The sequence below is a fragment of the Texcoconibacillus texcoconensis genome (assembly GCF_014202575.1).
GTDB lineage: Bacteria > Bacillota > Bacilli > Bacillales > Salisediminibacteriaceae > Texcoconibacillus > Texcoconibacillus texcoconensis.
Genome location: NZ_JACHHB010000002.1, coordinates 248890 through 306560, shown reverse-complemented (window position 1 = coordinate 306560; position 57671 = coordinate 248890). Strand labels below are relative to the sequence as shown.

The following is a 57671-nucleotide window of genomic DNA, read 5'->3' as shown; positions in this document are numbered from 1 at the left end:
CAGCACGGAAAAATCTCGGCAAACAGTTAGCGATGGAAGCGCCTGTTGAAGCAGATGTCGTAACAGGTGTTCCAGATTCGAGCATTTCAGCAGCGATCGGCTATGCCGAACAAATGAATATTCCTTATGAACTCGGGTTGATCAAAAATCGTTACGTCGGCCGCACGTTCATTCAACCATCGCAATCCCTTCGTGAACAAGGGGTGAAAATGAAACTGTCAGCTGTTCATGGCGTTGTTGAAGGAAAGCGAGTCGTCATGGTTGATGATTCCATCGTTCGAGGGACGACGAGTCGAAGAATTGTGCATATGCTTCGCGAAGCAGGTGCCAAGGAGGTTCACGTTCGCATAAGCGCACCACCTATTAAACATCCATGTTTCTATGGCATTGATACATCTACAAGTGGTGAGCTCATTGCAGCGAATAAATCAGTTGCGGAAATTGAAGAAGAAATGGGTGCGGATAGTTTAGCTTATATGAGTATTGATGGTTTGAAAACAGGAATCGGCCGTGACCCAAGTATGACCGACTGTGGTCAATGTCTCGCTTGTTTTACTGGTTCTTATCCGACAGACATTTATCCGCACACAATGCGACCGCACGAAAAAGTGTAACGGCACATTTTTCAAACAAATAGATGACGAAAGTCAAGAGAGGGGTTCGTGATGTCACAAGCATATGAACGCGCAGGTGTCAGTTTAGAAGCGGGTTATGAATCTGTTCGGAGAATGGAACAACATGTCGCGCGTACAAAACGAGATGAGGTACTAGGGACGCTAGGTCGTTTTGGCGCCTGTTTTGATCTGTCTCAACATACGTATCAAGAGCCTGTTCTCGTTTCAGGCACAGACGGGGTCGGTACGAAATTACTCGTTGCGATGGCGATGAATCGTCACGACACGATTGGTGTGGACGCTGTAGCCATGTGTGTCAACGACATCGTCGTACAAGGGGCAGAACCGTTGTTTTTCCTTGACTATCTCGCATTAGGAAAGACGGACCCTGAGCGGGTTGAACAGATTGTATCAGGGTTGGCAGACGGTTGTGAACAGGCAGGTTGCTCACTGATTGGTGGGGAAACGGCTGAGATGCCAGATATGTATGACCCTGAAGAGTACGATGTGGCTGGATTTGTCGTTGGGATCGCTGAAAAGCGTCAGTTGTTGTCAGAAAATCATGTTCAAGCTGGAGATGTATTAATCGGGATTGCGTCTTCAGGTGTTCATAGCAATGGTTTTTCCCTTGTTCGAAAAGTCATCGAAGACGCAGGACTAGACCTTAATAAAACATACGCACCGTTCCAACGTTCATTAGGTGAGGAATTACTAGAGCCAACAAAGATTTACACGCGCGTAGTTCTTTCGCTCATCCAAAACGGACTCGTTAGAGGAGCGGCTCATATTACAGGTGGAGGGTTACCGGAAAACGTTCCGCGTATGCTCCCTGATCATCTCGGTGCAACGATTGATCGCACTTCCTGGCAAGTTCCTGACATTTTCCGTCTCTTACAATCTGAAGGTGAACTGTCGGATGATGACTTATTTTCAACGTTTAACATGGGGGTTGGCCTTGTCGTTGCGGTTCGTCCTGAAGATGTAGAAACTACAAAACAGCTGATTGAAAATGCAGGAGAGACGGCTTCAATAATAGGAAAAGTAACTGAAGGTGCAGACGTCCGCTTTGAGGGGGATTGGCGATGACGAATATAGCTGTCTTTGCTTCTGGAACAGGGTCGAATTTTGAAGTGATCGTTGAAGCGGTAGAGAACGGATCACTTGACGCCAATATTGCCCTCCTCGTTTCAGATCGCTCTGATGCGGATGTGTTAAGGAAAGCAGAAAAAGTAGGGGTACCGACGCTCGAGCTTGTTCCGAAAAATTTCGATACAAAAGCAGGTTTTGAAGTCGAAATATTACAGCACTTACGTTCACATCAGATAGAATGGGTCATACTTGCAGGTTATATGCGCCTCGTTGGACCCACACTTCTAGAAGCTTATTCTGGAAAAATTGTTAATATCCATCCTTCTTTATTACCTTCATTTCCTGGTTTGCATGCACCAGAACAAGCACTAAAAGCAGGGGTTAAAGTAACAGGGGTGACGATCCATTACGTTGATGAAGGAATGGATACAGGACCCATCATCGCACAAGAACCTGTTAAAATAAGTGAAAATGAGACGTTGGCATCGTTAAAGAAGAAAATTCAGTATGTAGAGCACGATTTGTATCCGAAAACGATCCAATCCCTCATTCAAAGAGAACGTAAAGGAGGAGCAAGTAATGAAAAAACGAGCATTAGTTAGTGTATCAAACAAAGAAGGAATTCTTCCCCTTATGAAAACACTCGCCGACCAAGAGGTTGAAATCATCTCTACAGGTGGGACAAAAGCGATCATTGAAGAAGCAGGTATCCCTGTGACAAGTGTGTCGGATGTAACGGGCTTTCCAGAAATTCTTGATGGCCGTGTTAAGACACTACACCCATTCATCCATGGAGGGTTACTTGCGATGCGCGGTAATGATCAACATGTCGCGCAATTAGAGGAACAACAAATTACAACGATTGATTACGTGATCGTCAACTTATACCCATTTGAGGAGACGGTTTCTAAGCCAGGTGCGACATTTGAAGATGCGATTGAAAACATTGATATCGGTGGACCTGCAATGGTGCGAGCGGCAGCTAAAAATCATCAAGATATCGCAGTGATCGTGGATCCAAATGATTATGAAGCAGTTATTGAGGAGATTAAGGCCAATGATGAAGTGTCTAAGCAACAAAAACGAAAACTAGCAGCGAAAGCTTATCGCCATACGGCAAGTTATGATGCGCTCATTGCAGAATATATGACTGCGCAAACCGAAGATGAAGAGCCAGAATCACTGACTGTTACATACAGAAGAAAACAATCACTTCGGTACGGCGAAAACCCTCACCAGCAAGCGAGCTTTTATCAACGTCCTCTAAGTAACTTGACGTCGATTGCGAACGCGACGCAATTGCACGGGAAAGAACTATCCTACAACAATATTAATGATGCAGATGCTGCACTGGCAGTTGTCAGAGATTTTCAAGAACCTGCCGTTTCCGCGATAAAACATATGAATCCGTGTGGTGTAGGCGTAGCAGATACAGTTTCAGCGGCGTTTAAGAAAGCTTATGATTCTGATCCTGTCTCGATTTTCGGTGGGATCGTTGCAGCGAACCGTGAAATCGATGTTGAGACAGCTCAACAATTAAAGGAAATCTTTTTGGAGATTGTGGTCGCTCCTTCATTTACAGATGAGGCGATGGCAATTTTAACAGAAAAGAAAAACATCCGTTTATTAACGGTGGAATTTCAATCAGAAACACCGTTAGAACAACGAATTACGACAGTTTCAGGTGGAGCACTCGTTCAAGATACGGATACATTGACGTTTGCTGATGTCGATGTAAAAACAGCGACAGAACGAGAGCCGAGTGATTCGGAGTGGCAAGAATTGAAATTAGCTTGGAACGTTGTTAAACATGTGAAATCGAATGCGATTGTTTTGGCTAAAGATGGCCAAACGATCGGTGTTGGAGCTGGACAAATGAATCGCGTCGGCTCTGCAAAGATTGCCGCAGAACAAGCTGGGGAAAGAGCGAAGGGGTCAGTGATGGGATCGGATGCCTTTTTCCCAATGAACGATACAGTTGAAGCCGCAGCAGAAGCTGGTGTAACTGCGATCATCCAACCAGGTGGTTCGAAACGAGATCAAGATTCCATTGACAAAGCGAATGAATTAGGGATTGCGATGGTCTTCACAGGTGTTCGTCACTTTAAGCATTAAGTCGAATTTAGGGGGTAAAGGATGAATATTCTTGTTGTAGGTTCTGGAGGAAGAGAACATGCACTTGTTGAATCTGTCTTGAAAAGTAAACGCACGCAACAAGTCTTTGTCGTACCAGGAAATCCTGGGATGTCAGACAAGGCTACATGTGTGCAAATTGACCTCGATGATCATGAGCATCTTGTTGACTGGGCAAAACGTGAGGAGATTTCGTTAGCGATCGTTGGTCCAGAGAAACCATTAATGGCTGGGCTTGTTGACCGTTTTCAGGAAGCGGGCATTCCAGCTTTCGGTCCAACACAAGAGGCAGCTTTATTAGAAGGTAGCAAGACATTCGCTAAAAAGTTGATGAAAAAATACGGGATTTCTACAGCAGATTATCAAGTATTTACGAATGTTGATGAAGCAAAGCAGTATGTTTGTGAGAACGGTACGCCTACGGTTATTAAAGCTGACGGTTTAGCTGATGGAAAAGGCGTGATCGTCGCGATGTCTGAGGAGGAAGCGCTCACTGCTTTAGACCGTTTAATGGCTGATGAGCAATTCGGTGAATCAGGCAAAACCGTTGTTATCGAAGAGTTTTTAACAGGTGAAGAAGTCTCGGTCATGGCATTGGTCAATGGGGAAAACGTTGTTCCACTTGAACCAGCACAAGATCATAAAAGAGCCTATGATCATGACAAAGGACCGAATACTGGGGGAATGGGCGCGTACTCTCCTGTACCACACTTGCCTAATGATCTCGTTAGCCGTGTCGAACAAGAAGTGCTTCGTCCAATGGCAAAGGCTATGGGACAAGAAGGTTACTCGTTTACAGGTGTACTTTATGCAGGTTTGATGGTTTCAAGTGCTGGTGATATATCAGTTATTGAGTTTAACGTTCGCTTTGGTGACCCAGAAGCACAAGTTGTTCTTCCGAGACTTCAGTCAGACTTTGTCGACGTGATAGAAGAAGTCCTTGCGGGACGTGAGCCAGTTTTAGAATGGTCCGAGGACGCCTGCTTAGGGGTTGTCGTTGCTTCGGAGGGTTATCCTGGTTCATATAAGAAAGGTGTTCCACTTCCCCGTATCTTCAATACCCCTGAACGACAATGGTATTTTGCAGGTGTGAAAAATCTAGAAGGTCAGCTTTTGAGTAGTGGAGGGCGAATTTTGCTACTTAGTCAAAGGGCTGCTTCTTTACTTGAAGCACAAGAAGAAGTGTATAAAACTCTTGCACAATATGAATGGTCTGGAATGTTTTACAGGAATGATATTGGTAAACGAGCGATAAACAACACTTCTTTTATAGGAAAATGAACAAGAGGCTGACTAGAAACAGGCAATGTCCATCCCATGACGTTGCCTGGAATAAAGTCAGCCTCCGTTATGCCTTATTGGTGAATCATCTCATCAAATTCAACACCGTCAAATGGTTCTTCGTAGTCGAAGGGTTCTTCATAATATCCCATGCGTTCTTCCATCAAATAAACCATCGGACAGAAACGGGTTAACCCTTCAGCAACTTTCATCGCACCCATGATGGTTGTGAACAAAGGCATAAGACCCATTGGTGAACGTACAAGCCTAGCCGTTCCCAAAGCTAATAAGGTGAACCCGCAAATTAGGCGAATAAACACGTTTAAAGGTCCAATATTTTCTCTCATCATGTCCTCCTCAACATTTGTCATACAAAATCAAGTTTTGACGAACTTTCTTATAAATCTTTACTGAGATAAAGGGTTGGGATGTGTTACGATAAGAGAAACACGAAAAGGTGAGTCCAAGAATTTTGTTAAAAAACTGATTTTTGAACACACAGATTTCTAAGATAAATGGGTGATCTCAATGGTGAAATCATTGGCCAAGTGGTCAAAAACGGAATTAAGAAGGCAATTAGAGGTTGTGCGTGGCCACCGTGCACCAACCAAGTTGTTAAAAAACGCATTGTATTTCATTAAAAGTCGACGAAAATGGGTGGAAGGCAATATTTGGATTTACCATGATCGGATTGTTTATACGGGTGAAAACCTTCCAACAAATATCGATGGTACAGAGGTCGTCGACTGTGAACAACAAATGGTCGTGCCTGGTTATATTGAACCTCATGCCCACCCGTTTCAGTTGTATTCTCCCCACCGGTTAGCGGAATATGCAGCTCGTTATGGAACGACGACATTAATTAACGATAACTTAGGCTTCCTTTTAGAATGCGATAAAAAGAAAGCGTTTACAGTTCTAGAAGAATATGCAAAAATACCTTCAACCATGCTTTGGTGGGCCCGCTATGATACACAAACTGCACACAAAGATGAGCACCTCCTTAGTCATTCACTAATCCATGACTGGATCAACCATCCTGATGTTATCCAAGGGGGAGAGTTGACAGATTGGTTGTCAGTTTTGCAAGGTGACGATGATACTTTGCATTTGATGCAGGAAACGAAAAATCGTGGGAAGCGGATCGAAGGTCATCTGCCAGGTGCTGGAGAAAATACTTTGGTGCAAATGGCTTTGTTAGGTGTTAGTGCTGATCATGAGTCCATTACTGGCGATGATGTGATTCGACGTTTAGACCTTGGGTATTTTGTATCTTTGCGTCATTCGTCGATTCGACCAGATTTACCTCATTTGCTCAGTGATTTACAACGTAAAGGCATTCAGCACTTTGATGATATCATGATGACAACAGATGGGTCCCCACCGAGTTTTTATGAACAAGGACTACAAAATCAACTGTTAAAAATCGCGATCGATACAGGCATCCCTTTTGAGGAAGCAATAAGTATGGTGACCGAGAATGTTGCACGTTACTACGGGATAGATGAATACGTAGGTAAAGTGGCTCCAGGTCGAATTGCGCACCTTAATATGTTACAGTCTACTAAAGACCCAACGCCTCATTCTGTTTTGGCAAAAGGGGAATGGGTAAAAAAGAATGGTCAGTTACAAGGCTTATCATATGATGTGAATAGTGTAGGCGATTTCAACGAGTCGTTTGCGTTAGATTGGTCACTAAGTGAGGAAGATTTGCACTTTTCTATGCCTGTAGGTGTGGAAATGGTTAATGATGTGATTTTAAAACCATATTCAACAATGGCGGATGTCACGAAACCTTGCTTGCCAGCTGAAAGCGATGAATGCTATTTCATGTTTATCGATCGAAATGGAAACTGGACTGTGAACACGATTTTAAAAGGGTTTGCTAAATCTTTATATGGGTTCGCGAGTTCATTTTCTGTGACGGGAGATATCATCTTGATCGGAAAAGATAAGCGAGGGTTACTTGATGCGTTTGAAGCATTGAAAAACCTAGGCGGTGGCATGGTCTTGTTAGATGAAGATGGCCCTGTTGCAGAGTTGCCACTTCACATAGGCGGAATGACCTCTGATGAAACATTAGAAACATTAATCGAGCAAGAAAAGTCCATCGTTTCTGCACTGAAAGAACGGGGGTACCCGCATGATGACCCGATTTACAGTTTGCTGTTTTTTGCAGCGACCCACTTACCTTATATAAGGATAACGCCACAGGGAATTTACGATGTGAAGAAAAAAATGGTACTCTTTCCTTCGATCATGAGGTAAACTAATAACGTAACAATACTGGAATAGGGAAGGGTTTGTGTTTTTATGAACAAACGATCAGTTCTGATATTCACCCTCATTGCATCATTTATTTTTTTAGTTGCTTGTGGTGAGGAAGAAGAAGAAGTGATTGCTCCATTTGAGCCAGATGAAGAGAGCGAACAAGAAGATAAAGAGATAGATGATGAGATAGATGATGAAAAAAATAAGGCCCCTTCATATGATCACCATTATCCATTAACGGGAAAAGGAACAGATGATGATGTTGACTATCGAGCGATGGGGGTTATGATTGAAAACTCCCTTAATGCTCGACCACAATCAGGCTTAACTGAGGCGGATGTCGTGTATGAAGTATTAGCAGAGGGAACTGTGACACGATTCTTGGCTTTTTATCATAGTCAGGATGTAGATCGTATCGGTCCTGTTCGTAGTGCGCGAGATTACTTTATCCACCTCAATAACGGTTATGATGCAGTATATGCCTCTGCTGGAGGGAGTCCTGATGCTTTTGATATGATTGCACGTGGGCAAGTGGCTCATTTAAGTGGTTTGAATTATGATGGGGTTTACTTTGAACGAGATCATAACCGGTCAGCTCCGCACAATCTGTATACAGATACTGACAGGTTGTATGAAGGAGCAGAACAACGAGGCTTTGACTTGTCGCGTACACCACCTGAGCTCCCTTTTATAGATAAATCGGACAATGATGAAGACAGATCCATAGATGGGGAAGAAGCTTCAGCTGTGACGATTCAATATGGAAGTAATGTGAATAATGTTCGTTATGAGTATGAAGAAGAGGATGAATCTTATCATCGTATCAATGGAGGCGTAGCGATTGAAGATGCAGAGACAGGTGATGCAGTTGCGCCAGAAAATGTGATGATTGTGGAAGCGCCACATCGAACCATAGATGACCAAGGTCGGCGATCGATTGACATTCACTCAGGCGGTCGGGCATTATTGGTACAGAAGGGTAAAGTACAAGAGATTGAGTGGAGAAATGAAGATGGAGTAATCCTTCCATACGATGGTGGTACACTAGCAGCCTTAAACCCAGGCCAAACGTGGCTAAATATCGTACCAAGTGCAAATGGTGGAATTGATCATTATGTCGATATCGATGGAGAGGAAAGCGCAGAAGGCTTCTAACATAGAAAACAACAAGATGCAATGGAAGGGATGAGGAAACTTGCAAATTGATAAAATACGCGGAAGAGAATTAGATCAACTTTTCGAAGCGATGTTGAGTTTGGAAAATGTTGAAGAGTGCTATCAATTCTTTGATGACCTTTGCACGATGAATGAAATTCAATCATTGGCCCAACGTTTAGATGTTGCTCGTATGCTTCAAGGAGGATTCACATATCAAAAGATTGAAGAAGATACTGGTGCGAGCACAGCGACCATTTCTCGCGTCAAACGTTGCATCAACTACGGAAATAATGGGTATCAAATGACACTTGAACGTATTCAAGAAAAATCACCAGAAAAATAGGATAATACACTAAGAAACGTCTTCAACTCGTAAGGGAGCGGTGGATTAACCGATTCTATGACGATGTTGAAGACGTTTTTCGTGTTCGGAGGTTGGAGGGGCGGTCGTCGATTCCGGAATGTGTCTTAGCAGACCTGTGTTCCGTTATTTCATAAAAAGTGGTTGTTTTGCCCCTTCTAACGCTAAATAGCTGCAGAATGTCCGGAGCGACCTTGAAAATTTCGCATTCTGTTACAGATAAAGGTTCTCATGTCCATCCCGTAAACCACTGTCGCTCGTGTTCAAGGCGTTTCAGCTTTTGGTTATAAACGACTGCTGAGTCGTGTGGCGATTTCTGATATACTATTGAGCAGAATGAAAAGTCCGTTAACAGAAATCTTGGAATGAAAGTTTGGAGGAAATCGTTGTGCTTGAATACCATCAGTGGCGACACGTTTTTAAATTAGATCCTAATAAATCGATAAGTGATGAAGCGCTAGAAAAAGTTTGTGAATCAGGTACTGACGCGATTATTATTGGTGGAAGTGACGGTGTGACGGAGGACAACACGTTGGACTTGCTCCTGCGCGTTCGAAGATACTCGGTGGCCTGTGCGTTAGAAATATCCAGCCTCGAAGCTCTTACACCAGGTTATGATTACTACCTCGTTCCTTCAGTATTAAACGCTGGCGATTTAGAATGGGTTGTAGGAAAGCAACATGAAGCTTTGAAAGCTTACGGTGAATTAATTGAACATGAGACATTGCTTGCAGAAGGATACTGTGTATTGAATAAAGAAGCGAAAGTTGCTGAACGTACGAAAGCAAATACTGAATTAGACCGAGAAGATGTTGAAGCTTATGCACGCTTAGCGGATCAAATCTTTCGTATGCCGATTGTGTATATAGAATATAGCGGTGGTTTCGGAGAACCAGATATTGTGAAACAAGTCAGCCGAGTCGTTGAATCTGCCAAAGTGTTTTATGGTGGTGGTATTACATCGGTAGAAGAAGCAAAAACAATGGCGCATTTTGCTGATACAATCGTTGTTGGAAACGTAATATATGATGATTTAAAAGCTGCATTAAAGACAGTTCAAGCTGTCAAAGAGACGGCGTCGTAAATAAAAATGGAAATGAGACGGAAGGTGATCATATGACGCGAATCAAACATGATTTGTTAGAAGGTTTAAACCCTGAACAACAAAAGGCTGTGCAACATGATAAAGGACCGCTATTGCTTATGGCAGGGGCAGGAAGTGGAAAAACGCGTGTGTTAACGCATCGCATTGCTTATTTGATCGGAGAAAAAGATGTTGCACCGTGGTCGATCTTGGCGATTACGTTTACGAATAAAGCTGCGCGAGAAATGAAGGACCGTGTTGCATCGATTGCAGGGGCAGATGCTGAGGATTGCTGGATTTCAACCTTTCACTCGATGTGTGTCCGTATGCTCAGACGTGATATCGACCGTATCGGGTTCAGTCGGAACTTTACAATTCTCGATTCCACCGATCAACTAACAGTGATCAAACGAAAAATCAAAGAATTAAATATCGACTCGAAAAAGTTTGAACCCCGGAGTCTTCTCGGGTCGATTAGTTCAGCAAAAAATGAATTGAAAACACCTGAGGACTACGGAAAAGTAGCTGACGGACCCTATGAAAAGACCGTACATCAAGTATATGAAGCATATCAGAAAGAATTGAAAAAGAACCAAGCGCTCGATTTTGATGATTTGATCATGTTGACGATCAGGTTGTTTAAGCAAGTACCAGATGTTTTAACGTATTATCAACGTCGTTTTCAATATATTTTAGTTGATGAGTATCAAGACACGAACCGTGCGCAATATATGCTCGTGAATATGCTAGCTGAGCGTCACGAAAATATTTGTGTTGTCGGTGACTCTGACCAATCTATTTACCGTTGGCGTGGTGCAGATATCGCAAACATTTTGTCATTTGAAAAAGACTACGACAATGCGGAAGTCATTTTCCTTGAACAAAATTACCGTTCATCTCAGCGCATTCTTGAAGCGGCAAATGAAGTCATTGAAAATAATGCAAACCGTAAACCAAAGCAACTATGGACGGACAACCCTGCTGGCGAGAAGATCACCCATTTCAAAGGTGATAATGAACATGCTGAAGCGCGCTTTGTTGTTGAAACAATGCGCGACTTGATTGAAAACCAGAATTATCGACCGCAGGATATCGCAATCCTCTATCGAACGAATGCGCAGTCGCGTGTGATGGAGGAAATGCTCATGAAAGCGAACTTTAATTATGCGATCGTCGGTGGGACGAAGTTCTATGACCGTAAGGAAATTAAAGACTTACTTGCCTATCTTCGTCTTGTCAGTAACCCAGATGATGACATTAGCTTGCGTCGGATCATCAACGTGCCGAAACGTGGCATTGGGGCGACGACAGTAGAAAAAATAGAGGCTTACGCATCGTCCCACGATTTAACGCTGTTTCAAGCATTACAAGAAATCGAACAAGTAGGTTTAAGTGCCCGTTTTACGAAAACGTTGCGTGAATTTGCTGAGCAAATCAATAACTGGGTACAAATGCAAGAATATATTACGGTAACAGAACTTGTTGAAGAATTACTCGATAAAACAGGTTATCGTGCGATGCTTAAAAACGACACGAGTATTGAGGCGGCAAGTCGCCTAGAGAACATTGAGGAATTTTTATCGGTTACACAAGAGTTTGAAAAAGGCAGTGAAGATAAATCATTGATCGCGTTTTTAACTGACTTGGCGCTTGTTGCTGATATTGATAAAGTTGATGAGGAAGATGAAGAGGAGCAAGATAAGACGTTACTTATGACCCTTCACTCAGCAAAAGGTCTTGAATTTCCGATTGTCTTTTTAATCGGCATGGAAGAGGGCGTGTTTCCTCATAGCCGTTCGCTTATGGAAGAAGTGGAAATGGAAGAAGAACGACGTCTTGCATATGTTGGAATCACGCGTGCAGAACAGCGGTTGTATGTTACAAGTGCCCGCATGCGCACAATATTTGGGAAGACGAATATGAACCCAGAATCGCGATTCATTTCGGAGATTCCAGAAGAGCTCCTTGAGTCACACGAGGCTGGAAAGCCAACACCACCTTGGATGGATTCTTCTCGCGGACAATCATCGTCTGCTCATTCAACTACAAAGACAGAGCAAGCGGCAACACAGAAGAAACGTCCAGTGCGAAGCCAAACGACGAAAACGGGTGGAGATTCGTTTGCATGGTCTGTTGGTGATAAGGCTGAACATAAAAAGTGGGGTGTCGGAACGGTCGTCAGCGTAAAAGGTGAAGGGGATACGGTCGAGTTAGACATTGCTTTCCCACAACCTGTTGGCGTCAAGCGACTTTTAGCACAGTTCGCACCGATTACGAAAAAGTAAGGTGATAGAGAAAATGGAACGTTCTGAAGCAAAACAACGAATCGATCAATTAACAAAAAGCTTAAATGACTATGCACACCAATACTATGTGTTAGACCAACCTACGATATCTGATGCCGAGTACGATCAGCTATTAAAAGAATTACAACAACTTGAAGATAAACACCCAGATTTAAAACGGGCAGATTCTCCAACGGAGCGTGTTGGGGGTGCGCCGCTTGAACAGTTTGAAAAAGTTGAACATGATGTCCCAATGCTTAGCCTTGGTAATGCATTTAATGACCAAGAACTTCGTGACTTTGACAGACGCGTACGTGATGGGATTGGTCGAAACAGTTCATACAGTTGTGAATTAAAATTCGACGGCTTAGCTGTAACGTTAAAATACGAAAATGGACAATTTGTTCGAGGAGCTACACGCGGTGATGGGACGGTAGGAGAAAATATCACGAACAATTTAAAGACGGTACGCTCGATTCCGTTATCTTTGAAAGAAGATGTAACCATCGAAGTGCGTGGAGAAGTTTTCATGCCTAAAGATTCGTTTGAGAAGTTGAACGAGGCTAAAGAAGAGCGTGGAGAAGCTCCGTTTGCTAATCCACGAAATGCTGCGGCTGGGTCCCTTCGACAATTAGACCCAAAAATTGCGGCGAGCCGTAACTTAGATATTTATGTATATGCGATAGGGCAAATTGAAGATCGTTCGTTATCTTCTCACTCTGAAGCGCTAGATTATTTGCACCAATTAGGTTTTAAAACCAACGAATATCACCGTCATTGTCAAGGTATTGAGGAAGTCATTGAGTACGTGAATAGTTGGATTGACCGCCGTGCAGATCTTCCTTATGAAATTGACGGGATCGTTGTAAAAGTTGATCGTCTCAGTGACCAAGAAAAGCTCGGCTTTACAGCAAAAAGCCCGCGCTGGGCAACGGCGTATAAATTCCCAGCTGAAGAAGTGATCACGACTTTACGAAGTATTGAATTAACAGTTGGACGAACTGGTGCTGTAACACCGACGGCAGTATTAGATCCTGTAGCAGTAGCGGGTACGACGGTTCAGCGTGCGTCTTTACACAACGAAGATTTAATTCGCGAGAAAGATTTGAAAATCGGCGATAAAGTGACGATTAAAAAAGCTGGAGATATTATCCCTGAAGTGATCAATGTTTTAGAAGAACATCGTACAGGTGCAGAAGAAGACTTCGCGATGCCAACGGAGTGTCCAGAATGTGAGAGCGAACTGCAACGTATTGATGGAGAAGTAGCACTTCGTTGTCTTAATCCAAAATGTCCAGCACAGATCCGTGAAGGGTTGATCCATTTTGTGTCACGTGATGCGATGAATATCGATGGCCTTGGTGAACGTGTGATTAGCCAACTTTTTGAACACGGACTCATTGAAGATGTCGCTGACCTTTATCAACTTGAACGTGAAGAATTGTTAAAGCTCGAAAGAATGGGCGAAAAATCAGTGCAAAATTTACTCCAAGCCATCGAAGTGAGTAAAGAAAACTCCTTAGAAAAGTTGTTATTTGGATTAGGAATCCGCCATGTTGGTGCTAAAGTTGCGCGCACATTGGCTGAACATTTTCAAGAAATCGAATCGTTACAAGAAGCGAGCGAAGAAGAGCTCGTTGCTATCGATGAAATTGGTCCTAAAATGGCCGATGCGATCGTGACTTATTTTGGTCAAGACGAAGTCACTGAATTGATCAAGGAGCTTCAACAATTAGGAGTGAATACGACTTATAAAGGGAGAAAGCGAACGGAACAGTCAGAAGACACGCCTTTTAATGACAAGACGGTCGTGATCACAGGCGCATTAGAGCAACTGTCACGCAAAGAAGCAAAAGAGGAAATTGAATTGCTAGGCGGAAAAGTGACCGGTAGTGTCAGTAGTAGTACTGACCTTCTCATCGCCGGTGAAAAGGCAGGCTCAAAGCTCAAAAAAGCCGAAGAACTCAATGTCGACGTTTGGACGGAGGGAGAGCTTCTGCAAGCGCTCGGTCGAACAGAATCATGAACTTGAAATTAGAAAGGGCGAGGGGAATGACCCAACTCAAATCAACGAAGAAAGGATTAGTAGCGGTTGCGTCACTGCTTATGTTAACGGGTTGTAATGATATGGGTGATAGCGAAGAAGAGGTCATTGTTGTAGAAGAGACGGCCGAAGAAGAAGAGCAACAATATGTTGTCACCCCTACGATCCAAACACCAGAAAATTTTTATCGCAATGTCTTGGTAGATGGAACGTACCAACATAGCGAAGCGCGCGGTAATGTAGCACATGCGATGAATAATCGTATCGACATAGATCAGTTTGAAGTCGGGTTAATGGAAATTGCATCATCGCAGTTTCCACAAGAAGAGTATTACTTTCAAGAGGGACGATTACTTGATGGGGAAACGATAAACAGTTGGCTCCGCCGATATGACCCTTCAGAAGAACGATATCAATTTGGTCTAAATCCAACCCTTCCTTCCCTTGGAGCAGGAGAAGATGAAGACGAAGACGAAGAAGGTAAAACCGAAGAAGAAGAAGATAAAACTGATGAAGAATTAATGCGAGAAAATCCCGCTTACCTTTCTCATATCATGGAACACAATTATGTTCTAGAAGCTGAGGATGATGGTGTCCAATTAGGTGGGATTGTCATTGGCCTGTCGTTACGAAGTGTCTACTATTTTCGAACTGTAGATGAGGAAGGAGGCTATTGGTTTCACCAAGAAGAGCTAGATCCGCAAGAAGTCGAAGCTGCTGGTCGAGAAATGGCCGACGAAGTTGTCTCGCGAATGCGTCAATTCCAAGAAATCGAAGATGTTCCAATTACCGTTGCATTGTATCAAGAAGAACGGCGTGACGCCATTGTCCCAGGTAATTTCATTGCAGTTGGTGACGCAGGGGTTGGCGATCATATCGAAGAGTGGGAACCAGTTGACGAGGAATTTCACTTTTTCCCACCGCGGTCTAGTGATGCCCCATCAGCACAAGCGAGTGAATTTAATAATTTTAAGGCTGACATTGAAGATTTTTTTGAAGATAATATAGGTGTTGTCGGTAAAGGCAGGTATAAAAACAATGACCTTCAGGAATTTTCCATTGACATCAATTTACAGTCGCATGGCCAAGCGGAAGTCATTGCTCTAACTCAATTTATTAGCGGACGTCTGGACCAACACTTTACCTTTAATGCTCCGATTGATATTTTGATTCAGTCAACAAATGGACCTGAAGCGCTAATCGTTGAACACCCTGATCAAGAACCGTTTGTCCATATTTATTAGTACTTTTAATGGTCGCAGTGAACCTACTGCGGATGATGTTTTCCCTGGATAGGTTAAAAGTCTTGATTTATGCATAGAATGTTGATTTTGACGCATACAAACCGTAAATCGACGCATGGAACACTAGCAAAAAATAGAGATGCACGCCAATATGGCGGCATCTCTATTTTTTTACGAAACGTCTTTATTATTTCTTTTTTGAATGCGCCATAAAACCATTAAAGCGAGAATAGCACCTGTGACACTACTAACTAGAAAGCCAGGTACGAAAAATAAAATTCCTTCTGCTTGTCCTAAAAAGACTGCGGCAATCGGGACAGCTAACAAGGAACCCAATATGCTTGTTCCAATAATTTCTCCGACTGCAGCTAGTCCGCTTTTTTTCGTCCAGCGATAGGCAAGTCCTGCGAACAGCGCTCCGATCATTCCACCTGGAAAAGCGAGTAAACTACCGATTCCAAGCATGTTTCGCAGTAAACCGATTCCGAAAGCAACGGCAACAGCGGGGCCAGGACCTAATAAAACCCCGGCTATAACGTTCACGGTATGTTGAATCGGGTAGGCGCGTGCAACACCTGTTGGAAACCAAATAAATTGCGCGCCAACAATGCCGATGGCAATTAAAACAGCCATAAGTGTTAGGCGTTGTGTATGATTCATATGAGTGTCTCACTCCTTCATGTTGCTTATAAGTAATAAGGTAAGAAAAGCGATTTCTAGTGGTGTTCAATTGTAACATCTCTGGTCCGTTTATTGTGACGCGGGCGTTTCTTTGGTATGATTTTTATATTGCCAAACGTATTCAAGGAAAGTGTAAGGAGGTGTGGAGAATGGCTCGTTTAACAAAAGAGCAAGTAGAGCACGTGGCTCATTTAGCGCGTCTTGATCTTTCTGATGATGAAGTGGAGAGAATGACGACGCAGCTTGATGATATTATTGGTTTTGCTGAGTTATTAAATGAGTTGGATACAGCGAATGTTGAACCGACTTCTCATGTGTTGGATGTGAAAAATGTCGTTCGTGAAGATGAGAGACGTCCGTCTTCTGATCGTGAGGATGTGTTGAAAAATGCGCCGGATCAGCAAGATGGTCAAGTGAAGGTGCCATCAGTTTTAGAGTAAAGGGGTGAAGTGAATGTCATTGATGGACAAGCGTATTTCTGAGATCCATGAGCAATTACATAATGGTGAATTGAAAGTGTCTGATGTGGTCGGAGAGTCGATTTCGCGTATAAAAGAGGTTGATGGGAAGGTACATGCGTTTCTTTCTGTTAACGAAGAAGAGGCACAAAATCAAGCAGCAGCGCTTGATGAAAAATTGGCGGGCACGGATGAACGTGGTCTGTTGTTCGGTCTCCCGATGGGGATTAAAGATAATATTTTAACGAAAGGTTTGACGACAACGTGTGCCAGTCAAATTCTTTCTAACTTTGAGCCGATTCATAACGCAACAGTTGTGGAGAATTTAGATCAGGCTGATGCAGTGACGATCGGGAAATGTAATATGGACGAATTTGCGATGGGGTCATCGAATGAGAACTCGAGCTTTAAAGTGACGCGTAACCCTTGGGATACAGATCGTGTGCCGGGAGGATCGAGCGGGGGCTCGGCTGCTGCAGTTGCTTCTGGGGAAGTTCTTTTCTCACTCGGGTCTGATACCGGTGGTTCGATTCGCCAGCCTGCGTCCTATTGTGGAGTTGTCGGATTAAAGCCGACGTATGGTCGTGTATCTCGCTTTGGTCTTGTCGCTTTTGCGTCCTCGCTTGAGCAAATTGGTCCGATCACCCGTACGGTTGAGGATAATGCCTATGTGATGCAGACGATTGCAGGTCACGACAAGATGGATTCGACAAGTGCGGATGTTGAGATCGACGATTATTTATCGGCGTTAACGGGCGATATTACGGACTTGAAAATTGCTGTTCCAAAAGAGTACCTCGGTGAAGGTGTTGATGAAGGGGTTCGTGAAAGTGTTCAAGAAGCATTACGTGAGCTAGAACGTTTAGGTGCGACATGGGAAGAAGTATCTTTACCCCACTCCAAATATGCCGTGGCAGCTTACTACTTACTTGCGTCTTCAGAGGCGTCTGCCAACCTTGCCCGTTTTGATGGAATCCGATACGGTGTCCGAGTAGAAAATGAGAGCAGTTTATTGGAAACTTATAAGAAATCTCGTAGTGAAGGTTTTGGTGACGAAGTGAAGCGTCGTATTATGCTCGGTACATTTGCGCTTAGCTCCGGTTATTACGATGCGTATTACAAAAAGGCGCAACAAGCGCGTACGTTGATTAAACAAGACTTTGATGACATTTTAGCTGATTATGATGTGATCGTAGGGCCGACTGCGCCAACAGTTGCTTTTAAAGTCGGTGAACAGATTGATGATCCGCTGACGATGTATGCCAATGACATTTTGACGATACCGATGAACTTAGCAGGGGTACCTGCGATCAGTGTACCGTGCGGCTTTTCAGAAGGTCTGCCTGTCGGTTTACAAATCATCGGCAAGCATTTTGATGAGTCAACGGTTTATCGTGTCGCGCACGCGTATGAACAAGCAACAGAACACTATAAAACACGTCCGAATTTAGAAGGGGGGGCATCGTCATGAGTTTCGATACCGTTATTGGTTTAGAAGTGCACGTCGAATTAAAAACCGAAACGAAAATCTTTTGCGGTTGTAAAAATGAATTCGGTGCACCGCCTAACACGCATACGTGCCCAATCTGTCTCGGACACCCTGGTGTTTTACCGGTTTTAAACCAACAAGCGTTAGAGTTTGCGATGAAAGCATCGCAAGCGTTAAATTGTGAAGTTGCAACCGAAACGAAGTTTGATCGTAAAAACTATTTCTACCCTGATAGTCCAAAAGCATATCAAATTTCTCAATACGATCAGCCGATTGGTGAAAATGGCTCGATAGAAATAGACGTTAACGGTAAGAAAAAGACGATCGGCATTACTCGTCTTCATTTAGAAGAGGATGCAGGGAAATTGACGCATTCAGACGATGGCAGTTACTCGCTCGTCGACTTTAACCGTGTCGGTACGCCGCTCGTTGAAATCGTATCTGAACCAGATATTGAAACACCGGAGGAAGCGTACGCATACTTAGAAAAATTAAAGGCGATTATGCAGTACACAGAAGTGTCTGACTGTAAAATGGAAGAAGGCTCACTCCGTTGTGATGCGAATATTTCCCTAAAGCCAGCAGGACAGTCGGAATTCGGCACGAAAACGGAATTGAAAAACTTAAACTCGTTTGCCAACGTGCAAAAAGGGCTTGAGTTTGAGGAAAAGCGTCAAGCAGAAGTGCTGACGAGCGGTGGTGTGATCGAACAAGAAACGCGACGCTGGGACGATGCGAAAAAAGAAACGATCCTTATGCGTATTAAAGAAGGATCAGAAGATTATCGTTACTTCCCAGACCCTGACTTAGTGAAATTCAACATTGATGAAGGATGGAAAGAAGCGGTGCGCGCGACGATTCCAGAACTTCCAGATGCGCGCCGTGAACGTTACGTAAATGAGCTTGGTTTGTCTGAATATGACGCCAATGTGATTACACAGCAAAAAGCAATCAGTGACTTTTTCGAGCAAGGTTTAGCAGAGAAAGCATCAGCTAAGCCGCTTGCCAACTGGCTCATGGGTGAAGTAAGTGCATATTTGAATGCGAATGACCTAGAGATCACGGATGTACCAATGACACCTGTTAGTTTGGCGAAAATGATCAACTTGATCGAAGACGGTACGATTTCATCGAAAATCGCCAAAGACGTCTTTAAAGAGTTGATTAAAAATGGCGGCGATCCAGAACAAATCGTTGAGGATAAAGGTTTGAAACAGATCAGCGACGAAGGTGCGATTCGTGAAATGGTCAATGAAGCGATCGATAACAATCCGAAGTCCGTAGAAGATTTCAAAGCTGGAAAAGAAAAAGCGATTGGTTCCCTCGTCGGTCAAGTCATGAAAGCTTCTAAAGGAAAAGCAAATCCGCAGATCGTCAATGAATTATTGCGCGATGAATTAAACAAACGATAAACGTCGTAATGAAGGTCGTACGGGGAATCCTCGTACGATTTTCTCAATAGGATGAGAAAGGGAGAGTGGATGAAAATGAATGAAGTGATTCAGTTATTAAATAACCACAGTTCTTATCGTAGTTATTCTGATAAGCCAGTGACCGAAGAACAGACGGAAGCGATTGTCAAAGCTGCGATGTCAGCTGCAAACTGGGCAAATTGTCAGCAAGTAACGGTCATTGAAGTTCGTGATCAAGCGCGAAAAAGCAAGTTAACGGAGCTTGTAGGTAATCAAAAATGGGTTGATGAAGCACCAGTCTTTTTCGTGTTTTGTTTAGATTATAACCGTGCTAAGTTAGCAGGGGAAAAACACGGTCAGCGGATGAATGTAACCAATACTGTAGAAGCAATCACAATTGGTGCAACGGATGTCGGGATTGCATTAGCGAACGCGATCGCTGCAAGTGAATCTTTAGGTTTAGGTACCGTGCCAATCGGTGGTATTCGTGCTAATCCTGCTGAAGTCATTGAACTTCTCGACTTACCAGAATACGTTTTTCCTATCTCTGGACTCGTTGTAGGGCATCCAAATGAAGAAGCTGCGCAAAAACCGCGTTTACCTCTTGAAGCGGTTCATCATAAAGAAACGTACAATCATGATCAAAATCCGCTGATTGATGCTTATGATGAGGCCTTTGCGAGCTATATTTCTGAACGGACGAATGGGCAAGAATCTCGTACGTGGTCAAGTGGCGTTGCGAATTTCTATTCGGAAAGATACCGTAAATTTGCCGATGGCATCGATGAAGTTTTAAAGAAGCAAGGTTTTCATTTTAAATAGAATGAGAGAGTGCGTGTGAATATGGGTGTCGGTGGACACTGGTTCCTTTATGAGTGTTTAAGGGGGCCGCGGACATCAGTTCCTTTATTTGTTGAAAAAAGCGTTAAAATGGTGCACTTATCACTGATTAGCGGAACTCATGTCCACAAAACCCTCAAATCAAGTTGATTTTTCTTAAATAACGGAGCACATGTCCGAAGCGTACGTTTTCTTTCATAGAATCATCATCTATAGCTAGGAGCGAAGAGATTTTTCTTGCGCTGCTGGCTTTTTTTGTCTAGATACAACGCCTACGAGGTCGGGTTACTTCAGTCATTTTCAGACGCTAAAAAGTGGATGCTACCAATGCTCTTCTAGTTCCTGGCGCTCGTGTTCAAGACGTTTTCGCCTTTGTGTTTCAAATGAATAAAACCTATCTACTATAACATAATAAAACGAACAAGTACTTACACCGGTGGAGGTGTGAAACATGGCAGGCGAAAACGTAAAGATACCACTTTCAAAGGAGTTTCAGGAAAACGTAGATTATTTAGTCAAACAAATGCGGGTTGAAGAAAGTTTTGACCTTTTGCATCATAAAATAGAGGTCGGTGGCCGCAAAATCAGCATGTTTTTAGTAGATGGATTTGTTGATGATCAGGCCATGACTCGCGTATTGCAAAATTTGCATATGCTTGATGATGATGTGCTTCGTAGTGACCCAATTGATACGCTAATGAAACGCGCGATTCCTCACCAAGAGACGGAAACAGCAGACGATTTAGAAGACATCATTACACAAGTATTGTCTGGACAAGCAGCAATGATTGTGGAAGGTTGTACTGAAGCAGTTATTGTTGATACGCGTGAATACCCAGCCCGTACGCCTGAAGAGCCAGATTTAGAACGGGTCGTTCGTGGTCCAAGGGAAGGGTTTATTGAAACACTCGTTTTTAATGCGGCGCTCATTCGTCGTAGAGTGCGTGATCGTTCTCTTGTGATGGACTACGTTCAAGTTGGACAAAGGTCGAAAACAGATATTGTTTTATCATATATCGATAGTATTGCGGATGCCAATTTTATTGAAATGATCAAAAAGGAAATCGAAAAAATTGATATCGATGGACTATCGATGGGAGAAAAAACATTAGAAGAATATATTTTTGGAAAAAGTTACAATCCATATCCCCTTGTACGATATACAGAACGAGGCGATACAGCTGGTGTCCATTTAATGGAAGGGCACATATTGATCGTAGTTGACGGTTCACCGAGTGTGATGATTTGTCCAACAACATTTTGGCACCATCTGCAACACGCTGAAGAATATCGCCAAAAGCCGATTATTGGGGCCGCGTTACGTTGGGTTCGTTTTGCAGCAGTGCTATCTGCTTTATTTGTGATGCCATTGTGGTATATTTACGACACACATCGTCACATAGTTCCAGTAGGTTTTGATTTTATCGGTGTCGATGATCCTGGGGCGATTCCAATTATATGGCAGTTTTTAATAGCTGAACTAGGTGTTGAAATGCTCCGTATGGCGGCCATACATACACCAAATGCCTTAGCGACAGCTTTAGGGTTAGTCGCAGCGCTTCTCATCGGTGAGATTGCAGTTGAAGTAGGGTTGTTTACGGCGGAAGTGATTTTATATTTAGCAGCAGCAGTGATTGGGGGATATGCAACGCCAAGTTACGAATTAAATTTAGCGAACCGTTTCTTTAGGGTTGTTTTCTTAATTATAGCTGCAACGTTCGGGCCTACAGGGTTGATCATAGGTGTTACTGTATGGCTCATCATGCTTGCCACCACGAAAGGGTTAAACACACCTTTCATGTGGCCATTTATTCCGTTTAGCCCAACTGAATTTGTTGATGTTCTTGTACGTTCACCGATTCCTTTAAGTAATACAAGACCAAGTATTGTTAAACCAAAAGACAAAACGAGACAGTAAAGTGATCGCTATGAGCAGTGGAGTGTCGATTTAAAGTAGTATAGGATCATGAAGTCGTGAAGGCGTCTTGGCACATTAAGTGTTGAGATGCCTTTCTTTCTGTATGAAAAGAATAATTGCACCCTCATCAATAAATCCTAACTTTAAGATAAGGGAGGGTGTGTGACGTATGGATTTTATTCAAAAGTATGAGTTGAAGCATGAACATGAACATGAGCGCCCCGTTGTCGTCGTTCACCTCGATCCATTTAGTGAAGAGTTTGCTTCTGAATTAGGAACACAACCAACAACCGATAAACGATCCTTAAAAGACCGTATAGCTGAAAAGGTGAAAAAACGGTTTTCTGGTCTTGGATCAGCGAAAGTGGTCGTGATGGTTGGTGGGCTCTTCTTTTTTTCCATGAATATGGGATCGGCACAAGCGGAAAGCAATACATTTAATATGTCTTACTTATTTTTTGGCACGCCAGAGACGCAAGTACAGTTTGTTGATCGCACAGAACAATCTGTCCAAGTCGTTTCCCCTAGTTACTTTGATATCCATGAAGACGGCTCTTTAAAATTAACACGCCAGTTCAGTGAACATTTCATTAGCGAAATGGATCAAAGGGATATCCAAATCACCCCGTTTTTGAGTAACCATTGGGATCGCGAATTAGGGCGGGTCGCTTTAGAAAATCGTGAGCAATTATCAACACAAATTGCTGATGTCATCGAAGAATATGATTTACATGGCGTCAATGTCGATATTGAAAATGTCACCCATGATGACCGCGATGATTTCACAGACCTCGTTCGATTGTTAAGAGAGAAGATCCCAGATGATAAAGAAGTGTCTGTAGCAGTCGCTGCCAATCCAAATGGATGGACACAAGGCTGGCATGGCATGTATGACTATGAAGCACTCGCTGAATACGCCGATTACTTAATGCTCATGGCTTACGATGAGAGTTATTCTGGTGGACCAGCCGGGCCTGTCGCAAGTTATCCGTGGGTAGAGAGGTCTGTTGAACAGATTTTACAATCCGTTCCTTCTGACCAAGTCGTTTTAGGCTTGCCCTTCTTCGGCCGTTATTGGGTTGATGGCCAAGAACAAGGCGGTTTTGGGATTTCAAAAGCACAGACAGAGCAACTCGTCGCAAAGTATGATGGCGAGATCACCTATCATGAAGACCTGCAATCACCAGAAGCAACTTTTACCATTGAAGAAGGGGACCCAACGTCAACAGTATCAGGTCGCACGTTACACCCAGGCACATATACTGTTTGGTTTGAAAACGAGCAGTCCCTCGAAGCGAAAACGAAACTCGTTCATCAATACGACTTAAAAGGAACAGGAAGCTGGGCGTTAGGACAAGAAAACCCTGCGATCTGGGGACATTTTTCTACATGGTTGAACAATGTTCCACCATCTGTACCAGTCGATGGAGAAGAGGCCGGAGAACCGGTCGAAGCAGGAGAAACGGTAGATCAAGACGCCGAAACGCCTGTAGAAACTGCTAATGAGGGCAAGAGAGCAGAACTGACGGATATTCAAACACATTGGGCAAAAGAAGACATTCAATCAATAAGAGACCGTGGCTGGATGAGAGGCCGAACAGACACAACATTTGTCCCCGAAGGTACACTTACACGCGCCGAAGCAGCGGTTACCCTCGTCAATGCCCTTGAACTTGAACCAATACAAGAAGTAGAAAGTTCGTTTCAAGACGTTCGTGAAAGTTTTTGGGGACATAACCAAATCGAAATCGCAAAACAACATGGACTCATTTCAGGGAGAAGCGAAGCGGTATTTGCCCCAAACGATACGATCACGAGAGAAGAAATGGCTGTTATATTAGATCGTGTTCTAGAAAGAGAAGAAGTTTCATCCGAAAATCAAGCTTTCCGTGATATTACACCAGACAGGTGGTCAGCGGATGCCATTCATCATTTAACCGACTTAGGGATCATTAAAGGCTACCCTGATGGCACATTTGGTCCTAATGGACAATTGAAGCGCGCAGAAATAGCCGTCATTTTAACAAGAATGATGCCTTACATCGATGAAATTCTCGAAAGTATTCAAGACGATGAGCCGTTGGTTACTGATGAAGTGACAATCGACGAACCAACATCTAATGTGAGTGAATACACCGTAAAATCAGGGGACACATTATTTTCAATTGCGCGTATGTTCGACACGACGGTATCTGATTTACGCGATGCGAATAACCTGACTGATGATACAATCCGAGTAGGTCAAGTGTTGACGGTTCCTGGAGAAATTGAAGATGAATCACCGACTGAGGGAGAACCTTCCCCAGAACCTGAGCCCCCTGAAACGAGCCCCGAGCCCGACCCTGATGAAGATCAGGTTTCAGTAGCTACTGACTTTATCATTGATGCGACAGAAGAAGATATTGACTTGATGAGTCGCCTCGTTCATGCAGAAGCTCGTGGTGAACCTTATGAAGGAAAAGTAGCTGTCGCAAGCGTTGTCGTTAATCGTGTCTTAAGTGATGAATTTCCGAATACGATCGAAGGCGTGATCTATGAAACGCACAATGATGGCACGATATACGCATTTGAACCAGTTCAAAATGGACAAATTGAACGTTCAGCAACAGACGAGGATACAGAAGCAGTCATTGAAGCGTTAAAAGGGGCTGATTCAACAGGAGGCTCGCTCTTCTTTTACAATCCAGACACATCAACATCTCCATGGGTTGAAACATTAACGACGCAAGCGACGATCGGTAATCATGTGTTCGCGGTTTAGTTCGTCAAAATGTATTGTTTGCGATAAGTGTTGGTTGAAATCATTACCATCGATTAAAATGACCATCATCGAATAACGATCGTCTATTTATCTCACAATAAGCCTCAGCATCAAGAATGAAATTCACGATTGTTGAGGTGAAAGATCATGCAAGCATTAAGAAAGACAGTTTTTCTTTCGCTTGTGATTGTTTTTAGTTTGGTAAGCTTTGCAAGCGAAGTGACTTTCGCAGCCGAATATGAACCAGTCCCGACTGCAGGATTTGTGATTAATGGTGAAACGGTTGATGGCATTGATCCAATTAAAATGGGTGACACATATTATCTTCCTTTTAGAGAAGTATCTCGCATTTTAGGATATAAAGACATCAAGTTTGAACAGTCAACGAAAACGTACGAAACGACAGATGGGTCAACTGCCGTCCGAATTACAATGGGGGGAGCGAGAGCAACAAAAGGTGATGAGTTCATGAACATTGACCCACCGCGTTGGATCAATGATACGGCGTATGTTTCTTTAGATACTGCCGGTGCGCTTTACAATACTTATATCACATTCAACTCAGAAGATGGGTCGATTCAAGTACAAAAGCCAGCTGGTTTCTACCGTGTACAAAAACATGATACTCTCTGGCGTATTTCACAGATTCACCACACGACGGTTGATAAATTAAAAGAGGTCAACAACCTTTCGTCGAACCTCATTCGTACAGGTGAGTTGCTAAAGCTTCCAGACCGTGACGACGTCAAGGAGATGGAGCCGATTGACGAAGAAGAACCAGTTGACGATGATAAAGCGACAGATTCAGTAACAGACATTAGAAACGGCGTTGCCGCAACATCGAAAGACTACATTGGAGCAGGGTATCAATTAGGGGCGACATTAGATCAAGCACCACAATTATTTGACTGCTCTTCTTACACAAAATATGTCTTCCAACAATATGGTATTGATTTACCACGAACGGCAAGGGAGCAAGCGAGCGTCGGTAGAACGGTGCAAAGCCTTGAAATCGGTGACTTAGTATACTTCAAAAACTCGAGCCTATATAGCGATGGTCGACCAGGTCACGTCGGCATTTATCTTGGCGATGGTGCGATGATCTCTGCAACAACATCAAGAGGTGTCGTGATCCAAGAAAACTTTATGGATGTTGCTTACTGGCGCGACAACTATATGTACACGAAAAGGGTCATCGAATAAACTTCAAACGAATCGAGCAGTGTCGTGCTGCTCGATTTTCTTTATGTTTTAAAAATGGATGATTATGTTATATTTGAAGAAATGAAAGTCAGCCAGAAATGAAAGAAGGTTTTATGATGGATGTGACATCGCCGATATTTACCTTGTTATTAGCGTCCGTCTCATATTTGTTGACACAATACCGTCAACACCAAGGTCGGGGTGTTTATAAAACCTCAGGCTTTTCGTTTGGAGAATTCTTCGTGTTTGTTATTGTTGTCATTAGCATGTATCAATTCGTCGACATTGTAGATTGGGTGTTTTATGGGATTATTATTGGCGTTATTATTTTAATTACTTTCCAAATATTCAATAAAAGAGAAGCGTATGCTGTCTTAAATGGCCCTTATGAAGAAACGCTTGAAGTGTTGAATGAGCACATTCGACATCATCACCTCCCACTAAAAAAAGAAGTCAATGTTGATGAATTAACAGCTGTATATAAACATCCATACACAAATGATACAATCAACGTGTCGTGGGATAGAACGCCATTTAATGATCAATATAATGAAAATGTTAAATTGACATTTAAACAAAATAAAGAAGCATATCTTTTAGAAGAGTTGAAACTAGATGTACTCGATGCGTTACGTGAGAAGCGAGCGGAACGAACGATGAAAAAACGGTTATATTTGAAGGTAGGTGTGATCTTCTTTTTCATCACAACCTTCACGCTTTTTTGAGACGAGTTCCGTGAAGAGAATGTGCTATAATGAATGAAGAAAATGGAAAGAAATTGGCAGAGGCGAACAACTTCATGTTCTAATATGCAGGCAGTTTCTCGCTGCTAAAGGAGATTAATTATGAAACGTGCACGAATCATTTACAATCCATCTTCTGGGCGCGAACATATGAAAAGGCATCTTCCTTATATTTTGAATCGTCTTGAGGAAGTGGGTTTTGAGACTTCTGCGCACGCGACGACGGGTAAGGATTGCGCGAAATGGGAGGCGCAAAGGGCTTCTGAGCATTTTGACCTGGTTGTTGCTGCTGGTGGGGATGGGACGATTAATGAAGTCGTCAATGGGTTAGCTGAGCAACCGAATCGACCGACGCTTGGGATTATTCCTGGTGGAACGACGAATGATTTTGCGCGTGCTGTCGCGATCCCGAAGGAAATTGAAGCTGCTTGTGATGTTCTATGTGCAGGAAATGCGCGGGCGGTGGATATTGGTCGCGTTGGGGAGCAATATTTCATTAATATCGCCGGCGCAGGAACGCTCACCGAACTGACATACGAAGTGCCGAGCAAATTAAAAACGATGATGGGACAAGTCGCTTATTATATTAAAGGCTTTGAAAAGCTCCCGCGCATTAAACCAAACCATGTCACGATCGAATACGACGGAAAATGGTTTGAGGGCGATATTATGCTCTTTCTTGTCGCCAACACGAACTCAGTCGGCGGATTCGAAAAACTCGCACCAAACGCCTACATGAACGATGGCATGTTCGACATGCTCATCGTGAAAAAAACAAACATAGCAGATGTCGCCCGAATAGCCAGCTCCGCCTTAAGAGGCGAACATATCCACGACGACAGAGTCATATACGTACAAGCACACCGAATCAAAGTTCATCCTGAAAAAGAAATGCTCCTCAACATCGATGGCGAATATGGTGGAAAATTGCCCGGGGAATTTGTCAATTTATACCAACACCTCGACATGCTCGTCCCAGAAAAAAAGTTAAATTCGTTCAAACCCTAGGTGGAAGGTTTAAGAACAACCAGCGTCATGCACGCATATGCTTCAAATGCGCCTTTATGAAACGTGACAATGAGGGTCCTGTAAAATGGGACTCCTTTAATTGACAAGCTCAAGTGTGGGGGAATCGCATCAATAAGTGAACTTTTGGGATCGGGTTTTCCTTTTTTCAACAACAGAAAGATCATAACGGAAACCTTTAAATAGAGAGAGAAGAAGGTGAAAGTATGAATCAATATGTTGCGTATTATATTACCATGATTGGGGCAAGTTTTTGGGGGTTAACAGGTCTTTTCGTGCAATCATTGTATGATTTTGGATTTTCAGCATGGGACATTGTTGCAATTAGAATGACTGGCGCGTCGTTGATCTTATTTACGTTTCTTTTTCTTTTTTCGCGAAAATCTTTACGGATTCATCGGAAGCATTTACTGCATTTTTTTGGATTAGGTGTTGTTAGTATCACCTTTTTTAATTGGTGTTACTTTGTGTTAATGGATCGAACTTCCCTTTCAATTGCTGTCGTTTTACTTTATACGAGCCCGATTTTTGTGATGTTGTTGTCACGGATTTTTTATGGGGAAATGATTACGAGGCAAAAGATGCTCGCGTTAACTTTGACGGTGGTTGGTTGTGCGCTTGCGGTGCAATTTTTACCGTTCGGTGGATCGAGTATTTCATGGATTGATTTGTTACTCGGTTTAGCGTCTGGATTTTTTTGTGCTTTGTATAGTGTGATCGGTAAACAAGTAAGCCAACATTATAGTGTGTTAACGATCACTTCCTATTCATTATTCGCTGGAACGCTTGTCCTTTTTCCGACAAGTCAATTATGGGATGATGCGTCGCGTTTTCTCATTTCGGAGGTATGGATTTATATTCTCGGTGTGATCGTTGTCTCAACGATATTTGCGTATGTGCTTTACACATATGGTTTATCACAAATTGAATCGAGCCGGGCTGCGATACTATCAACGATGGAACCGATCGTGGCCGTCCTCGTCGGTGTTTTTGTATTTGATGATGTACTTACGTTTTTGCAATGGCTAGGTGTTGTGCTCGTTATTTTCTCCGCATTTGTCACCGTATTTTCAAAAGAACATCGGCGTGTTAAAAGAATATCGGGAACTTTAGCGAAATAAAGGGTAGGTGCTACCGAAGCACTACCCTTGCACATGTGTTTTGAAAATACATTTAAGTTAAAATTTGTAATTTTAAATTAGGGTTTAAATGAAAAAAAGAGAAGGTGGGGGCTAGAGTGACCTAGTTCCCATTTTTTTACTTAAATTGGATTTTAAATTTTTCTTTTTCGTGGCTTAATTCTTGCGACAGTTTCCGAGAAAATAACTTCGTTATTGTTTGTCGAGTTCGGTATTTTACGTCTTCCCTTTGATGATTTCCGTTTCTTCTTATTTAGTTCACCTAGTAAATCGACCCAAGGCCGTATCCAGTAGATACGAATTATACGAAGTACTTCCCAGTCAGTTTTCTTAGTATTTGTAGTTAATTTAATAATTAAAGTGATAATTTGGGCAATGAGAGCAAAAAACATTTGGTTCCAAATCCCCTGTGGTTTGGTACTCCAAACTTCAGTGAATCTTAGGTGTTGTTTGATCCACTTGAAGAAATTTTCGATTTCCCACCGTTTACGGTATGCCTTCATGATCTCTTGATCGGTTAGATCCCAGCGGTTGGTCATAATACGATAGAAACGTTGTTGATCATCATAAAATTCCACGAGTCTTACTGGGATTTTGGATAGCCCAAAATATACTTCTGCATCACATTGGACTGATGGGTGAGTTGGTGTGAAGTCTGTTCTCTCGAAAACTTTAATACTTTTAGTAATACGGGCAACAAATTTAATATCATTCTTTAACCAATGTTCAAGGTTTTTGGTGGATGGATACCCTCGGTCCATTAAGTAAGTATAATCTGATTTTTCAATGAGGTAATCAACACTTTCAAAGTCACTTACATTCCCCGTAGAGGGTAACATTTTGACTGGATAAGAAATATTGTCAGATATGTGAGCTAAACAAAGATGCATTTTAACTGCACTCATAGAGGAAGACATTTTAGCCCAGTCACAACGATTTAAAGGAAGTTTTAAGGGTGTTGAGTCAACAATATAAAAAGGTCCCATGCGGGACGATTCTTTTTTGTCACCTTTGGTTAGACGCTCAAGTAATTCAATGGTTTTAAAGAAAACATCTTGAACCCATTCCGTTGGTAAATCATTGATTCTTCTACTTAATTGAGAAGCGCTTATACTTTTTAGATTTAACTCATTAAGAACCTCCGGTTCGCAAGATAAACCTTCGACTATCTCATCATACGATTGCCATTTATTAAGTTGAGCAGCGACACCAATTTTAAAGAGGGCATCCACAGAAAGCTTGTCATAGTCGTAATTTAATATAGGACAAGTATATTTTTCTACCGGAAGTAAAGAAAAACATTGACCTGTCACATTCTTATGACCTAAACTTAACTTACTCATAGTTAAGCTCCTTTGTAGAGATTTGGGAACTAGCAGGTCACCTCTCTACAATAGGAGCTTTTTTTATTTTTGTAAACAAAACCCTTTCAATTGAAAAAAGACCATTATTTTACATGCGCGCAAGGGTAGTGGCTACCGAAGTAGCACCTACCCTTTCGCGCTTTACAGCGAAACAGCACCTATCTCTTAAACACGAAACTTCTGTACTTCTGCTTGCAGCTCCTCGGCCATACTCGAGAGCGTTTCAGCAGCAGCTGAAATTTCCTCCATGGACGCCATTTGCTCTTCCGCTGAAGCGGCGACATTTTGCGCGTAACTCGATGTTTTTTCGGAAACACTAGCAGCATCATCAACCGATTCAACGACCGTTTCGGTATTACCTTTCATCTCGATTACTGCAGAGGCAATACCTTGTATTTGCGACGAAATATCGTGGATTGAAGATTGAATCGTACCAAACTCACTACCAGCTTCATTTACATAAGTAATGCCTTCTTGTACCGATGCACGTCCTTCACCCATGACAGACACCGACTGGTCAATACCTTGTTGAATCTCTTGAATAAGCCCGCTAATTTGATTGGCCGATTGGTTCGACTGTTCTGCTAACTTTCGCACTTCATCCGCTACAACCGCAAAACCTTTTCCGTGCTCACCAGCTCGAGCAGCCTCAATCGCCGCATTTAACGCCAATAAGTTCGTTTGTTCAGCGACATCAGTGATCAACGAAATGATACTACCAATTTCTTTCGACTTATTACCCAACTGATCAACGACATTCGAAATCTCAGCCGTTTTCGCATCAATCGTCCCCATTTGATCAATGGCTTTCTCAACCACTTTCACACCATTTTCAGCCTTTTCATCCGAAACTGCCGTCGAAGCCGTCGCAGACTCAACGCCAGAAACAATCTTATCCATACCCGCCGAAATCTCGTTAACCGTATTTTTCGAACGATTTGTACTATCAGACTGCCGCTCAGCACCAGAAGCCACTTCCTGAATCGATTCCGTAATTTGATTCGTCGCTTTCGTCGTCTCATCCGCACTGCTCGTCAATTCCTCAGACGAAGCCGCCACTTGCTCTGCATTTGACGAAATTTGTCCAATCATTTCCCTTAAGTTCTCAGCCATCTTTTCGAAGGAAACATTTAAGGTTTGCACCTCATCACGACTCTTCATTTTCACCGTTTCTACATTCAAGTTCCCGTTCGCCATCTCTGTCGCATTCTCAGAAAGTTTGATAATTGGCTTTGTGATTCGATTAGAAAGCACAGTACCGATAACAATCGCAATGATAAAAGCGATCACTGTCGTAATGAGAATCCCCATCATCGCACGTTCCGCTCCTTGAACAGTCGCTGCTGTTTCTTCTTCAACAATGTCACCTAACCATTCAGAAAACACTTGTGAATCTGCAATGGCCGCATTGGCGATGTTCGCGACACTATTATTGAAGTATTCAATTCCGCCTTCCAAGTCGTTATCAGCTAATGAAATAGCTGTATTAGCTTGGCGATAATAGTCATAGTTTAATTGTTCCAAACTATCAAGCATGTCTAAAGTATCTTCCATTGTTGCTAAGCTTCTACCTTCTTCAATCAGTGTGTTAATCTGCTCGTTTGCATTTTCAAATCGCTCCAATCGCTCGGAGTCCTGATCTAATAGATATCCGCGTAATTGCGCACTTTGTACATTTACATTAGTTTCAATTGAACTACTAATAACCTCTAATTCACTGACATTATCAATGATGTACTCATATGAATTGTTCGTCTCATTCATCGTCCAATAAGAAATACCTCCGCTGAATCCAAAGATCACAGCAATAATAACAAAACTAGCTATTAATTTTTGTTTTAAAGTTAGTTTCATGATAAGCTCCTTCCTTTAGTCAATTAAAGGGTAGGTGCTACCTTGGTAGCACCTACCCGGTGTTGCTTTAAAGTGAAAAAGTGTCCCACCGTTCATAAATGTACAAAAGTAAAAAAAACACGCATAAAATATGGGCGTGTAAGAGAGATGCAGCTGGCTGGCATACCATTGGTTGGCTCTAGCCCCTTAAGCTTTGCGTCCGACTTTTTCAAGCCGTTTGCCCATATATTGATATCATTTGTATTAAACAATGACGTGTCTATAATTCTGATTCTTATGAACCATACCAAGAATCCTATCAAAAATCAATAAAATATGTAGAAATTAGGCGAATAATGTCAGAAACAAGCAAAAAGTCCCACTTCACCAGATTAAAGGGTAGGTGCTACCATGGTAGCACCTACCCTTTAACAAACTAAACCACTAAACAAAAAACTCCTTCCCGTCATTTCAACAGGAAGGAGAGGAGAAACAAATAGTTATGTTGTCATCATCCATCTTTCTTTTGTACCTTGTAACGCAACCATAACGCCGTAGTACAACAATGCAGCAGTGAGTCCAGCTAACGAAGAGATCAACGCCTCATTACTAAATTCAACGAAAGACATCCCTACATTAATCGCTCTTCCGACTACGTAGATTAGCATCACTGATAGACCAGCACCAGCATATAAACCAAGATAAGTAGCATACCATTTCATTGTCGAACGAATCGGTAAACGAAGCATCAATTTATCAAGTAACCATGAAACAGGAATGCCGACGAGGAAAATGACAGGTGCAGAGTAGAACATGTAAATCCCAAGCAATAGACCAAATGACATGTGAGTAGCCCCTTCAGGTAAACGAGAGGCAGGTTCATAAACAAAGCCAGCAACAATTGCACTAAACATGACCGTCGTTACACAAGCATAGAGAAAGCGTTGAAAAAGCATGGCGTCACCATTCCCTTCGAAATTTCGTGAACAAAACACCAAAAACTGTGTCTAATTAGTTACAAAGATTATATGACAAGATTATCAAAGCAGCAAACAGTATGATTACTAAAAATACATTCCATCTTTCGAACGATCAGTATGAACGCCGCTCGTATTAAATGAAACGAATGAATAGAAAATCCTTCGACTTCCTTTTGGTTGTCGTGAATTTTTTTGACTGCAGCAATTGTGGTACAATCACCGTAGTCAAATTGGAGCGGAAAGGAAAGAACAAGCATGAGCCAAGGAAAACGAGAAGTGCCGGTAAAGAAAAATGAAACATACAACGTGACGTTTGAAGACTTAACTCATGACGGCGCAGCCGTTGCAAAAATTGAAGGTTATACATTATTTGTTCCTAAAGCATTACCAGGTGAAAGTGGAAAAGTGAAAGTCGTTAAAGCAAATAAAGGCTACGGATTTGGACGTTTGCTCGAATTAACGGAAGAGAGTTCGCAACGCGTTGATCCGCCTTGTCCAATCTTTGACCGTTGTGGTGGATGCCAAGTTCAGCACTTAAGCTATGAAGGACAACTCGAACACAAACAAAAGCACGTAGCAGATAACTTAAAACGAATTGGGAAGTTAGAAGACATCGCAGTACACCCAACTTTAGGAATGGAAGATCCTTGGCGTTACCGGAATAAAGCGCAAGTGCCAGTCGGTGAAGCAAACGGGGAACTCATTGCAGGATTTTATGCGAAGCGAAGCCATGAAATCATTGATATGCCAAATTGTATTATTCAACATGAGTCGAACGACCTTGTCGTACAAGAGGTCAAAGATATCGCTAAAAAATACGGCATTCGAAGTTACGACGAAAAAAAACATAAAGGAACATTACGTCATATCGTCAGTCGTCACGGCAGAACGACGGATGAATTGATGGTTGTCCTTGTGACAAGAGGGAAAGAACTTCCTAATAAGAAAAACATCGTTCAAGAAATTCGTGAACGTCTCCCAAATGTCAAATCCATTATCCAAAACATTAACCCTAAACGAACGAATGTTATTTTCGGGGATCAAACAACCACGTTATGGGGAGAAGATGTGATTTACGATTATATCGGTGACATCAAATTTGCAATTTCTCCACGTTCGTTTTATCAAGTCAATCCAACACAAACGAAAGTGTTATATGAAAAGGCGTTAGAATATGCTCGTTTAACCGGAAAAGAAACGGTCATTGACGCCTATTGTGGCATCGGAACGATTTCGTTATTTTTAGCGCAAAAAGCAAAACAAGTACTCGGCGTAGAGATTGTTCCCGAAGCGATTGATGATGCGAAAAACAACGCTAAATTGAACGGTATTGAAAATGTCGATTTTGCCGTTGGAGAAGCGGAAAACGTCATTCCGTGGTGGCAATCTCAAGGCGTTCAACCAGATGTGATGGTTGTTGATCCGCCACGAAAAGGCTGTGACGAGTCACTCTTACAAACAATGATTCAACTCAAACCTGAACGGATCGTCTATGTTTCCTGTAACCCATCGACCCTCGCCCGCGATTTACGGATATTAGAAGACGGAGGGTTTCGTACAAAACAAGTCCAACCTGTGGACATGTTCCCTCAGACGAATCACGTTGAAGCCGTCGCTGAACTTGTTTTAGATGTGTAATGTCAAAATAAAGATCCACCATGGAAGCACGGGGACGTATTTAGTTCGGGGAAGCACGGGGACGTATTTAGTTAGCCGATTTTGTAATGAAAGTGTAAAAAATTATGAAGGCAAGATAATAAAGTTGGAAAGGATATTCCTTGAGAACAAACGTAACAGTTACCATGATTATAGATTACTGCAACAAGAATGTACGTCCTGGTTAAATGTAGTTTGTAACGATGTGAAGCAGATGTGTGGTTGACCACCTCTCGACAGAAGGGAGGTGAGAAAATGACAACACAATGATTGTACTAACATCAAGTATCGTTCTGATAAGTGTATGGAGATTGATTCTAGCAATCGTTCAAAGAAGCAAAGAAAGTAACCACCTGCCCCTCGACCAAAGGATAGTAGGTGGTTGCTTTTTCAGTGATCACAACTTCATGCGACATATTGCTGCTTCGTTCTAATATTATTATACATGAATGGTAGGAAAAGGTTTTTGCGTCCTCTTGGGTGCACGGGGATAGTTCGCGCAATTTCTCCCTAAAATATATTGTGATAAATTACCCGTAGTATGTTCTTTAAGGTGTTTGATTTTGGTGAAATATTCGTTTGTTCCTTTAAGTGCATCATCAAGGAGAAATGATTACAAAGTGGTTACAAATCTGGTAAAGGAGGTCCGTCCCCAAGTTTCTACAAAGTGGTTACAAATCTGGTAAAGGAGGTCCGTCCCCAAGTTTCTGAACCAAACTAAAAGAAAAGTAGGGTAGTACTTTATGACTAAAAAAAAGAATCACGGATTTAAAAAATCAAAAAATAAACAACATCAAACTGAAAAACAGAATAGCAAACAATCTCCTCCGCAGGGAAACCGAAAAAACTCAAAAACCAAAGGCAAGCCTCCTACAACCGATAAGCGCTCCCATGGCAAGAAAAATGCACCCGTAGAGGTAACCTGTTCAGGTTTAACAAGTGAGGGTAAAGGGATTGTCCGGTGGGAAGGGAAGCAGCTTGAGGTTGCGAACCTGCTGCCTGGTGAAACAGCTGAAGTGATTGTTTCCAAAAAAGGACGCTTTTTCAACACGGAGCTGAAGCGGGTGATTAACCCTTCAGAAGACCGTGCTCATCCACCATTTGCTTATTACCACGAGGGTACGGGATGTCATATTCACCACATGAATGATCAGGCGCAAAAGCGTTTCAAACAGAACGTCATAGATGAACTAATGAAGCCTTTTGGAAAAACAGAGCCCATCATAACCATGGAACATCCGTATGGGTACCGGAACAAAAATGTTATGACATTCGGTCTAAATAATAAACGACAGATTATTAGTGGACTATACGCCGAAAATACTCATCAGATCATACCGATGGAAAGGTCCATCATCCATGATCCAAAAGCAGATGAGATTATTCAAACCATCAAGGGGATGATGAAGTCCTTTAAAATGCAGCCGTACAACGAAGACACTGGACAGGGCTTTTTGCGGCACGTATTGATAAGGGTAGGAAAAATGAGCGGTGAAATCATGGTGGTTCTGGTAGCCGCATCACCAGTGTTTAAGGGGAAGAATAATTTCGTTAAAACCCTAAGAAACACTCACCCGGAAATTACGACGATACTGCTGAACATAAATGACAGGAATGACAGCATGGTGCTTGGCAATCAGGAAAAAGTGCTATACGGCAAGGGAACCATAACAGACACACTCTGTGGATTGGAATTCGAGATCTCAGCGAATTCCTTCTATCAGATTAATCCAGTCCAGACAGAAAAGCTGTATACAAGGGCTATTGAAATGGCAGGGCTAACTGGAGAGCAAACCGTAATAGACGCATACTGCGGTATCGGTACGATTGGACTGGTTGCAAGTAAGAGAGCTGGCAAGGTCATTGGTGTGGAGGTTAATAAAGGTGCGGTTCGTGACGCTATTCGTAATTCAAAGCGTAACGGCGTAAAAAATGCCCGATTTTATCAAGGCGACGCTGGAGAGTTCATGGTACAGATGGCGGAACGTGATGAAAATATAGATGTCGTGTTTATGGACCCGCCTAGAAGCGGGTGCGACGAAGCCTTTTTGTCTAGCTTGATTCAACTCAAACCTAAACGGATCGTCTATGTTTCCTGTAACCCAGCGACCCTTGCTCGCGACTTACGTATTTTAGAAGACGGTGGATTTCGTACAAAACAAGTTCAACCTGTGGACATGTTCCCTCAGACGAATCACGTTGAAGCCGTCGCTGAAATTGTTTTAGATGTGTAATGTCAAAATAAAGATCCACCATTTATAAAAAAGTTAGAACAAATGCCCGAATTTGTAAGGATAAAGATCGAACAGATTCGGAAAGAAGGTGAAGGCTTGAGGGACAGGAGACTGATTTCTCAGGCCTTTTCATGATTTTTCTAATCGAACTTTAATCTCGCGTGAAAATGAAGTTGGGACAAAATAGTTGAATCAAAAGTGGGGAAAATGGGGGTTTGTGTTGAGACTTTGTTTTGAATGCATCACATATTACACTTCTTTTTATTATGCGGCATTGCGAGTAGAGGACCGTTCAGTCACAAAGGAAAAAGAATAAGAGAATAAAAACGATGGTTCCAACGCAAAGGATTCATCGTTTTCATTTGTAAAATGTTGCGATGTAAGCAATTTAGAGACACGGGGAATTTTGATGAGCACGATCATTAACATTTTTTGTGTTTCCCTTAACATTTATTTAAAGTTCACGAATATACATTCAATTAATCATATCCATATTGTACAAGGTCAGGCACAAACTTAACTAGAGTTTCCGTGCCTGATCTTGTTTTTTAAAAAGAAATGAAAGGATTTTTTTGACTTTATCGGAAAGTAAAGTATGACAACTTTTCTAGTAGAGGGTGTTATCTATGTCTTCTCCTGTTGTGACGAAAGAAAAGCGGGTTTCTCTTCTTCAGAAAAAATGGCAGAAGTGGCTATTTGTGATTTTCGCCATATTATTGATCATTATTGTTATGTTTATGGGAGTTGTTTATTGGTTTGTAACGAGCAGTCACCCTGAATTGGAAGGTGAACTTTACGATGATGTGATACGTGAAGAAGTGAGTGTCATTCGTGACGGTCACGGGGTACCACAAATTGATGCGAATAGTGCTCATGATGCCTTTTATGTTCAAGGTTACGTCACAGCGCAAGATCGCTTGTTTCAAATGGATATGACCCGACGTCTTGCTAGTGGCGAGTTAGCCGAAGTAGTAGGTGAGGATGCGCTTGATAGCGATCGTTTTTTTCGTACATATGGCATGCACCGAGAAACGCAAGCACTTGTCGAGCAGTTTGACCGTGAAACGGCGGAAATGGTCAATGCTTATGCCGAAGGGGTCACAGCTTATATCGAAGAAGTATTTGCAAATGGCAATGATCCAATTGAATTCAGCATCCTAGGTTATGAACCAGAACCGTGGACGCCTCAAGATACAGCACTTGTTGTAAAGTATATGGGGTATACATTATCAGGAAACTACAAGGACGAACTCAAGCATTACGAAATGGTGCGTCACATGGGTGAAGATGCTTTAAAATTGTTCCCTAACTATAATGAAGAACGATTTCCTGTTGTTACTTCGCTAGAAAACAATGATGATATCAACATTCCAGAAGAACAGTTGAAACAGGAAAAGGATGTTGACAATGTTCACCCATCTTATGAACAATCTGAAAAGCTTGTGGAAAATGATACAGTGGATGATCATATGGAAATGGACCACCGACATATAGGTGAGATACCATTTTCAAGTGAAGATTTCCGTGAATTGCGAGCTTATGCGCCATCTCCGTACAATGGGAGTAATAACTGGGCAGTTAGCGGTCAATTGACGGAGTCTGGTTTTCCGCTGATCGCAGATGATCCACATTTAGGATTAGCGATTCCGAGTGTTTGGTACCAAACACACCTTAACATAGAAAATGATTTTGAATCGGTTGGAGTAACTGTTCCTGGCATTCCGGGTGTCGTTCTTGGTCACAATCAACACGTTGCATGGGGGGTAACTTCACTTTCTGCCGACCAAGAAGATCTATTTTTAGAGCGTGTCCACCCAAAGGATCCAAATATGTATTTATACGATGACCATTGGGAAAGAGCGACGGTGATTGAAGAAGAAATACAGATAGAGGAAGAAGATGACCCTCATATTGAACGGGTAGAAGTTACGAGAAATGGTCCTGTTATTAACAAAGTTGTTGATGATGGACCGTATCAAGCCATTTCATTACGGTGGACAGGAGCAGAGGCTGGTGAAGAATTAAATGGCATACTTCGATTAAATCGATCAACCGACATATATGAATTTAAAGAAGGGCTTGAGGGGTTTGTGACGCCTGCTTTAAGTTGGGTGTTTGCAGATCAACAAGGAAATATCGGGTATCGCGGCCAAGCTTTACTTCCGGTTCGCCAGCAATCAACTGGGCAGTTGCCTAAACCAGGTTGGGATCCTGATTACCAGTGGGATGGCTTCATTCCAAGTGAATCTATGCCACAGGAGATCAACCCAGAAGAAGGTTACATCATGACAGCCAACAATCAACCGATTGATGAAGCATATCCATTTGAAATTGGACGTAGTTTTCATCCTTATCGTGCAAAGCGGTTGGAAAACGTATTTGAAGCTGCAAGGTCAAAAGAGGAGCCAATGACAGTGAATGACATGAAAGAGATGCAAGTTGATTTTTATAGTGCAAAAGCAGAAACGTTATTACCGAAACTATTAGATGCACTAGCTGTTTCTGACCAAAAAGCTGTGAATGATCAACATGAAGGAGACGAAGAAAAGTTTGATCCCCTAGGTGAAGTTGAACAAGAAGTTTATTCATTGTTAGAAGAATGGGATTATGTAGAGCATGCCGATTCTTCGGAAGCGCTTATTTGGAACCTGTGGTATCAAACGTTTGCCGATGCTTTGTTTGAAGACATATTTGGTTTTTCTTACTCGAATTCAAATACAATTCATGATGTCATTACAAAGGCTTCAGAACACGAGGAACATGTGTTGTTTTCTTTTCTGGAGGACGAGTGGCATCAGTCATTCCCGGATTTTGCGCGAAAAACGTTTTCGGAAGCCGTTGATGAAGCGGTTGAATTACAAGGGGAAAACCCGCGAAGTTGGGAGTGGGGAGAGTTCCATTCAATGACCGTTGAACACCCACTAGGTGAAGTTTTTCCGCTTAATCACATTTTCAATGTAGGTGACTGGCCTTTAGGTGGGAGTGCGGCAACACCAGGTATGATGGGCTATGATCAAGAGAGTGGTAACATTACCACCGCTGCAGGATGGCGATTTGTTGGGCATTTCTCTAATGACCCTGAGTTTTACGATATTTTGATGCCAGGACAATCAGGCCAACTGTGGTCACCTCACTATGATGATCAGGTAGAGCCATGGATAGAAGGGGAGTTGAAGCCAATGAGCGGGTCCCGATCGGAGCGAGAAAGTTTAAAAGAGTTACGCTTTCTACCGGAGAGATAAAATATGACCATCGTAAAAGCCACCTATCGTTCATGATAACTGTAGGTGGTTTTTTATCGTGTTAAAGGCAATGTTGGTAGGTGGGAAGGATGAATTCTTTTCTGAATATTTGCTGCTTTGACATTCAAATAAGGGGTGTTTAATATATAGAGAGGCGAAATAAATGATTGTAATTTTCATATTTCAATGGCAATTCGGCGGTTATGTATAATTACCGGCGTTTCTTTTGTTATGAAAACTAAAGGGGTTCTCAGACTATGACTGGTGCATCTAAGCTGGATCATCAACTTGATTCGAAAAAGAAAAGTCAACTAATTTTATTGATCTGTATATTACTCATATTTACGGTTATGAACGGGACGATGTTTAATGTGGCTGTTCCTGATATTGCTGAAGAATTCGGGTTAATGCCTTCACAAGTAAGTTGGGTGATGACAGGATATATTCTTGTTTTTGCTGTTTGTTCACTGATGTATGGAAAACTTGCAGATATTTATCCTATTAAAACCTTGATTTCCGTGGGAGTTATTCTGTTTGCTGTAGGTGCGACGCTAGGTTTAATTGCACCTAATTATACGACTTTAATTGTGGCAAGAATCATTCAAGCTGTAGGGGGTGCAACCATTCCGGCTTTCGCATTTATCATCCCGGCTCGCTTTTTACCAGATGAAAAAGGGAAAGTTTTCGGCATTATTTCTTCGACAGTGGCCTTCGCCTCAGGTGTAGGTCCAATTGCAGGAGGATTAATTGGTGGTGTCCTTGAGTGGCGATTTTTATTTGTTTTTTCAATGTTTTCTATTCTTGCTGTTCCATTATTACGCCGATGGCTTCCTGAAGAAGGGAAAAGAGAGGGAACGGTTGATTTTATTGGTGCATTATTTTTAACTGGTTTTGTTTCTGGGTTTTTGATGTTTGTGACGACTTTCAATGTTTGGGTCTTAACGATCGGATTTTTTTCGTTTATTTTGTTTGTATGGCGAACGCTTTCGGTCCGAGAACCATTTATTCAACCAACTATGTTAAAGGATCGTCGTTACACAACGACCGTGTTAACAAGTTTCTTAGGAACGTCTGCGTTATTTGGGATGATTTTTGTCATTCCAATTATGTTGCGAGACCTTTATGACATGAGTACGTTAGGAATTGGTTTTGTTTTATTTCCAGGAGCGATTTTCGCAGGTTTTATTGGACAATTTGGAGGAAAACTTATTGAACTCCGTGGAAGCCAAGGAGTGGTAGTGATTGCTCTTACTCTCGTTGGAGCTGGTGTACTGTTGATTTCGACCTTTGCAGGCTATTCACCATGGGTGATTGCGATCTGTTTATTGGTCACATATTTAGGGTTCCCGTTGATCCAAAGTTCGACGGCCAATCTATTAACAACCATTCTACCGAATGAGCGTACTGGTGTTGGAATGGGTTTATTCAATTTATTAAACTTTATGGCTGGTGCGGTGAGTTCAGCTTTATTTGGAAGCTATTTAGACTTAGGAAATGTTTCTTATCTTATGAACCCATTAGCATTGAGTGGAGATAATATGATTTATTCAAATCTGTTCTTTATTTTAATGCTAGTGACAGTCGTTGCCTTGTCCTTATTTACTTGGGTGTTTAGAGGCGATGAAAATAAAAAAGAAGAGAAACAGCAACATTTAGCAAGTGAAACGTGAGATGAATACTTTAGAGTGCCGAATCGAAACCGTCTCTATCAAAATACCCCTACACGATTAAGACATGTATTTTCTTGTAAAAGTATAAGTTCCATTTTTAAAGCTGTTTCGACAGCATTTTTTTCTTTTCAATAATCGTGTAGTAGATGACAAATATAAGTTGTGAAATGTAACATTTTGTCATCTCATTAATGTAGAATCATGTTTATTACACCTCTAAAAACAGGACCTCATAGACTGAAATCAAGGTTTTCAAGGGGGATTATAAAGATTTTGTTGAATGAATAGTTTTGTTGTCGATTCGATTAACAGCTACTATTAAATACGTTAAATTAGAGTTACGTTCTAATAATATTGACCAATATTTCATAGGGGTTCTTTATATGATTAATAAAGATGAAATGACTAAAATCGAATATAAAATTCACAAGTTAAGAATTGTTATGGTTGCCACAGCAGAAGAGAAAGGGTTTAACCATTCAGATACAATTAAATGTAGCCAAGAACTAGACACCTTTATAAGTAAATATCAAAAATTGAAGGAAAATGAAAAAGCCCCTCAATAAGTATTCGTTCTCATTAATATATCAAATCAATTGTGCAATATAAGCAATAAAGAAGAGCCGTTCTTTATTAGACAGCTTTTCTTTAAGATCGTGGTCATTATTATTTTCAACATCGTAAAAACTCCATGTTTGCAAAATCGGATCACTTAATAAAGCGAATGATAAGTGGTATGCGAGCCCATCTTCCAAGAAAAGCAAGAACAATCGTGATGATCAAAGTAACATGAAGTAGAAAGTTTAAAAAAATGAGCAAAAATAAATCTGACATGAGAAATAAAAATAGAAAGGCACCGAGAACGGGGTTACTTTCAATCAGTGGTTCTGATTGTTCAAATGTGTCAGCATAAGTACCTATCAAATAGATGACTGACGTAAAGGCGGTCCAATATATATAGTAGTTAACAATAACATTAAAGCACTGTTTTAAATGGTGGTTTACAAAACGAGACATTGAGCCTAAAAAATAGTAATAAATAAAAACGATGATAATAGGAAGATATGTGACGCTAACAATCATTGGAATTGCGTATCCGATTGCAATAATCAAACGATGTTTCATTGGAAAGGGTGATTTCACTTTCTCTTTTTGATGAGGTTTACCTCTTTCTATATCTTCTTCGGAGGCAGAATTGTTAGGTGTACTCCCTTCAATTTCCCCATTGGAATCATCATGGTTAATATCCTCTTTTAGATTTTTTTGATTTTTTACCATATATATCAATCCCTATTTTTTCTATATAAACCCACAATAAGTAAATTTTAACATATGCATCCCGATGATTTATGTAAAATTATATGGGATTTTTCATGTGTGTGGACGAAAGACATCTCATGATTATGACATGTGGAAACAGTTTTCAGTGCTAACAAAAGAGGATAGCACTGTGCCATCCTCTTTCAAGTCATTATGCGGTTTATTGTGTAACAGACTTTTCGGGGTTACCACCAAGTTTTCCTTTAAACACTGTTTCACGGATGTAAGGAATGACCCAACGGTCTCCACCGAATTTACCGGCATTGTAACCTGCAGCGACGATAAAGATCGTAAGAAGTACCATCCAAGGGTTTGAAGAAATTGTTCCGCCGAACATGAACGCAAAGTTCATCACCATACCGAAAAATGCTGCAGCTGTCGTTAAAACACCAAGGATTAATCCTAGACCAACGGCAACCTCACCCCAAGCGACCATGAAACTAAAGAGTTCTGCGTTCGGAAGAGCAAAGCTTTCGATAAATGCGTGATACGTTGGATATTGTGTCATTACTTCTTCATTTGCGATGATTCCGTGCAAGAACCCTTCCGCACTAAAGTCTCCAAATGCTTTACCCCAACCTGCTGTTAACCACTGCCAACCGAGATACAAACGAATCACTGTCAATACTGCTGATGCATATACATTGTTTCTTAAGAAATCCATAAACATAAAATTATTCCCCCTAAGTTCGAATAATATTTTCAATATACTGATTAAACAAGTTTGTGAATTCACTAACTTTCTATACATTTATTATATAATAGTTTAAAAAGTCGTAGGTGTTATAAACTTGAACGTTTTGTTAACAACTCGTGACGGAAATGTTACATAAAGTGACAATGGAAGACAGGTATACACTAGAAAGGTTAATGGCCGTCAGTTTGAAAAGATAGGTGAGATCGCTAATCATGAAAACAACCCAACTAATGAAGTTATTTTTCAACATTTGAATGAATTTCATAATAGATAATGTAAATCTCATATCCGAACATGGATTGTGATTTTCACTGCAGGCGGACGCTTTCCCAAGGGCTTGTCTTCAGCTAAATTCAGCTCCACAAACCGTCGCTGAATTGGATCTTCAGACTACGCTGATCCTTTGGGAGTCGCCGCCTTTCGTTTCAATCACTCGTTTCAAAAACGAACGTTAACCTTCGTGATAACTGATTACATTTGTGATGTTTGTTAAAACCCTTCATTATGAAATTGGTTCATTTAGCAAAAATATGTAAACTTCTCTAATACTTTTCGTTTTCAGGTGCAATACGTTGACAAAAAAGGTTTCCACTATTTATACTTACTTTAATAGATTTAGTATGTATAGCAACTAAAAAAGAGGGATCAAATTGAAATTAACTTTTCAAGATTATATCAGTATTAATATTCATAAAACAGATCTGTTGCTTACAGGTTTTATTAAGTCCAAATTAGAGCCCTTTAACCTAGCACCTGAGCAGAACTTAATTATGATGTTACTTTGGGAAAAAGATGGTTTGACTCAAAACCAACTGGTGGAAAAGTTAGCGAAGGATAAGACGAATATTGCAAGAATGGCTTCTAACCTTGAGAAAAAAGGCTTTATAAAGAGAGTTCACTGTCAGGATGATCGCCGTGCTGTAAAACTATATCTAACTTCTCGCGGTAAAGAGTTAGGTGATGAAGTTATCCCAGTTGCGGAAGCTTTTAACGATAAAGTTGTTAAAGGGATTTCTCATGAAGAATTGTTAGAACTTGAACGTCTTTTAGCTAAAATTAAAGAGAATGTTCTATCACCAAATTAAGTTGACCATTCTCTCCCCTCATAAGTTGCTAAGACAACTAAATTTTAATTGTGTTTTTTTAAAAAGGTTGTTGCTTTTTTAACGAATTAGTACCCAGGAGAAATTCGTACGACGGCAATACGATATTGAACCTTGTTAAGTGGATGTATTTCGTAGGGCGCGGACATACATTCCGCTAATTTAGCGAAATGCGTCATTTTCAAGAGTCAGATGGACACATGTTCCGTTAATCGTCACTTTTGCATGCAATAAAGGGTGAATTTTTGCAAATAGCGGAACTCATGTCCGAAGAAAGAGCAAAAACAGCCTTTTTTAAGCGAATAACGGAATCAATGTCCGAAGCGAACGACACGGTGGATGTAACCGCATTCGACCAATCTGAAGTCGCCACCTTTCGATCCTCTGAGGTTATAAACAACAACAACGTTTACGAAAAGAGCCTTATCAAAAAATAACTTTCATCGACAAAAAAAGTTGCTATTGCAACTATTTCAGTTCCGAAATATAGGAGGCAAATAAAATGGCAAAAGTATTATTCATCAAAGCGAATCCAAGACCAGTTGAACAAGCAGTAAGTGTGAAGCTTTACGATTCTTTTCTTGCAAGTTATAAAGAAACACATCCAGAAGACGACATTACTGAACTCGACTTATTTAATGAAAACTTACCATATTACGATTTAGATAAAATCAATGGCATGTTTAAACTTTCAAAAGGGATGGAACTTACACCATCTGAAAAAGAAGCAACTGAATTAGTGAACAGTTACCTCAACCAGTTTCTTGAAGCGGACAAAGTTGTATTTGGATTCCCACTTTGGAACTTAACGATCCCTGCCCCACTACACACTTATGTCGATTACTTAGCGCAAGCAGGAAAGACGTTCCGTTACACAGAGAATGGCCCAGAAGGATTGCTCACTGATAAAAAAGCTGCTTTATTAAATGCAAGAGGTGGCGTTTATTCTGAAGGACCCGCTCAAGCAGCTGAAATGTCTGTGAACTATATGCGCGGCATGCTAAACTTCTGGGGTATTGAAGACATTACTGAAGTGATTGCAGAAGGCCATAATGCATTACCTAATAAAGCTGAGGAAATTATAGAAGAAGGTATTCAAAAGGCGGCAGCTGTTGCTAAAGAATTTTAATAAATGATAACAGAAGCTGGCTAACTTGTCTGGAATCGACATTTAGCCAGCTTTTTTATGCTTAAAACTTTTAAACGGCTGGTGGGCCGAATTTTCCGTTATGGAAATCGCGATAAGCTTGCTTAATTTCATCCATTGTATTCATGACAAAAGGACCGTATGGCACGATTTCTTCTTTAATTGGGACACCCGAATAAACGAGAACCCGAGAGCGACGGTGATTAGATGTCATCACGAACTCACTTTGGTTATCCTCATCGCCGTTTTCTTGATAAGTGAGCGTTCCAACACCATGCTTCTTTAAATTCACGATATCCTCCCCGAAATCAATATCTCCAGATAGGACATAAAAGAATGCATTATGGTTTTCAGGTAATTGGTGGGTATAGGAAGTACCCTTCTCTAAAGAAATTTCCGCCATCGTAATCGGGACAACCGACGCTAAAGGACCTGTCACCCCAGCGATATCTCCTGAAAAAACTCTCACTGAACCGCCCTCAAAAGAAACGGTCGGTGCGTCTTCTGCATAGACATTTTGATATTTTGTCTCCGTGTTTTTTAAATCCTTCGGTAAGTTAAGCCATAACTGAAGCGTGTGTGCGATCCCTGGGTCGACAGCTTCTTCAGCGTGACGAGCAGACCAGCCCGCATTCATATATTGCATGTCACCTGGTTCAAGGATGTCACGACCGCCACCATTATCGATATGTTCGAGTCTGCCATCGATGACATATGTAATCGTTTGAAACCCTCTGTGTGGGTGATCCGCAAATGCTCCTCGTTTAAACCAGTCTTCGGCCATCAAAATAAATGGGTCAAAATCACGCCAACGCTCTATGGGAAGTACCCATCCTTTTTGAATGAGAGGAAAGTTCGCTTCATCGTATTTGACGTACCAATGATCTTTGACATGTCTTTGAAAAATCTGTTCATTTGAATGTTCTTTTGCCAATGTAGAACCCCATTTCTTTTCTTTGTGTGAATTTCATTATTCGACTTATTGATCCAACCTCTCGTCGAATGATTCAAAACAAGGACCTTCATGTTAAAGATGAGTTACATAGTTAATCGTAGTTTAGCAAAAGTCACCGAATACAAACAAAAACGATGCTGCGCATTACATTTTTGACCGTGTTTATAACTTACGGTGTAAATATAGCTTCTTTATGGAACCATCGTTTTAAATAATGACATGTTTCTAATAATTTCTGCGGTATAATTGATTTTTCATAGGATTATTGATATGGTTCTTAAGGTTGAGGTTTTAGGTTTCACCACTTCATACCCGAAATTTAATAATAGGCAAACGGCTTGAAAAAGTCGGACGCAAAGCTTTAGGGGCTATAGCTGTAAAAACGGTATGCCAGCCAGCTGCACGTTGAACGAACTACCCGTCTATCTAATCGTCAACGGGGAGTTTTTTTATTTTCTACATATAGTCTAACTGCTTCCCCGCAACACATACACCACAAAGGAAGCTTCAAACAGAAATACATATAAAAAGGAGAGCGTTGCAGTTATGAAAGGTTTAACAATCAAGAATAAGCTTATCATTGCATTTTTAGTTGTTTTGATCATACCGACAGTTTTAGTAGGGTGGTTTTCTTACAACAGTTCGTATGATGAAGTAGAGCGTGTGATCTTAGACTCAGCAGAGACGAGTGTAAACCAGTTAGATAACTCAATTGATGATTTATTTGGACCTATATTTGCTCAAGTAGAAGAGTATGCTACTGAAATTGACAGTACGATGTATGATGAAGAATACGAAGAGCAAATACTTGATGATTTAAATCAGTATAGGGGATTATTTACAACAATAAAAGACGCTTTTGTTGCAACAAATGAGGGTCAAGTGGTTATACATGATGATGTACCGGAGGATTTTGACCCAAGAGAAAGAGACTGGTATGTTCGTGCGATGGATCATCCGGGTGAGGTCGTTGTGAGTGAGCCTTATGAAGGGGCGAATAGTGCTGAAACTTTAGTTACCGTATCCACAATGGTGAGCGATGGTTCTGGCGTTTTAGGTTTTGATTTGAATATGGAGGAGTTAGAAGGTGCAGTAAATACTATAAGTATAGGTGAAGAAGGTTTACCTTTCCTTTTGACTGAAGAAAACAATTACGTCATTAATCCTTCAGAAGATATTGAAAATGGCTCTTCAGCTGAAGGATATTGGGTAGAGACAGTTAATGCCTCGAGTGAAGGCGTATTTCAATATGAGTTTCTAGGCGACCCTTGGCAGATGTTTCATGTAACCAATAACACGACAGGCTGGACTGTAGCTGGTTCCATGTATATGGGTGAGGTTGACGAAGCGGCATCTCCTATTTTAACAACATCTTTAACAGTCATCACGGTGTCATTGCTAATAGGTTTGGGCTTTATGATGATTTTAATACGTTCGATCATCAACCCTTTAAATTATATTGTGAAAGCTTCTGAACGAGTGAGTGAAGGTGACTTAACTGAAAAAATTGAGTACGATAAAAATGATGAACTAGGTAGATTAAGCACGAGTTTCAATGAGATGGTCAATAGTTTAAAAACGATCTTATCTGGTGTCAGTGAAAAATCTGAAACGATCAGTTCTTCATCAGAAGAACTCAGTGCAAGTTCTGAACAAAACACACAAGCGAGTGAGCAGATTTCAAATGTCATACAAAATGTTTCTGAACAAGCTGACCTGCAATCAGAGAAAGTAAATAGCAGTGTGCGTATTATTTCTGAAATGTCGGAAGGAATTCAGCAAATCGCTCATTCATCTCAGGCTGTTTCTAAAACTTCGGAAAATGCAGCAGATAGTGTTTCTCAAGGTAATGAAGCCATTAAGACGACGATGAATCAGATGGATGCTATCAACCAAAAAGTAAACCATCTTTCTAACTTTATTAATGACTTAAGTCAACGTGCTGAAGAGATCGATGGGATTATTCAAGAGATCACGAACATTTCGGAACAGACCAATTTATTGGCGTTAAACGCAGCGATCGAAGCAGCAAGAGCTGGAGAGCATGGAAAAGGGTTTGCCGTTGTTGCTGATGAGGTACGAAAGTTAGCCGAGCAGTCGTCTGGTTCGACTGAAAAAGTAAGAGGGTTAATAAGTTCAATTCAAGAAGGAACGCAAAATGCTGTACAATCAATGAATGAAAGTAATGAAGCGGTCAGTGAAGGTATTGAGGTAGTGAATCAAGCCGATCAATCATTTACTGATATCCAAGAATTTGTTGAAGATGTCGCCGTTCAAATCCAAGAGGTAACAGCTTCATCCGAGCAACTATCAAGTAATGCCGATGAAGTGGTGAATGCTGTTAACGCCATCAAAGAAGGCGTAGAAGAAACGAATTCGGGTGTAAGGGAAATTTCCTCTTCCACACAAGAGCAGTTAGCATCCATGGAAGAGATCTCTTCATCATCATCTTCACTATCAAAATTAGCTGAAGAACTACAAGAATCGGTTAACCAATTTAAGGTGTAACAAATTTCCTTTTTCGTTTATATAAGACGGTGAAATATGAATAGTGAAAAATGGAGGGCCTAAGCCCTCCATTTTTTGTTTCATGTTTGTTCTTGTTGCTGACTCGTTGTTAATTTAAAAAAGGCAATTGAACCAATAAAAGCAGTGATAAATAAAGTGGCTCCCATTGGTACGGCTGTTGTCTCATCAATACCAACGAGAGGTGAGACCATCGCCCCGAGTAGTAACGGAAGCATCCCTAACACCGCACTTGCACTTCCGGCACGGTGTCCTTGGTTTTCCATCGCCAGAGTAAAGGTACTCGTTAAGATCATCCCCATCGTCGTCATATAAATAAAGATTGGAATCACAAGCGTTGCTAGTGGTCCTTCAATGATCGTCATGATCAGAAGAACGGACGTTGCGCTCAGTGCAATGATAACAGCAGTACGAAGTAAGGTTCTTTCATGAAACATGCTGCCACCTAATCGTCCGATAATAAAGCTACCTGAAATAATTGCTAAACCGTTAATGCCAAATAAAATACTAAAAACTTGCGGTGACACATGATAAATATCTTGGTACACAAAAGGGGTTCCTGCTACATAAGCAAAACTCCCGCCGTGAATGAAGCCAACGGTTAATGCGTACCCGATAAACGAACGATCCTTCAGCAAACTCCCCATCGTCCGTACGGAATGTCCTACGGAGCTAGGAATCCGCTTTTCTTTAGGCAACGTTTCTTTTAAACGAAACGCAGTCGTCAAAGTAATCAATATGCCAAGTAAACCTAAAAAGTAAAAGATCGTGTTCCAACTAGCGAAAGGAAAAGCTAAGATCACTCCACCAGCAATGGGTGCCACCATTGGAGCAACAGCATTGATCACCATTAAAAGCGCGAAAAATTTCGTCAGCTCTCTTCCGCTAAAGACGTCACGAACGACAGCGCGCGAAAGAACGATCCCTGCTGATGCGGTGAAGCCTTGCAAAAATCGTGCGATAACCAATGTCGTAATATTCGGAGCGAGTGCACAAAGTATCGATGATAAAGCAAATAAAGAAATCGATATCAATAAAGGATTTCTTCTACCTTGAGCATCACTTATCGGTCCAATAATAACTTGTCCGATCGCAAGCCCAATTAAACATGAAGTTAAACTAAGTTGTACAAGCGAGGCACGTGCCCCTAAATCATCGGCGATCTCAGGAAAGGCCGGTAAATACATGTCAATATTAAGCGGCCCTAATATAGCGAGCATACCGAGAAGAAATGCTAAACCTAAACGTTGTTTTCCCGTTGGGTTATGAATGACGGAATGATGTTCTTCTTGCTGAATAAGAAATCCCTCCTAACTTATTTCATTTTAGGGACTGATCAATATTTTGTTAAGTAAAAGTGATGATTTTTGTATTGAAAACAGTTCTTTCATCGAATTTCCATCCCAATTTGTTCATTTCCACCCTCTAAATCACTAGGTTGGCAATAATTCAGCAGTTTGACCATCGGCAATCTACATAAATTAACGTTACCAAATGTGATTGCGAGGTGGTTGACTGTCGATGAAAAAACTTTGTATTTCAGTTGTTGCAAGCATGATGTTACTTACTTCATGTAATCAACAATTTGATACAAGCAATCCAGAAAATAAAAACCAAGGATTTCAAACACAGGAAGAAGAACAACCAAATAAAGATACCCCTAACGAAGTAAAAGAAGATCTTGATAATAAAGAAGAGGAAGATCGAGAAAGCGATGACAGTGGGTATAGGAAGTTAAGTGATGAAGGGTATCCAATGGTGGATATCGATGAGGATTTTTTTGAGGACATCGAGCAACAGTATGTAGATGATGAAGATGAAGGAATACGAGCTTTTGATGCGGACGATGTGAAATTAGAAATCAACGGTATGAAACTGGATGTTGATCCTGAACCTTTCATCGAAAACGAAAATGTCTACCTTCCTTTAAGATATGTGTCCACTCACCTAGAAACAGGAGTGTCATTGCAAGAAGATGAAGAAGTAATCCACATCGAAAAAGGTGACAAAGAGATTGAGTTAGCGGTAGACAGTGACGAAGGTGAAGTAAATGGAGAAACGGTTCGTGTCCCACCAGTGCTTAAAGAGGATGATGTCATATTTTTACCAATCGGCTTTGTGGCTGAATCATTGGGCTATGACGTCGAGAAAAATATTGATGTTAATGAAATGAGCATTCATACACATGGGGAAACAGAACCAACCCTTATAAATGAAACAGATCATACCATAGATGAAGGAAAACATGCTGTTGCGGCTCAGTCAACGAACCAAGAATATACCGTTGTATCAGGAGACAACCTGTACGCAATTGCGAGACGGTTTCATACAACGGTAGACGAGCTAAGGCGGTTAAATGATTTAACGAGTGATGTGATTCGAGTTGGACAAAAATTACGTCTGCCAGTAACAGGGCAAAAATTGCACACGGTTGTATCGGGGGATACTTTATTTTCAATTGCAAGGCGTTTTGACACAACGGTCGACGAATTAAGAAGGTTGAATCAATTACAAAGTAATGTCTTGAGTATTGGGCAAACGCTTGTTGTAGCAGAAGATGCTAAACAGGGGGACGAACCAACGCCGAAACCAACAACGTATACCGTTCAATCAGGAGATAACCTCTATGCAATTGCCAGACGATTTGAGATAACAGTCGATGAACTGCGAAGATTGAACAATTTATCAGGAGATGTGATTCGCGTAGGGCAAACCCTTAAGTTATCTGGAGAAGGTGAAGAAAAGCCAGATCAAGCCACTCCATCTGAAGAAGAGACGACAACGTATACCGTCAAAGCAGGGGATAACTTATCGACAATCGCAAGACAATTTGATACGACTGTAGACGAACTGCGAAGATTAAACAACTTATCAGGAGATCTATTGCAAATAGGACAAACGCTAACTGTATCTGGGAAAGGAGAAGAAAAACCAGACCTAGACTCTCCATCTGAAGAAGAGATGACAACGTATACCGTCAAAGCAGGTGATAGCTTATCAGCAATCGCCAGACGCTTTGATACGACAGTAGACGAACTGAGAAGATTAAACAATTTATCAGGAGATCTATTGCGAGTAGGGCAAACACTTACTGTAACTGGAAAAGGAGAAGAAGAGCTGCCAGATCAAGCCTCTCCATCTGAAGAAGAGACGACAACGTATACTGTCCGAGCAGGTGATAGCTTATCAGCAATCGCGAGACGCTTTGATACGACAGTAGACGAACTGAGAAGATTAAACAATTTATCAGGAGATATCTTACGTGTAGGTCAAACCCTTACTGTATCTCGAGAAGCGCAAAGTAAGGAAGAATCTCCTTCATCAGGAGCAGAAGTAACGAAAAAATACACGACACACACTGTTCGGTCAGGAGACAATGCGTGGAGAATTAGCGTACAGTATGGGATTCCAATGTTAGAGTTACTGAGTGAAAATAACTTAACGTTAAACAGCACATTGTCCATTGGTCAAGTATTGCAAATCCCTGTTTACAACGTGCCTGTCCGCGAAACAGTAAGTGACCGGCACGGGGAATTATTAGATTGGTGGACAGAAGGAAGATATGTTTTCCCAATTGGCAAAGACGCCACCATTACAGATTTCCAAACAGGTCGCACGTTTAGAGTTCGACACACAATGGGTGGAAACCATGCGGATGCTGAACCTCTGACATCTTCAGACGCCCAAACAATGAGAGAAATATGGGGCGGGAATTTTACCTGGACACCAAGAGCGATCATTATTTCCGTCGATGGAAGAAGGTTAGCAGCAGCGATGCATTCTTTCCCACACGCAGATCAAGATATTCGAAACAACAATTATAACGGACACTTCTGTATTCACTTCTTAAATAGTACAAGGCATAATGATGGCCTAGTTCAAGAAAGTATGCAAAGACAAGTAAGAATTGCAGCAGGTGTTGACTAATAAAGGGAAGCTGCCTAGATGTTGTTAACAGACATTTTAGGCAGCTTTTTACTGTAACCCCTTGATATGTAACGCGTTTCACAATGTAAAATAAAAGAAAAGCGGGAAGTGAGGCGAAGGCGATGTTTGTCATCATTGTTCTCTGTATCATCATCTATTTAGGGGCATATTGTTGTTTGAAGTCATCGGGACAGTCAACGAAAGTAAAACCGATGCGTTCATTTGATGACTTTTTCATGTAGTCATCCATTCATTACTGTAAACGACATGTTATGATAATGGTGTTTGATGTTTCTTTAAAAGGTGAAGAATATGACAAATATTAAGGACTTGGCACAAATGGCGGGTGTATCTGTAGCAACGGTATCACGTGTCATCAATCATCACCCATATGTTAGTGAAGAAAAGAGACAAGCAGTATTAGAGGCGATAGAATCCAGTAATTATCAGCAAAATATTAATGCCGTTCATTTAAGCAAAGGGAAGACGCGTCTGCTCGGCGTTGTTCTTCCGTTTTCAGACCACCCTTATTTTGCTCTATTATTAAAAGGGATTGCCAATGAAGCATTAGCACACAATTATAAGCTCGTCTTGTTTCAGACAAGCTACATGGAAAGCAGAGAAATAGAAGCCTTACAAATGTTAAGACAAAAGCAAATCGATGCTTTAATCTTCTGTTCCCGATCGTGTGATTGGTCAACGATCGAAGAATATTTATCATTTGGACCGATTGTGTTTTGTGAAAACATGACCGGAAAACCCGTTTCATCGACGTATGTTAACCACTATGATGTCTTTTTTAAAGCATTGAATTTGTTGTATCATCAAGGGCATATGCAAATTGGATATTGCATTGGAAGAAGACAAGGGACAAATAGCCGTGGTCGAGCATTAGCTTATACAGATTTTCTTAACCAATATGATTTGCCATACCGTTTAGATTATATTATTGATGAATGTCTTTACTTTGAGGATGGCGCCAAAGTCGTCAAACAAATCAAACAGATGAGTTCGCCACCGACTGCATTATTAGTGACGAGTGATCAAGTCGCCGCTGGGATCATGACCTGTTGTCAAAAGGAAGGCATTGAAATCCCAGACGATTTAGCATTGATCGGCTTTGATAATCAACCGATCGCAGGCATGATGGATATTACAACGATCGAAATTCCTCATCTTGAAATCGGGAAAAACCTTTTCCTGCAGGCACTCAATGGTTGGGAAAAGGCTCATCAAGAAGTGTCGGCTACGTTTATAGAAAGAAGCACAACAAATTGATGTTTTTGCTAGCATGATACCACATAAAACAGTAGAAAGTTGGAATGAAATTGTCAGAACGAAGCGTTATTTTCTTTGATATTGATGGAACATTACTTACTCACGAAAAAGAATTACCAACCGAAACAAAACAAGCGATTTTTGACTTGAAAAAAGCCGGTCACGAAGTCGCCATTGCAACAGGAAGAGCCCCATTTATGTTTGAAGAGCTGCGAAATGAACTAGAAATCGATACTTTTGTTAGCTATAACGGTCAATACGTCGTGTTAAACGGCGAAGTTGTCTATGCAAACTCATTAAACTTAACATCCCTAGAGAAATTAACCGAAACAGCACTACAAAACGACCATCCAATCGTCTTTATGGACCATGAAGACATGAAATCAAATGTACCAGAACACGATTATATTCATGAAAGTATGAGTACACTAAAAATCGATATGTTCCCGACACACGACCCACATTATTACCAAGAGCGCGACTTATATCAATCCCTTCTTTTCTGTCCTGAAGGAGAAGAGAAGCAGTACGAGCAAGTGTTTAAAGATTTTGATTTTATCAGATGGCATCCAGTGTCCGTTGATATTCTTCCACAAGGTGGATCAAAAGCGAAAGGGATTGAAAAAATCGTTGAAAAGTTAGGTTTCTCTGCAGAACAACAATATGCATTTGGTGATGGTTTAAATGATATTGAAATGCTCTCAACAGTGAAAAATAGCGTTGCAATGGGCAATGCTGCAGATGAAGTGAAGTCTGTTTCCAAGTATGTAACAAAACCCGTCCAGGAAAACGGGATTGTACATGGTCTTGAAATGGTTGGATTGCTCCAGCGTTCATAACCCATCTTTGGTTGACCAAATAGAAAACCAACTGTGTCATGAAAGATCACAGTTGGTTCTTTTAATATTCATTGTCGCTTTATCAAATATGATTAAAGATCCCAAGGTTTCAAGTCGCTTAATAATTGAACCATTTCTTTACTGTGTTCACGGCGTTCTTGTCTCATTTTCATACGTGCTGGTGCTGTCTTATGTAAATAAATTTCCTCTTCAGATTCAGGAATGACAGCTGGAACATTAGCTGGTTTTCCGTCTTGTTTTAAAGCAACGAAGGTGAGGAAACTTGTTGCTGAGATGCGGCGGTCACCTGTCATTAAATCTTCGGCAATAACTTTAACGAAGACTTCCATTGAGCTACGTCCTGTCCAAGTAACGTGTGATTCAAGACAAACGGAATCGGTTTGCCTAATCGGATCGAGGAAGTCAACACTGTCTGTCGATGCGGTGACGCACTCTTGACGGGAATGTCGAGCGGCTGATATCGAAGCGACATCGTCAATGTCTCGCATCAACTTTCCGCCAAATAACGTATTATGGTTATTTGTATCTTCAGGAAAAACACGACTTGTCTTAATGACTTTTGATTCTTTACATGACTTTTGTTCGATTGTGACTCATCCTTTCTCTTAGCTGTTGGTTTAGTATATCTCATTCGGCTAGCGGATAAAAGTTGAAAAGTAAAATAACCAGGAACTTATGAGGCGTGGACATTGATGCCGTTAATTGATAAAACGAACCTGAATGGCTCTAAGAAAAAATCCAATAAAAAGTTGACAAGGGGGAATAGGAAAATGTCAGTATCAGATATAAATGCAGCGAGAAAATGGGCGAATATTTCTAAGGACATGCGTCAAAGGCTTTTGAACAATGTTTTTTGTTTAAATTGCGCAGATGCGACACGAATAGTGAAATATGATATACATGATGATGAATTAGGTGTTGTGCTTAAAGGGCAATGCCAAACGTGCGGTCAAAATGTGGCGAGAGTGATAGAGGGGTAATCCTCTTATTGTCGTTAAGATGATTTGTACTGTTGTACGGAAAGGAAACAAAAAATGTAAAAAACACTAAACTCAAGTTTATTTTTTTGATATAATGGATCCGTTTCATGTCATAAATTTTTCAACTTTTGAAGTTCTGAATAAAAAATCTTTTATAACGTGAAATCAATTCAGGGCTCCTCGTTTATAGAGGGGTCCTCTTCAGTAGTAAAAATGAATATGTTTAGAGATGGAGTGCGTGAGAAGATGATGAAAATGTTATATGCAGCAGGGGCGATGTGTCTCTTAACTTCCGGTTGTGGAAATGCTGAGGAAGAGACGAGTGGACCAACGAAAGGATTTGTTGAAACAGATGATGAAAGTAGGGAAGATCAAGAAAATCAAGAAGGCGCACGGGATGAGTTAACTGAAGATGGCAATAAAGATGAGAACACTCAAGATGAAAACGATGAACCTATTAACATCGTATTTGCTGGGGATATAATGTTTGAGTGGTCGCTAGAACATACGATCGAGGAACATGGTCCTGACTATCCTTTTGAGTATATTAGCGAGGCCGTTTCTGAAGCTGATTATGCAATTGCGAACTTAGAAACGGCTGTAACAGATTCCGAAAAACCATACGATAAACCTTATGAAAATTCTTTTAACTTTAAAACAGATCC

Annotated in this window: 45 protein-coding genes and 2 riboswitches (2 of these 47 only partly in view); of the genes, 35 read left to right on the top strand and 10 right to left on the bottom strand. The window is 41.3% G+C overall.

What is annotated here, in order from left to right; all coding sequences use genetic code 11:
• The 5 genes in view from purF to purD are tightly spaced (at most 51 nt apart) and all read left to right on the top strand, a layout consistent with a single transcriptional unit that may run on beyond the window.
• Positions 1 to 614: the 3' end of an amidophosphoribosyltransferase gene (gene purF / locus HNQ41_RS03430; RefSeq protein WP_184663010.1), read on the top strand. Its footprint begins 799 nt before the window's first position; only the last 614 of its 1413 coding nucleotides appear in the window; its start codon lies beyond the left edge, outside the window; its stop codon occupies positions 612 to 614.
• Between the two features lie 51 nt (positions 615 to 665).
• Positions 666 to 1700 (top strand): phosphoribosylformylglycinamidine cyclo-ligase, encoded by a 1035-nt coding sequence (gene purM / locus HNQ41_RS03425; RefSeq protein WP_184663009.1) that lies wholly within the window; start codon positions 666 to 668, stop codon positions 1698 to 1700.
• On the top strand, positions 1697 to 2305 hold the full coding sequence (gene purN, locus HNQ41_RS03420; protein ID WP_184663008.1) for a phosphoribosylglycinamide formyltransferase: 609 nt from the start codon (positions 1697 to 1699) through the stop codon (positions 2303 to 2305). Before purM ends, purN begins: the two co-directional genes overlap by 4 nt.
• On the top strand, positions 2283 to 3818 hold the full coding sequence (purH, locus tag HNQ41_RS03415) for a bifunctional phosphoribosylaminoimidazolecarboxamide formyltransferase/IMP cyclohydrolase (RefSeq protein ID WP_184663007.1): 1536 nt from the start codon (positions 2283 to 2285) through the stop codon (positions 3816 to 3818). Before purN ends, purH begins: the two co-directional genes overlap by 23 nt.
• Positions 3819 to 3839: 21 nt before the next feature.
• Positions 3840 to 5117 (top strand): phosphoribosylamine--glycine ligase, encoded by a 1278-nt coding sequence (gene purD, locus HNQ41_RS03410; protein WP_184663006.1) that lies wholly within the window; start codon positions 3840 to 3842, stop codon positions 5115 to 5117.
• A 74-nt stretch (positions 5118 to 5191) separates the two neighbouring features.
• Here purD and HNQ41_RS03405 read toward each other — a convergent pair whose 3' ends face one another.
• Positions 5192 to 5464, bottom strand: a complete 273-nt coding sequence (locus HNQ41_RS03405; protein WP_184663005.1) for a YgaP family membrane protein — start codon at positions 5462 to 5464, stop codon at positions 5192 to 5194.
• Positions 5465 to 5645: 181 nt separating this feature from the next.
• On the opposite strand from HNQ41_RS03405, the gene HNQ41_RS03400 reads away from it, so the two are divergent.
• The 7 genes from HNQ41_RS03400 to HNQ41_RS03370 all read left to right on the top strand — a co-directional run bounded on the left by HNQ41_RS03400 (position 5646) and on the right by HNQ41_RS03370 (position 15564).
• The gene (locus tag HNQ41_RS03400; RefSeq protein WP_184663004.1) at positions 5646 to 7385 is read left to right on the top strand and encodes an adenine deaminase C-terminal domain-containing protein; all 1740 of its coding nucleotides are present in this window, start codon (positions 5646 to 5648) and stop codon (positions 7383 to 7385) included.
• A gap of 45 nt (positions 7386 to 7430) precedes the next feature.
• Entirely contained in the window at positions 7431 to 8543 is a 1113-nt protein-coding gene (locus HNQ41_RS03395; RefSeq protein ID WP_184663003.1) for a DUF3048 domain-containing protein, read from the top strand.
• Between the two features lie 40 nt (positions 8544 to 8583).
• Positions 8584 to 8889 carry a YerC/YecD family TrpR-related protein gene (locus HNQ41_RS03390; RefSeq protein ID WP_184663002.1) on the top strand — a complete coding sequence of 102 codons (306 nt, stop codon included), beginning with the start codon at positions 8584 to 8586 and terminating at the stop codon, positions 8887 to 8889.
• Positions 8890 to 9295: 406 nt separating this feature from the next.
• A complete protein-coding gene (gene pcrB, locus HNQ41_RS03385; RefSeq protein WP_184663001.1) occupies positions 9296 to 9991 on the top strand; it encodes a heptaprenylglyceryl phosphate synthase in 696 nt (231 codons plus the stop codon).
• Positions 9992 to 10023: 32 nt separating this feature from the next.
• Positions 10024 to 12276: a DNA helicase PcrA gene (gene pcrA / locus HNQ41_RS03380; RefSeq protein WP_184663000.1), complete on the top strand. Its 2253-nt coding sequence runs from the start codon at positions 10024 to 10026 to the stop codon at positions 12274 to 12276.
• 13 nt (positions 12277 to 12289) lie between these two features.
• The gene (ligA, locus tag HNQ41_RS03375) at positions 12290 to 14302 is read left to right on the top strand and encodes an NAD-dependent DNA ligase LigA (RefSeq protein WP_184662999.1); all 2013 of its coding nucleotides are present in this window, start codon (positions 12290 to 12292) and stop codon (positions 14300 to 14302) included.
• 26 nt (positions 14303 to 14328) lie between these two features.
• Positions 14329 to 15564: a CamS family sex pheromone protein gene (locus HNQ41_RS03370; RefSeq protein WP_184662998.1), complete on the top strand. Its 1236-nt coding sequence runs from the start codon at positions 14329 to 14331 to the stop codon at positions 15562 to 15564.
• 171 nt (positions 15565 to 15735) lie between these two features.
• Here HNQ41_RS03370 and thiW read toward each other — a convergent pair whose 3' ends face one another.
• Entirely contained in the window at positions 15736 to 16224 is a 489-nt protein-coding gene (gene thiW / locus HNQ41_RS03365) for an energy coupling factor transporter S component ThiW (protein WP_184662997.1), read from the bottom strand.
• A 170-nt stretch (positions 16225 to 16394) separates the two neighbouring features.
• Here thiW and gatC point away from each other — a divergent pair, with 170 nt between their 5' ends.
• From gatC to HNQ41_RS03300, 10 genes are all read left to right on the top strand, one after another.
• Positions 16395 to 16685, top strand: a complete 291-nt coding sequence (gene gatC / locus HNQ41_RS03360) for an Asp-tRNA(Asn)/Glu-tRNA(Gln) amidotransferase subunit GatC (protein ID WP_184662996.1) — start codon at positions 16395 to 16397, stop codon at positions 16683 to 16685.
• Between the two features lie 13 nt (positions 16686 to 16698).
• A complete protein-coding gene (gene gatA / locus HNQ41_RS03355) occupies positions 16699 to 18174 on the top strand; it encodes an Asp-tRNA(Asn)/Glu-tRNA(Gln) amidotransferase subunit GatA (protein ID WP_184662995.1) in 1476 nt (491 codons plus the stop codon).
• Positions 18171 to 19604, top strand: coding sequence for an Asp-tRNA(Asn)/Glu-tRNA(Gln) amidotransferase subunit GatB (gene gatB, locus HNQ41_RS03350; RefSeq protein ID WP_184662994.1), 1434 nt, complete (start codon positions 18171 to 18173; stop codon positions 19602 to 19604). Before gatA ends, gatB begins: the two co-directional genes overlap by 4 nt.
• Before the next feature lie 75 nt (positions 19605 to 19679).
• Positions 19680 to 20426: an NADPH-dependent oxidoreductase gene (locus tag HNQ41_RS03345; protein ID WP_184662993.1), complete on the top strand. Its 747-nt coding sequence runs from the start codon at positions 19680 to 19682 to the stop codon at positions 20424 to 20426.
• A 469-nt stretch (positions 20427 to 20895) separates the two neighbouring features.
• Complete coding sequence (locus tag HNQ41_RS03340) at positions 20896 to 22362, top strand: spore germination protein (protein WP_184662992.1); 1467 nt, start codon at positions 20896 to 20898, stop codon at positions 22360 to 22362.
• 169 nt (positions 22363 to 22531) lie between these two features.
• The gene (locus HNQ41_RS16590) at positions 22532 to 25123 is read left to right on the top strand and encodes an S-layer homology domain-containing protein (RefSeq protein WP_246421468.1); all 2592 of its coding nucleotides are present in this window, start codon (positions 22532 to 22534) and stop codon (positions 25121 to 25123) included.
• Between the two features lie 147 nt (positions 25124 to 25270).
• A complete protein-coding gene (locus tag HNQ41_RS03315) occupies positions 25271 to 26326 on the top strand; it encodes an NlpC/P60 family protein (protein WP_184662991.1) in 1056 nt (351 codons plus the stop codon).
• A gap of 116 nt (positions 26327 to 26442) precedes the next feature.
• Positions 26443 to 27051 carry a hypothetical protein gene (locus HNQ41_RS03310; protein WP_184662990.1) on the top strand — a complete coding sequence of 203 codons (609 nt, stop codon included), beginning with the start codon at positions 26443 to 26445 and terminating at the stop codon, positions 27049 to 27051.
• Between the two features lie 120 nt (positions 27052 to 27171).
• Positions 27172 to 28077, top strand: coding sequence for a diacylglycerol kinase (locus HNQ41_RS03305; protein ID WP_184662989.1), 906 nt, complete (start codon positions 27172 to 27174; stop codon positions 28075 to 28077).
• A gap of 224 nt (positions 28078 to 28301) precedes the next feature.
• Positions 28302 to 29216 (top strand): DMT family transporter, encoded by a 915-nt coding sequence (locus HNQ41_RS03300; protein WP_184662988.1) that lies wholly within the window; start codon positions 28302 to 28304, stop codon positions 29214 to 29216.
• 152 nt (positions 29217 to 29368) lie between these two features.
• On the opposite strand, the gene HNQ41_RS03295 is transcribed toward HNQ41_RS03300, so the two are convergent.
• The 3 genes from HNQ41_RS03295 to HNQ41_RS03285 all read right to left on the bottom strand — a co-directional run bounded on the left by HNQ41_RS03295 (position 29369) and on the right by HNQ41_RS03285 (position 33387).
• Positions 29369 to 30577: an IS4 family transposase gene (locus tag HNQ41_RS03295; RefSeq protein WP_184662987.1), complete on the bottom strand. Its 1209-nt coding sequence runs from the start codon at positions 30575 to 30577 to the stop codon at positions 29369 to 29371.
• A gap of 186 nt (positions 30578 to 30763) precedes the next feature.
• A complete protein-coding gene (locus HNQ41_RS03290) occupies positions 30764 to 32452 on the bottom strand; it encodes a methyl-accepting chemotaxis protein (RefSeq protein WP_184662986.1) in 1689 nt (562 codons plus the stop codon).
• 145 nt (positions 32453 to 32597) lie between these two features.
• Positions 32598 to 32684, bottom strand: a riboswitch (cyclic di-GMP riboswitch).
• Between the two features lie 247 nt (positions 32685 to 32931).
• The gene (locus HNQ41_RS03285) at positions 32932 to 33387 is read right to left on the bottom strand and encodes a hypothetical protein (protein WP_184662985.1); all 456 of its coding nucleotides are present in this window, start codon (positions 33385 to 33387) and stop codon (positions 32932 to 32934) included.
• A gap of 279 nt (positions 33388 to 33666) precedes the next feature.
• Here HNQ41_RS03285 and rlmD (HNQ41_RS03280) point away from each other — a divergent pair, with 279 nt between their 5' ends.
• From rlmD (HNQ41_RS03280) to HNQ41_RS03260, 5 genes are all read left to right on the top strand, one after another.
• Positions 33667 to 35049 carry a 23S rRNA (uracil(1939)-C(5))-methyltransferase RlmD gene (gene rlmD / locus HNQ41_RS03280; protein WP_184662984.1) on the top strand — a complete coding sequence of 461 codons (1383 nt, stop codon included), beginning with the start codon at positions 33667 to 33669 and terminating at the stop codon, positions 35047 to 35049.
• A gap of 761 nt (positions 35050 to 35810) precedes the next feature.
• Positions 35811 to 37301, top strand: a complete 1491-nt coding sequence (gene rlmD / locus HNQ41_RS03275) for a 23S rRNA (uracil(1939)-C(5))-methyltransferase RlmD (protein ID WP_184662983.1) — start codon at positions 35811 to 35813, stop codon at positions 37299 to 37301.
• A gap of 626 nt (positions 37302 to 37927) precedes the next feature.
• The gene (locus HNQ41_RS03270) at positions 37928 to 40543 is read left to right on the top strand and encodes a penicillin acylase family protein (RefSeq protein ID WP_184662982.1); all 2616 of its coding nucleotides are present in this window, start codon (positions 37928 to 37930) and stop codon (positions 40541 to 40543) included.
• Between the two features lie 257 nt (positions 40544 to 40800).
• Positions 40801 to 42213, top strand: coding sequence for an MFS transporter (locus HNQ41_RS03265; RefSeq protein ID WP_184662981.1), 1413 nt, complete (start codon positions 40801 to 40803; stop codon positions 42211 to 42213).
• 383 nt (positions 42214 to 42596) lie between these two features.
• On the top strand, positions 42597 to 42779 hold the full coding sequence (locus HNQ41_RS03260; RefSeq protein ID WP_184662980.1) for an aspartyl-phosphate phosphatase Spo0E family protein: 183 nt from the start codon (positions 42597 to 42599) through the stop codon (positions 42777 to 42779).
• A 142-nt stretch (positions 42780 to 42921) separates the two neighbouring features.
• Here the strand turns inward: HNQ41_RS03260 and HNQ41_RS03255 are convergent, their stop codons facing one another.
• Together HNQ41_RS03255 and HNQ41_RS03250 are read right to left on the bottom strand one after the other, a co-directional pair.
• Complete coding sequence (locus HNQ41_RS03255; protein WP_184662979.1) at positions 42922 to 43491, bottom strand: hypothetical protein; 570 nt, start codon at positions 43489 to 43491, stop codon at positions 42922 to 42924.
• Positions 43492 to 43693: 202 nt separating this feature from the next.
• Positions 43694 to 44203, bottom strand: coding sequence for a DoxX family protein (locus HNQ41_RS03250; RefSeq protein WP_184662978.1), 510 nt, complete (start codon positions 44201 to 44203; stop codon positions 43694 to 43696).
• A gap of 677 nt (positions 44204 to 44880) precedes the next feature.
• Between HNQ41_RS03250 and HNQ41_RS03245 the strand changes: the two genes are divergently transcribed.
• The gene (locus tag HNQ41_RS03245; protein WP_184662977.1) at positions 44881 to 45315 is read left to right on the top strand and encodes a MarR family winged helix-turn-helix transcriptional regulator; all 435 of its coding nucleotides are present in this window, start codon (positions 44881 to 44883) and stop codon (positions 45313 to 45315) included.
• Between the two features lie 520 nt (positions 45316 to 45835).
• Positions 45836 to 46462 carry an FMN-dependent NADH-azoreductase gene (locus HNQ41_RS03240; protein WP_184662976.1) on the top strand — a complete coding sequence of 209 codons (627 nt, stop codon included), beginning with the start codon at positions 45836 to 45838 and terminating at the stop codon, positions 46460 to 46462.
• Between the two features lie 70 nt (positions 46463 to 46532).
• Here the strand turns inward: HNQ41_RS03240 and HNQ41_RS03235 are convergent, their stop codons facing one another.
• A complete protein-coding gene (locus tag HNQ41_RS03235; RefSeq protein WP_184662975.1) occupies positions 46533 to 47414 on the bottom strand; it encodes a pirin family protein in 882 nt (293 codons plus the stop codon).
• 339 nt (positions 47415 to 47753) lie between these two features.
• A riboswitch (cyclic di-GMP riboswitch) is annotated at positions 47754 to 47841 on the top strand.
• Between the two features lie 140 nt (positions 47842 to 47981).
• Between HNQ41_RS03235 and HNQ41_RS03230 the strand changes: the two genes are divergently transcribed.
• The gene (locus HNQ41_RS03230; RefSeq protein WP_184662974.1) at positions 47982 to 49943 is read left to right on the top strand and encodes a methyl-accepting chemotaxis protein; all 1962 of its coding nucleotides are present in this window, start codon (positions 47982 to 47984) and stop codon (positions 49941 to 49943) included.
• 80 nt (positions 49944 to 50023) lie between these two features.
• On the opposite strand, the gene HNQ41_RS03225 is transcribed toward HNQ41_RS03230, so the two are convergent.
• Complete coding sequence (locus HNQ41_RS03225; RefSeq protein WP_343043320.1) at positions 50024 to 51259, bottom strand: Bcr/CflA family efflux MFS transporter; 1236 nt, start codon at positions 51257 to 51259, stop codon at positions 50024 to 50026.
• A 223-nt stretch (positions 51260 to 51482) separates the two neighbouring features.
• Between HNQ41_RS03225 and HNQ41_RS03220 the strand changes: the two genes are divergently transcribed.
• The 3 genes from HNQ41_RS03220 (at position 51483) to HNQ41_RS03210 (ending at position 56005) form a co-directional block, all read left to right on the top strand.
• Positions 51483 to 53888: a LysM peptidoglycan-binding domain-containing protein gene (locus HNQ41_RS03220; protein WP_184662972.1), complete on the top strand. Its 2406-nt coding sequence runs from the start codon at positions 51483 to 51485 to the stop codon at positions 53886 to 53888.
• A 312-nt stretch (positions 53889 to 54200) separates the two neighbouring features.
• Positions 54201 to 55166, top strand: coding sequence for a LacI family DNA-binding transcriptional regulator (locus tag HNQ41_RS03215; protein ID WP_184662971.1), 966 nt, complete (start codon positions 54201 to 54203; stop codon positions 55164 to 55166).
• Between the two features lie 50 nt (positions 55167 to 55216).
• Positions 55217 to 56005 carry a Cof-type HAD-IIB family hydrolase gene (locus tag HNQ41_RS03210; RefSeq protein WP_184663096.1) on the top strand — a complete coding sequence of 263 codons (789 nt, stop codon included), beginning with the start codon at positions 55217 to 55219 and terminating at the stop codon, positions 56003 to 56005.
• A 92-nt stretch (positions 56006 to 56097) separates the two neighbouring features.
• Here HNQ41_RS03210 and HNQ41_RS03205 read toward each other — a convergent pair whose 3' ends face one another.
• Positions 56098 to 56613, bottom strand: a complete 516-nt coding sequence (locus tag HNQ41_RS03205; RefSeq protein WP_184663095.1) for a hotdog domain-containing protein — start codon at positions 56611 to 56613, stop codon at positions 56098 to 56100.
• A 183-nt stretch (positions 56614 to 56796) separates the two neighbouring features.
• On the opposite strand from HNQ41_RS03205, the gene HNQ41_RS03200 reads away from it, so the two are divergent.
• Positions 56797 to 57006 (top strand): hypothetical protein, encoded by a 210-nt coding sequence (locus HNQ41_RS03200; RefSeq protein WP_184662970.1) that lies wholly within the window; start codon positions 56797 to 56799, stop codon positions 57004 to 57006.
• 246 nt (positions 57007 to 57252) lie between these two features.
• Positions 57253 to 57671, top strand: the beginning of a protein-coding gene (locus tag HNQ41_RS03195) for a CapA family protein (protein WP_246421466.1). 733 nt of this gene lie beyond the right edge of the window; the window shows 419 of its 1152 coding nt (coding positions 1-419); the start codon lies at positions 57253 to 57255; the stop codon falls past the right edge of the window.

Excerpts from the sequence above, each read along its gene's own strand:
- purM (WP_184663009.1), top strand. The coding sequence starts at position 666 with ATGTCACAAGCATATGAACGCGCAGGTGTCAGTTTAGAAGCGGGTTAT.
- purN (WP_184663008.1), top strand. The coding sequence starts at position 1,697 with ATGACGAATATAGCTGTCTTTGCTTCTGGAACAGGGTCGAATTTTGAA.
- purH (WP_184663007.1), top strand. The coding sequence starts at position 2,283 with ATGAAAAAACGAGCATTAGTTAGTGTATCAAACAAAGAAGGAATTCTT.
- purD (WP_184663006.1), top strand. The coding sequence starts at position 3,840 with ATGAATATTCTTGTTGTAGGTTCTGGAGGAAGAGAACATGCACTTGTT.
- HNQ41_RS03405 (WP_184663005.1), bottom strand. The coding sequence starts at position 5,464 with ATGAGAGAAAATATTGGACCTTTAAACGTGTTTATTCGCCTAATTTGC.
- HNQ41_RS03400 (WP_184663004.1), top strand. The coding sequence starts at position 5,646 with ATGGTGAAATCATTGGCCAAGTGGTCAAAAACGGAATTAAGAAGGCAA.
- HNQ41_RS03395 (WP_184663003.1), top strand. The coding sequence starts at position 7,431 with ATGAACAAACGATCAGTTCTGATATTCACCCTCATTGCATCATTTATT.
- pcrA (WP_184663000.1), top strand. The coding sequence starts at position 10,024 with ATGACGCGAATCAAACATGATTTGTTAGAAGGTTTAAACCCTGAACAA.
- ligA (WP_184662999.1), top strand. The coding sequence starts at position 12,290 with ATGGAACGTTCTGAAGCAAAACAACGAATCGATCAATTAACAAAAAGC.
- HNQ41_RS03370 (WP_184662998.1), top strand. The coding sequence starts at position 14,329 with ATGACCCAACTCAAATCAACGAAGAAAGGATTAGTAGCGGTTGCGTCA.
- thiW (WP_184662997.1), bottom strand. The coding sequence starts at position 16,224 with ATGAATCATACACAACGCCTAACACTTATGGCTGTTTTAATTGCCATC.
- gatC (WP_184662996.1), top strand. The coding sequence starts at position 16,395 with ATGGCTCGTTTAACAAAAGAGCAAGTAGAGCACGTGGCTCATTTAGCG.
- gatA (WP_184662995.1), top strand. The coding sequence starts at position 16,699 with ATGTCATTGATGGACAAGCGTATTTCTGAGATCCATGAGCAATTACAT.
- gatB (WP_184662994.1), top strand. The coding sequence starts at position 18,171 with ATGAGTTTCGATACCGTTATTGGTTTAGAAGTGCACGTCGAATTAAAA.
- HNQ41_RS03345 (WP_184662993.1), top strand. The coding sequence starts at position 19,680 with ATGAATGAAGTGATTCAGTTATTAAATAACCACAGTTCTTATCGTAGT.
- HNQ41_RS03340 (WP_184662992.1), top strand. The coding sequence starts at position 20,896 with ATGGCAGGCGAAAACGTAAAGATACCACTTTCAAAGGAGTTTCAGGAA.
- HNQ41_RS16590 (WP_246421468.1), top strand. The coding sequence starts at position 22,532 with ATGGATTTTATTCAAAAGTATGAGTTGAAGCATGAACATGAACATGAG.
- HNQ41_RS03315 (WP_184662991.1), top strand. The coding sequence starts at position 25,271 with ATGCAAGCATTAAGAAAGACAGTTTTTCTTTCGCTTGTGATTGTTTTT.
- HNQ41_RS03310 (WP_184662990.1), top strand. The coding sequence starts at position 26,443 with ATGGATGTGACATCGCCGATATTTACCTTGTTATTAGCGTCCGTCTCA.
- HNQ41_RS03305 (WP_184662989.1), top strand. The coding sequence starts at position 27,172 with ATGAAACGTGCACGAATCATTTACAATCCATCTTCTGGGCGCGAACAT.
- HNQ41_RS03300 (WP_184662988.1), top strand. The coding sequence starts at position 28,302 with ATGAATCAATATGTTGCGTATTATATTACCATGATTGGGGCAAGTTTT.
- HNQ41_RS03295 (WP_184662987.1), bottom strand. The coding sequence starts at position 30,577 with ATGAGTAAGTTAAGTTTAGGTCATAAGAATGTGACAGGTCAATGTTTT.
- HNQ41_RS03290 (WP_184662986.1), bottom strand. The coding sequence starts at position 32,452 with ATGAAACTAACTTTAAAACAAAAATTAATAGCTAGTTTTGTTATTATT.
- HNQ41_RS03285 (WP_184662985.1), bottom strand. The coding sequence starts at position 33,387 with ATGCTTTTTCAACGCTTTCTCTATGCTTGTGTAACGACGGTCATGTTT.
- rlmD (WP_184662984.1), top strand. The coding sequence starts at position 33,667 with ATGAGCCAAGGAAAACGAGAAGTGCCGGTAAAGAAAAATGAAACATAC.
- rlmD (WP_184662983.1), top strand. The coding sequence starts at position 35,811 with ATGACTAAAAAAAAGAATCACGGATTTAAAAAATCAAAAAATAAACAA.
- HNQ41_RS03270 (WP_184662982.1), top strand. The coding sequence starts at position 37,928 with ATGTCTTCTCCTGTTGTGACGAAAGAAAAGCGGGTTTCTCTTCTTCAG.
- HNQ41_RS03265 (WP_184662981.1), top strand. The coding sequence starts at position 40,801 with ATGACTGGTGCATCTAAGCTGGATCATCAACTTGATTCGAAAAAGAAA.
- HNQ41_RS03260 (WP_184662980.1), top strand. The coding sequence starts at position 42,597 with ATGATTAATAAAGATGAAATGACTAAAATCGAATATAAAATTCACAAG.
- HNQ41_RS03255 (WP_184662979.1), bottom strand. The coding sequence starts at position 43,491 with ATGGTAAAAAATCAAAAAAATCTAAAAGAGGATATTAACCATGATGAT.
- HNQ41_RS03250 (WP_184662978.1), bottom strand. The coding sequence starts at position 44,203 with ATGTTTATGGATTTCTTAAGAAACAATGTATATGCATCAGCAGTATTG.
- HNQ41_RS03240 (WP_184662976.1), top strand. The coding sequence starts at position 45,836 with ATGGCAAAAGTATTATTCATCAAAGCGAATCCAAGACCAGTTGAACAA.
- HNQ41_RS03230 (WP_184662974.1), top strand. The coding sequence starts at position 47,982 with ATGAAAGGTTTAACAATCAAGAATAAGCTTATCATTGCATTTTTAGTT.
- HNQ41_RS03220 (WP_184662972.1), top strand. The coding sequence starts at position 51,483 with ATGAAAAAACTTTGTATTTCAGTTGTTGCAAGCATGATGTTACTTACT.
- HNQ41_RS03215 (WP_184662971.1), top strand. The coding sequence starts at position 54,201 with ATGACAAATATTAAGGACTTGGCACAAATGGCGGGTGTATCTGTAGCA.
- HNQ41_RS03200 (WP_184662970.1), top strand. The coding sequence starts at position 56,797 with ATGTCAGTATCAGATATAAATGCAGCGAGAAAATGGGCGAATATTTCT.